The sequence below is a fragment of the Methylobacterium sp. J-078 genome, from assembly GCF_022829285.1.
GTDB lineage: Bacteria > Pseudomonadota > Alphaproteobacteria > Rhizobiales > Beijerinckiaceae > Methylobacterium.
The window spans coordinates 1-56223 of record NZ_JAKSYI010000078.1 but is presented as its reverse complement, the minus strand read 5'-3'; the positions used below and the strand labels follow the sequence as shown (position 1 = coordinate 56223).

Here is a 56223-nt window from a genome sequence, read left to right as displayed (position 1 = left end):
TCGTGCGCCAGCAGGACGCCTTCTTCTTGCACGGCGTCGCGCACCTGCGCCCCCTCAACCTGAAGACGGTCGCCGAGGCCATCGGCATGCACGAATCCACCGTCTCGCGGGTGACCTCCAACAAGTCGATCGGCACCAGCCGCGGCACCCTGGAGATGAAGTACTTCTTCACCGCCGCGATTCCCGGGGCCGCCGGCACCGCCTCGCATTCCTCGGAGGCCGTGCGCCACCGCATCAAGCAGCTCGTCGACGGCGAGGCCCCGAGCGACGTGCTCTCCGACGACGCCCTGGTGCAGCGCCTGCGCGACGAGGGTATCGACATCGCCCGCCGCACGGTCGCCAAGTACCGGGAATCCCTGCGCATCCCCTCCTCGATCGAGCGCCGGCGCGAGCATTTCGCCTACGCGGGCCGCTGAGGCCATCCGTCGGGTCCGTCGGGAGGCGGCGACAGTTCGCCAAATGCGCCAAGCCCCGTTCCGGGCCTCGCGTTGACTTCTCCGGACGAGGCTCCTTAACTCGTGTCCCGAAGGCAACGAAAATCGGAGGGATCATGGGGTCATTGCGCGTGACGGGCCACGGCCTGGATCTTGGCGAAGCCCTGCGGGGTCGCGTCGAGGAGCGAATGGCGGCCACCCTCTCGAAATACCTCGACAGCCACATGAGCGGGACCTGCTCGGGCCACGTCACCCTGCGGCGGGACGGGGCGGCCTACCGCACCGATTGCGTGCTCCACCTCGTCTCCGGCCTGACGCTGGAGGCCTCCGGCGCCGCCCACGACGCCCATGCGAGCTTCGAGCAGACCGCCGACCGCCTGGAGAAGCGCCTGCGCCGCTACAAGCACAAGCTCAAGGACCACGGCGCGGCGGGCCATGACGGCGCGACCGTGCAGGCGGCCTACGCGGTGTTCGCCGCCCCGAGCGACGAATCGGACGATTTCGACGACGAGGAGGCCGACGACGGCGAGGCCGCCCACCCGCCGGTCGTCGCCGAGAGCACCAAGACCCTGACGCGCCGCTCCGTAAGCGAGGCGGTCACCGCCCTCGATCTCACGGGCGCCCCCGTTCTCGTGTTCGTTCACGCTGGCACCGGGCGCATCAACGTCGTATACCGCCGCACTGACGGGGCGATCGGCTGGGTCGATCCGGCCGAGGCGGCCCCCTAGCGCCGGGCGGGAACAGAGCCTGAACCTGGCCGATTGAGTCCGAAGGGTCGCGCGGGTGACCCGACCTTTCATGGCGCGGCGGCCGGGCTGGCCGCTGCCGACGGGGTGACGGTCGTTCTATGCCTGTGCTGGAATTCCTCTCTCCGGATTCCGTGGTGTCGTCCCTGCGCGCCCGTACCAAGAAGGCGATGCTGCAGGAGATCAGCGCCCACGCGGTGCGCCAGCTCCCGGCGCTCGACGAACGCGAGGTCTTCGAGACCCTGCTGCAGCGCGAGCGCCTCGGCTCCACCGGCATCGGCGACGGCGTCGCGATCCCGCACGGCAAGCTGCCGGGCCTCGACCGGCTGTTCGGCCTCGTCGCCCGACTGGAGAAGCCGGTGGATTTCGATGCCCTGGACGGCCAGCCCGTGGACATCGCCTTCCTGCTCCTCGCCCCCGAGGGGGCCGGGGCGGACCACCTGAAGGCCCTGGCCCAGGTCGCCCGCCTCCTGCGCGAGCCCGGCATCCTGGAGCGCATCCGCGCCGCCCGCGACGCCAGCGCGCTCTACGCGCTCCTGACCCACACCTCGGCCTCGCAGGCCGCCTGACCATGCGCCGCTCGCAACGCTTCGGGGCCTTCGCGGCCGCCTGCCTCACCGCCGGCTTCCTGGCCGATCCGGCCCTCGCGCAGCAGCGCGGCGCCGGCGACACCGCCTGCGCCCGCGACGTGCTCGTGGCGAGCTCGATGCAGCGCCAGGCCATCGACCAGCTCGAACAGGCGGGAAGCGAGGCGGCCGACCAGTGCCGCGTCTGGCGCCGCCACGTGGAGACGATGCGCCGGGTCGCCAGCGTCTACGGGCGCTGCCTCTCGGGGGCCGAGCGCACGGAGCGCCTCGCCCAGGTGCAGACCTCCGAGAAGGAGTTCTCGGGGCTGATCCGGAGCCAGTGCAAGGGCCTTTAGGCTCCGTCCTATTCCAGGTCGTTCTATTCCTGGCCGCGCAGCAGCAGGGGCTCGGCCACCATCTTGATCGGCTTGCCGCGTCCGATCAGGATCGCGGCGCGGGAGCGCTCGGGATCGCTCTCGAAGCGCGTGCGAACCCAGGCCACGAGGAACTTCAGGTACTCCGAGGCCAGGAGCCGGGCCGAGGCCGGGTGGCGCCACCAGCCGTCCGGGTCGAAGCCCTCGGCGATCACCGGATGGGGCACGACGCGGTCGTCCCCCATCAGGGCGTGGTCGAGTTCCACCAGGGTGCGGGGCATGTGGTAGTTCGAGGTCACCACCGTGACCGTGCTGAAGCGGTGCTGGCGCATCCAGCGCCGGGTCTCGATGGCGTTGCCGATGGTGTTGCGCGCCCGGTAGTCGAGGTCGACGCAGCAAGCGATCCAGTGGCGCTGGCTCGGGTTGAGGCGGGCGATCTCTTCGCGGCTGGTGCGCTCGTTGACGCCGGTGATGAGCAGGCGTCGGCCGTAGCCGTTGGCCAGGAGATCGATGGCGTCGCCGATGCGCTGCGCCCCCCCGGTCAGCGCCACGATCCCGTCGGCCCGGCCGCTCGGCACGCGCTCGTCCCGCTCCAGGCAGGCCACGAAGGTGAGGAAGCCGCAGAACAGAGCCGCCGCGCCGGCACCCGCGAGGCCGAGACTGGCTCGGAGGCCGAGCCGGCGACGGCCCGTCGGGGCATGGCGCGCCTGCGGCGCGGCCGCGCGAGGGGCGTCTGTCCAGGCCCATCCGAAAGCCTCGGAGGGCCTCATGGTGCCGCTGGCTGACATCCGCCTCGTCATTCCCCCTTAAGATAACCCCGATTGGGGCGTTCACGAGGCAAGTATCTCCGCCCCGAAAGGTTCACGAAGGGTTAACGGGATCGCCGAGGCTGCCGGAATGGGAAGATCCGTCCGGCCTTTCGCGGCTCCCGTCAGGACAGGAAGCGCCGCACGGTCAACCGCGAGACGATGCCGGTGACCACCGAGGCGATGACGCCGATGAGGAGGACGGCGGCGTAGCCGCGCCAGCCGATGTGGAAGCTGCCGAACAGCGCCTCGATCTCCTCGCCGGCCGGTCCCGAGCGCCAGTTGCGCGCCACCAGCCCGGCCAGCGCGAAGGCCGCGATGGCCGCGCCCGACCCGATGATGCCCCCGCGCAGGCCGAGGCCGAAGAAGCGGCGCTGGAAGGCGCGGGCGATGAAATCGTCGTTGGCGCCCACGAAGTGGAGCACCTCCACCACCTCGCGGTTGCCCGCCATGGCGCCGCGCGTGGCGAAGACCACCGCGAGGCCTGTCGCCACCAGCACCAGCACGACGATGCCGATCCCGACGCCCACGAAGGTGTTGGCCGCCGTGGAGAGCCGGCGCAGCCAGAGGGCATGGTCGTCGAGGCTCGCGACCCCGGGCAGCGCCTCGGTGAGGGACGCGCGCAGGGGCTTCAGGTCCGGCGCGGTCTCGGCGAGCCTCAGGGTGACGAGGCGCGGCACCGGCAGGTCCGACAGGTCGAGGCCGCTGCCGAGCCAGGGTTCGAGCAGGCGCTCGGCCTCCGCCTTCGAGAACACCCGCACGCCGGCGATGCCGGGCGTGGCCTTGGCCAGCCCCTCGGCGCGGGCGACGTCGGCGTCGATGTCGCGCCCGGGGCTCGGGCGCACCTGGATCGTCACCTCCTGGGCCACGGTGCCCTGCCACTGGACGGCGCTGGAGGCCACGATCTCGGCCGCGCCCGCGCACAGGGCGGCCAGGAAGGTCAGGATGGCGATGACGGCGGCCAGCGCCCGGCTCGCCGCCGAATCGGTGGGCACCAGGGGGGCGTTGCGGCGCAGGGTCGGGGGCAGGGGGGCGCCGCGCGAATCCGGCGCGGCGGGCGGCCGCACCGGCGGACGGTCGCCCGTCGGCGCCCTGCCGGCCGATACTTGGCCGGCTGGTTTTTGGCCCGCCTGAGCCTTCGCCTGCGGGGCGGAGGGGGTTCCGGTCTCTCCCATCATGCCTACCGTGTCTCGACCGTTAGGCGGCCGTCGCCGAGCACGAAGCGCGGGGCCTCGACGAGGTCCATCAGGGCGAAGTCGTGGGTGGCGATGAGCACGGAGGTGCCCAGCCGGTTGAGTTCGATGAACAGGCGCAGCAGGCGCCGGCCGAGGCCCGGGTCGACGTTGCCGGTGGGCTCGTCGGCCAGCAGCAATTCGGGGCGGGCGATGAGCGCGCGGGCGATGGCGGCGCGCTGCTTCTCGCCGCCCGAGAGCAGGGGCGGCAGCACGTGCATGCGCTCGCCCAGACCTACCCAGCGCAGCAACTCGACGACCTCGGCCCGGTAGCTCGTCTCCGAGCGGCCCTGGACGCGCAAGGGCAGCGCCACGTTCTCGTAGGTGGTGAGGTGGTCGAGGAGGCGAAAATCCTGGAACACCACGCCCATGCGCCGGCGCAGGTTGGTCAGCGCCTCGCTGGAGATGCCGCTCACCTCCTCGCCGAAGACCGAGACGAGGCCCCGCGTCGGGCGCACGGAGAGCAGGATCAGGCGCAGCAGGGTGGTCTTGCCGGCGCCCGACGGCCCGGTGAGGAAGTGGAACGAGCGCGGCGCGATCTGGAAGCTGACGTCGCTCAGCACCTCCGGTCCGAGGCCGTAGCGCATGCCGACGCTCTCGAACTGGACCACCGGCTCCTCGGCCCCGGTCAGGAGCGACTGCGTGTTCACCCGATCCGCCACGGTCCCTCCCTCATGCCCGCCCGGCCGCCGGGCCATCCGCGTCCGGGCGAACCCTCGGCGTAACCCGCCGGGACACGATTACGGACCGCACGCTTCACGGATGGTTAACCGCGTTGCCCGAGAACCGTGTGAGTCTTTTTGCCCGAACCGGCAACTGCCGATCGCCACCCGAGGCGCCGATTGCCCATGTTGATCGCCTGGACATGCTGATCGTCTGCCCCGCCTGCGCCAGCGAATACCAGATCGACCTGGATCGCGTCGGCGCCGAAGGCCGCTCGGTCCGCTGCGCCGCCTGCCGCGAGACCTGGTTCATCTCCCCCGACGAGGTCTCGGCCGCCCTGGAGGCCGAGATGAGCGCGGCCATGATGGCGGCCTCCGGGACGGGTCCCGACGCGGCGGAGAGCCGCGCCTCGGCCCAGGCCGACCTCGACGCCTGGGAAGCCGCCCTGGCCCCCGAGCCGGAGCCGCCGCCGGTCGAGGAGCCGCGACCCCGGCCCCGCACCAAGCCGAAGCCCGTCAAGGCGAAGGGACGCGGCTTCCCCCTGGCCTCCCCCGGCGCCGCCCTCGGCCTCGCCCTGGTGGCCGGGCTCGGCCTCGCCGTCCTGGGACGCACCGGGGTGGTGCGGGCGATGCCCCAGAGCGCCGGGCTCTACGCCCGCGCCGGCCTGCCCGTGAACCTGCGAGGCCTCGATCTGCGCGATGTGGTGGCGTTCCAGGTTCCGGGCGAGGGCGCGCAAGGGCAGCTCGTCGTCGAGGGCGATCTGGTGGGCGTCGCCGCCGCCGGGGCCGAGGTCCCGCCCATCGCGGTCGAGGTGCGCGACGGGCGTGACCAACCCCTGTACCGCTGGCAGATCGCGCCCCCGCGCGCCACCCTGGACAAGGGCGAGACGGCGCGCTTCCGCGCGAGCCTGTCGGCCCCGCCGGCCCAGGGGCGCTCGGTGCGGGTGCATTTTGCGAATGCGGCGGACGAGACGCCCGCGAAGGGCGATGCCAGCGCGAAACACCCGTGATATGGAACGCGAATGACCAGCACTTCCCGACGCGTGCGCGTCCTCTTCGACGAAACCGCCATCGCCCGGCGCACCGAGGAACTCGCGGCCGCCATCGCCGCCGCCAATCCTGAGAACCTCCTCGTGGTGGCGGTGCTCAAGGGCAGCTTCATGTTCGCCGCCGACCTCCTGCGCGCCCTGCACCGGGTCGGGCTGGAGCCGCAGGCCGAGTTCGTCCACCTGTCGAGCTACCGGACCGCCACGGTCTCCTCGGGCCAAGTCGAGATCCTGCGCGACGTGGAGAGCGAGGTGCGCGGGCGCGACGTCCTCCTCATCGACGACATCCTCGAATCCGGCCGCACCATCGTGTTCGCCAAGGACCTGCTGATGGCGCGCGGCGCCAAGCGGGTGCTCACCGCCGTGCTGCTGGAGAAGCCCGGCAAGCGCGCCGTGACGATCGACGCGGATTTCGTCGGCTTCACCTGCCCGGACGTGTTCGTGGTCGGCTACGGCATGGATGTCGCCCATGCCTACCGGCAGCTGCCCTTCGTCGGCCTCGTGGACTACGACAGCCGCGAGCCGGACCTGTTCGGCGGCACCTGAGGCCGGCGCGCTCCGTCGCGCGGGCGGGGGAGACGCATTTCCGCCGCGGCTGCGAACAATTCGCGGCAAAACCGCCGCTGCCGCGCCGGCTGTGCCCGCCTGTCCCTTGACAGGGCGCGCCGGCCCTTGCGTGACTGAACGTCCGGATCCGAGAGAGACACAGACGCGCGATGGCCCGCATCCTCCTGGTGGATGACGAAGAGACGGTGCGGGGCTTCCTCAAGCGGGGCCTCGAGATCGACGGCCATGCCGTGGTCACGGCCAGCGACGGCAGCGACGGGCTCGACCGGCTGACCGAGGCGGACGGCGCGTTCGACCTGATGCTCACCGACATCCGCATGCCCTTGATGGACGGCATCGCCCTGGCGCTGGCGGCCAAGCGCGACTTTCCCAACCTCACCATCCTGCTGATGACGGGCTTCGCCGACCAGCGCGAGCGGGCCCGCGGCCTCGACGCCATCGTCACCGACGTGCTGACGAAGCCCTTCTCCCTGGCCGACCTGCGCTCCACGGTGAACCGGGCGCTCGCGGCCTGAGGCGCGCGGCAGCCGCCGCCTCCCGGAATCCTCAACGCGTCGGAGGCCCGCGCATGACCCCCCATCCCGACATCCTCTCGACCGTCGGCGACACGCCGCTGATCCGGCTCGCGCGCGCGTCCGAAGAGACCGGCTGCACCATCCTGGGCAAGGCCGAGTTCCTGAATCCGGGCCTGTCGGTGAAGGACCGGGCGGCCCTCTTTATGGTGCGCGAGGCCGAGGCGCGGGGCGCCATCCGCCCCGGCGGCACCATCGTGGAGGGCACGGCCGGCAACACCGGCATCGGGCTGGCGCTCGTGGCCGCGGTGCGGGGCTACCGCACCGTGATCGTCATTCCCGAGACCCAGTCCGCCGAGAAGAAGGAGACCCTGCGGCTCGCCGGGGCCCGCCTCGTCGAGGTGCCGGCGGTGCCGTTCGCCAACCCGAACAACTACGTCCACGCTGCCCGCCGGCTGGCCGCGCGCCTGGCCGAGACCGAGCCGGGCGGCGCCTTCTTCGCCGACCAGTTCGACAACGTCGCCAACCGGAAGGCGCACGTGGAGACCACCGGGCCGGAGATCCTCGCCGCCACGGAGGGCCGGGTCGACGGCTTCATCTGCGCGGCCGGCACCGGAGGCACGCTGGCGGGCACCGCGCAGGCCTTACGCGCCGTCAAGCCCGATGTGCGGATCGGGCTCGCGGATCCGGAGGGGTCGGCTCTGTACGCCCACTACACCACCGGCACGCTCAAGGCCGAGGGCTCCTCGATCACCGAAGGAATCGGCCAGGGCCGGATCACCGGGAACCTCGCGGGCTTCACGCCGGATCACGCCTACCGCATCCCGGACGCCGAGGCCCTCGCCATCGTCTTCCGCCTGATGCGTGAGGAGGGCCTGAGTCTGGGCGGCTCCTCGGGGATCAACGTCGCCGGCGCGATCCGGCTGGCCCGGGAACTCGGACCCGGCCACACCATCGTGACGATCCTGTGCGACGGCGCCGCGCGCTACGCCTCGAAGCTGTTCAACCCCGCTTTCCTGGCCGAGCGCGGCCTGCCGGTGCCGGATTGGCTCGGCCCCGCCACCGACTCGCTGCCGGATTGGCGGGCCTGATCAGGCCCAGAAAAACCGGCTTCGCAAGAAAGATGAAACGGCAGGGATTATGCCGCACGGATCGTTGAACGGAATCGCCGCGACGACGTTTGTACGGTCAAGCTCAAGCAATTCCGGTTGGGCGCGTGACGGAGTTCCCATCCATGACCCTGACCACCATTCTCCTCATCGTCCTGATCCTGATCGTTCTCGGCGGTGGAAACTTCCTCGGCGGCGGCGCTTACCGTGGTCCGAGCTTCGGCCTCGGCGGCCTGCTCGTGATCATCCTGATCGTGCTGCTCCTCACCGGGCGAATCTGAGCGCGTCTCAGGGCCGGCACGTGACGGCGACGACCGCGCCCGAGAGGGACGCGGCGGCCGCGCCGAGCGTGCCGGCGCCGGTCGCCGGCGCGGCCGCCGGCGGTGCCAGTCCCGCCTGCCCCAGGAAGGCCGCGACCGTGCCGGCCGGGACGAGCGCGTAGCTCGCCGGCGGCACCACACCTGCGACCAGGCGCGGCGCCGACGGAAAGGCCGCGACGAGGCCCGCCAGGGCACCCGACCGGTCGAGGACCGGGGCGCCCCCGGCCCCGGGCTGCAGCGGCGCCGTGATCCGCGCGCCCGCCGCGCCGGCCTCCCCCGGGGCCACCGCGACGCCCTCCGCCTCCGCGCCCAGAACCACCAGCCCTTCGCCCGCCGCGAGCGCGCCCGCGCGCAGGGCCGGAATCACCGGCGTACGGCCGGCAAGCGATGCGCTCTCCAGCAGCACCAGATCCGTCCCCGAACCGGGGACCACCCGTGCTGGCAACCCCGCGACGGTGGGCGAGCGGCAGCCGGCGAGGGCCGCCGCAGCCGTGAGCACCCGCCCCGGCGCCACGATAAGCCCGGTGGCGATGGGCGCTCTGCGCACGGGGGCCGGCAGCGGGGCCGGTGCGGACAGCGCACCGGGCGCCGGAGCCGCCGCGACCGGACCCGAAGCCGCTGCGGGCACTGCGTCGGGAAAGGGCACGAAGCTGTTGGCGATGGCGATGGCGAGCCGGTCGACCTCGCCCGCCAGCGCCTTGTCGTAGCCCAGGGTCACGCCGCGCAGGCCGGCCTCCCCGGCGGCGTAGCGGATGTAGGACTTGCCCGTGGCGGTCTCGGCCGTGACGACGAGGAAGTCGGGCCGCAGGAGCTTGTAGGTCACCCGCCGCTCGGGGGTCGGCGCGGTGACGCGGGCGAACACCGCCTCGAGCCCGGTCTCGCCGGGGGAGAAGGACTTCGTCTCGAGGGTGATGCGCCCGTCCGCGCTCTGCCAGCGGGTGCCGCCGGGCTGCGCGGTCCGCTTGGGCAGGATTCGCTCGGGCACGCCCAGCACCGCGCCGCTGGCCGCGTCCGGCTTCACCGCGAACCCCGCGGCCTTGCGCGCCGCGGCGCCCTCCTGGAGCAGGGCCGCGCGGGCCGCCGCGTCGGGCATTCCGCTCGTCCCCTTTCGCGCCGCATAGGCCTGCAGCGCCTCGTAGCTGCGTCGTCCGAAGGCGCCGCTGACCACGCTGTTGTACGCGCCGGTCCAGACCAGGGCATCCTGGAGGCCCTTGCGCTCGGCCTCCGGCAGGGCCTCGAATGCGGTCCGGGCCGCCTCGAAGGCCGGATCGGGCGCCGCCGGCTTCGGCTTGACGGGCGCCGCCTTGACGGGGGCCGGTGCGGGCGGCGTCTGAGCGGCGGCGGTCCCTGAAAGAGCCCCGATCACGATTCCGGCCATGCCCCGGATGGTCCGCCCGCGTCGCGTCATGGTCGAGTCGCGCCCCCTGCGAGATCCCGTCCGGTGTGGCAGAGCCCGGGCCTGAATTCTAGGCCGTTGCGGGCCAAGCCCGAAGTGGTACGGTTCCGCCCGGTGCCGGCACGACGCGTCGGCATCCGGGCGGCGGGGTGGAAACATGTCGGGATCGACCAGAGGCGGCTTCTGGGCCGCGCCCTTCCTGTGCGCGCTGGCCTTCTCCGGGCTGACGGCGCTGCCCGGCAAAGCCCAGTCACTGGCCCAGTCACAGACTCAGGCCCCGAATCCGGCCCTGGCCGCGCGGGCGCTGGCCAAGGTCATGCCGAAGCCGGCCTCCAAGACGTTCCTGCGCGAGGATCTCGCCAGCGACGGCGTGCGCCTCGAAGCCAGCCTGAAGAGCGAGGCGGGGACGGGGGCCGCCAAGCCGGCCGGCAAGGCCCGGGCCGAGGGCGAGGCCCTGCTGGAGGCCGAGAAGCCGGCCGAGGCCCTGAAGCCGCTCGGTCTCGCGGTGGCGGCCGAGCCCGGCGACCCCGCGAACTGGCTCGCCTATGCGCGCGCGGCCAGCGCGGTCGGCAACGACAATCAGACTGGCGATTACGCCAGCCGGCTGCGCCTGCGCCGCAACGCACGGGCCGCCGCCTATCAGGGCTACCTGCGCGCCAGCAACGCGTCGGCGGAGGCCGAGGCACTGGCCGGCCTCGGCGCGGTCCAGGCCGCCGAATCCGAGTGGCGCCCGGCGCTGGAAGCCTATCGCGCCAGCCTCGCCCTCTCTGACGACGCGGAGGTGCGCGAGACCTACGAATCCCTGCGCGCCGAGCACGGCTTCCGCATCCTCAACTACACCGTCGATTCGGATGCCGCCGCGCCCCGCATCTGCTTCCAGTTCTCCGAAGGGGTGGCGGCCAAGACCGATTTCACGCCCTACATCGCTGTCTCGGGCGCGGCCAACGCCGCCGTCACCGCCACCGGGCAGCAGGTCTGCGTCGACGGCCTCAAGCACGGCGAGCGCTACGCCTTCGTGGTGCGCTCCGGCCTGCCCTCGGCGGCGGGCGAAGGGCTGCTCAAAGCGGCGGATTACGAGGTCTATGTCCGGGACCGCTCGCCCCAGGTTCGCTTCACCGGGCGCAACTACGTTCTGCCCCGCACCGGACAGGCCGGCGTGCCCCTGGTCTCGGTGAACGCGGCCCGAATCGACGTGGAGGTGCTGCGGGTCGGCGACCGGGGCCTGCTGCCCTCGCTGCGGGCCGAGGACTTCCTGTCCCAGCTCAACGGCGCCACGGCGCGCACCATCGCCGACCAGAAGGGCCAGCGCGTCTGGAAGGGCGTGCTCGACACCGCCAAGGCCGAGCTGAACCAGGAGGCCGTCACCGCCTTCCCGGTGCTCCAGGCCGTCGGCACGCTGGAGCCCGGCATCTACATCATGCTGGCGCAGGCGAGCGGAGCGGCCGCCTCCGCCGACGAGGAGGGCGGCTACGAGCAGCAGGCCACGCAGTGGTTCGTGGTCTCGGATCTCGGGCTCACCGCCTTCAAGGGCCGCGACGGCGTCCACGTCTTCGCCCGCTCGCTCGCCTCCGCCGCGACCGTGCCCGGCGCCGAGATCCGGCTCATCGCGCGCAACAACGAAATCCTGGCCACCGCCAAGACCGACGGCCAGGGCCACGCCGCCTTCGCGCCCGGCCTCGCGCGCGGGGAGGGGGGCATCGCGCCCGGCCTCGTGGTGGCGCAGATCGGCGACGATTACGGTTTCCTCGACCTCGGCCAGTCGGCCTTCGACCTCACCGATCGCGGCGTGAAGGGCCGGCCGCAGCCCGGCGCCGTCGAGGCCTACGTGTTTCCCGAGCGCGGGGTTTACCGCTCGGGCGAGACCGTGAACCTCACCGGGCTCCTGCGCGACGCGCAAGGGGTCGCGGTGCCGGAGATCCCCCTGACCCTGGTGGTCAAGCGCCCGGACGGCGTCGAGTACCGCCGCGCCCAGGTCGCGGATGCAGGCCTCGGCGGGCGCGCCCTCGCCCTGCCGCTGATGCCGGGCGCGCCGCACGGCACCTGGCGGGTGGCGGCCTACACAGACCCGAAGGCGCCGGCCATCGGCGAGGCGAGCTTCCTCGTGGAGGATTACGTCCCCGAACGCCTGGAGGTGACGCTGTCGAGTGCGGCGCCGACGCTGACGAAGGGCGCGCCCGCCACCATCGACGTGGCCGCACGCTACCTCTACGGCGCGCCGGGCGCCGGCCTCGAGGTCTCCGGCACCGTGCTGGTGCAGCAGGCGGCCGGCAACGGCATCAAGGGGCTCGAGGGCTTCTCGGTCGGCCTCGACGACGAGCGCGTGGAAGCCGCCTCCACCGAGATCGAGGCCCGCGCCACCACGGACGCCACCGGCAAGGCCCGCCTCGTGGTGCCGGTGCAGGCGCTCGCCGCCCCGCGCCCCGTCGAGGCGAAGATCACCCTGCAGGTCGGCGAGCCGGGCGGGCGTGCCTTAAGCCGCAGTCTCACCCTGCCGATCCTGCCCGAGGGACCGGTGCTCGCCATCCGCAAGGGGTTCGGCGGCGACCTCACCGAGGGCAGCGTCGCCGGCTTCGACGTGGTCATGGCCGCCCCCGACGGGCAGCGCCTCGCGCAGGGCAACGTCGCCTGGACGCTCCAGCGCGTGGAGAAGACCTATCAATGGTACCGCGAGGGTGGGCGCTGGTCCTACGAGCCGGTCACCAGCACCCGGCGCGTCGCCGACGGCCGCCTCGACCTGACCCCCGATGCGCCGGGCCGCGTCAGCGCCACGGTGAGCTACGGCACCTACCGGCTGGAGGCGAGCGTGTCGGGCCGCCCGGCGGCTACCGCGAGCGTGACCTTCACGGTGGGCTGGAGCGGCGGTGAGACGGCGGACGTGCCGGACCTCCTGGACCTGCGCCTCGACAAGGCGGCCTACGCCGCCGGCGAGACGCTTCACGCCCGCCTGCAGCCGAAGTTCAAGGGACAGGCGACGCTGGCCGTGGTCAGCGACAAGCTGCACGCGCTCCTCACGGTCGACGTGCCGGCCGCCGGCACCACCGTGGACATCCCGGTGAAGGCCGAGTGGGGGTCGGGCGCCTACCTCGTCGCCACCGCCTACCGGCCCCTCGACCAGGCGGCCAAGCGCCTGCCGGGCCGGGCGCTGGGCGTGGCCTGGTTCGGGGTCGACCGGGACAGCCGCACCCTCGGCGTCACCCTGACGGCGCCGGCCAAGGTGCGCCCGCGCGAGACCCTCACCCTGCCGATCCAGCTCGCCGGCCTCAAATCCGGCGAGGAGGCCCGGGTCGGCGTGGCGCTGGTGGATGTCGGCATCCTGAATCTCACCCGCTACGAGGCGCCGAACCCGTTCGGTTACTTCTTCGGCCAGAAGGCGCTGGGCCCCGAGATCCGCGACCTCTACGGATACCTCATCGACGGCATGCAGGGGACGCTCGGCGCCATCCGTTCCGGTGGCGACGGCGGGGCGGCGGAACTCGCCGATTCGCCCCCGACCCAGGCGCCGCTGGCGCTCTATTCCGGGCCGATCACCGTCGGCCCCGACGGCCGGGCGAGCGTCAGCTTCCCCCTGCCGGCCTTCAACGGTACCGGCCGGGTGATGGTCACCGCCTGGAGCCGCGCGAAGGTGGGCGCGGCCCAGGCCGACGTGATCATCCGCGATCCCGTCGTCCTCACCGGAACCCTGCCGCGCTTCCTCAACGTCGGCGACCGCTCGCGCTTCCACGTCGCCATCGACAACGTGGAGGGGCAGGCCGGCGACTACACGGTGGACCTCGATCTCGCCGGCTCCGTCCTGGTCGGCGCCGAGGCGGTGCACAGGACCCTGCGCCTGGAGGCGGGCGCCAAGGGCGCGCTGGTGATCCCCATCACCGCCGCCGGGCCGGGCCTGTCGCGGATCGACCTGACCCTGCGGGGCCCCGGCCTGCCCGAGGGCGTCGGCCAGAGCTTTGCCCTGAACATCGGCCCCGGCACGGGGGCACTCGCCCGCCGCTCCGTGCAGACCCTCGAACCCGGCGCCAGCCTGAAGCTCTCGGATGAGCTCCTGGCCGACATCCTGCCCGGCACCGGCACGGTCTCGCTCTCGGCCTCGAATCTGGCCGGCATCGACGTGCCGGCCCTGCTCCAGTCCCTCGACCGCTATCCCTACGGCTGCTCCGAGCAGACGGTCAGCCGCGCGATGCCGCTCCTCTACGTCAACCGCCTCGCGGCCCTCGACAAGCTGGGTCTCGACACACAAGCCGACGAGCGCGTGCGCCAAGCGATCGAGCGCGTGCTCGGCCGCCAGAACGGGGCGGGCGATTTCGGGCTCTGGTCCACGGACGGGGCCAGCGACACCTGGCTCAACGCCTACGTCACCGACTTCCTGACCCGGGCCCGCGAGCGCGGCTTCGCCGTGCCCCAGACCGCCTTCGCCAACGCCCTCGACCGCCTGCGCAACGCGGTCGCCAACACCACGGAGGTCGGCGAGGGCGGCATGGACATCGCCTACGCGGCCTATGTGCTCGCCCGCAACGGCCGGCCCGTGATGGGCGACCTGCGCTACCTCGCCGACACCAAGCTCGCGGCCTTCGCCACGCCGCTCGCGCGGGGACAGATCGCTGCCGCCCTGGCCCTGCTGGGGGATCGCGGCCGGGCCGCCAAGGCGTTCACCGCCGCGATGGCCGGCTTCCGGGAGACGCCCGCGAGCCCGGGCTACCGACCGGATTACGGCTCGCGCCTGCGCGACGGCGCCGGCCTCCTGGCGCTGGCCGCCGAGACGGGGCTCGCCCGCGACAGCATCCAGCCGCTGGGCGCGCTCATCGCGGCCGAGCGCGCCAGCGGCCGGCCGACCAGCACCCAGGAGGAGGCCTGGATGGTGCTGGCCGCCGAAGGCCTGAGCGCGGAGTCCGACGCTCTGCGCTTCACCCTGGACGGCCGCCCCGAGAGCGGCGCCGTGGCGCGCAGCTACCGGGCCGCCGCCCTGGACGGCAAACCCGTCACCCTGGTCAATGCCGGCAACCAGCCCGTGCAGGCCGTGGTCAGCGTCTCCGGCAACCCGATCGCGCCGGAGCCGGCGGAGGCGCGCGGCTACACGATCGAGCGGCGCTACCACCGCCTCGACGGGACGCCGGTCGACCTCGCTCAAGGGATCCGCCAGAACGACCGCCTCGTGGTGGTGCTCACCGTGACCGAGGCCAAGGCCAGCGCCGGGCGCCTCCTCCTCGTCGACCGCCTGCCCGCCGGCCTGGAGATCGACAGTCCGAAGCTCCTCGACGCCGACGCGCTGACTGGGCTCGCCTTCGCCAAATCGGACGTGGCCCCCGTCCACACCGAGTTCCGCGACGACCGCTTCGTGGCGGCCTACGAGCGGACCCCCGCGCAATCGGCCTTCTTCCGGGTCGCCTACACCGTGCGGGCGGTCTCGCCCGGCACCTACGTCCACCCGGCCGCCACCATCGAGGACATGTACCGGCCGGAGCGGTTCGGGCGCACGGGATTCGGTGCGATGTCGGTGAGCGCGAAGTAGGCTGTGGAGACGGGGCGCGTCGATCCTCTCAGGTTCAAAAGGGGGCATCGGGCACGGCTCGACGCGGCCCTCCTCCCCCTTGTGGGGAGGAGTTGGAGGTGGGGGTGGCGCCGCCAGCCGCCGCACCATCAGGGTCACCCAACCACCCCCACCCCTGGCCCCTCCCCACAAGGGGGAGGGGGACGCGCTTTCACTGGCGATGGCGCTACCGCCTTACCGGTCACACCGCGATCATCCTTCTCCGCAAAATGGACCGGATGCCTTGCGCTCGTGGCGGGTCTCCTCTTCCTCCTCCTCCCGACCCTCGCCCTCTGGCGCTTCGTCGACACCCTCCCACCCCTCGACCTCACCCAGGCCCAGCTCCGCTCCACCGTGGTGCTCGACCGGGAGGGACGTCTGCTGCGCCCCTTCGCCACCGCCGACGGGCGCTGGCGCCTGCCGGTGACGGGATCCCAGGTCGATCCGCGCTTCCTGGCGATGCTCACCGCCTACGAGGACCGGCGCTTCGCATCCCATCCCGGCATCGATCCGGCCGCGACGCTGCGGGCGGCGGGGCAGTGGCTCACGGCGGGGCGCATCGTCTCGGGGGGCTCGACCCTGTCGATGCAGGTGGCCCGCCTCGTCGAGCCCCGCGCCGAGCGCTCGCTCGCCGCCAAGCTCCGCCAGATGGTGCGCGCGGTGCAACTGGAGCGGCGCCTCGGCAAGGACGGGGTGCGCGACCTCTACCTCGCGCTCGCCCCCTATGGCGGCCCCGTCGAGGGCGTGCGGGCGGCGAGTCTGGCCTATTTCGGGCGGGAACCCGCGCGGCTGTCCTTCGCCGAGAGCGCGCTCCTCGTCGCCCTGCCGCAGGCGCCGGAAGCGCGGCGGCCGGACCGCTTTCCCCACGCCGCCCGGCGGGCCCGCGACCGGGTGCTCGACATAGCGGCCCGGCAGGGCGTGATCACGGCCGCCGAGGCGCAGGCCGCCCGCGCCGAGTCGGTGCCGACGCTGCGAAGACCCTTCCCGATGCTGGCCGCCCACGCGGCGGAGGCGGCGCACGTCGCCGACCCGGCCGCGCAGGTGGTCCGCCTCACCCTCGACGGCCGCCTGCAGGCGAGCCTCGAGACCCTGGCCACCGAGCGCGCGGCCGCCCTGGGGCCGGGAATCTCGGCGGCGATCCTCGCTATCGACAACCGCACCGGCGCGGTCCTGGCCCAGGTCGGCAGCCCCGGCTACCTCGATGCGAGCCGTGCGGGTGCCATCGACATGACCGGCGCGATCCGCTCGCCCGGCTCCGCCCTCAAGCCCTTCATCTACGCGCTGGCCTTCGAGACGGGGCTGGCCCATCCCGAGACGCAGCTCGACGACCGGCCCGTGCGCTTTGCCGGCGCCTACGCCCCGGAGAATTTCGACCTCGGCTACCAGGGCACGGTGACGGCGCGGCGCGCCCTCCAGCTCTCCCTGAACGTGCCGGCGGTGGACCTGCTGGAGGCGGTCGGCCCCGCCCGGTTCATCGCGCGCCTGCGGGCGGGCGGCGCCCGCGTCGATCTCCCCCGCGACACCGCGCCGGGCCTGCCGGTGGCCCTCGGCGGCCTCGGCATCACCCTCACCGACCTCGCCCGGCTGTTTTCGGGGTTGGCCCGGCAGGGATTGGTGCCGAACGTGGTGCGCCGCCTCGACGGGCCGCCCGCCGAGGCGGCCCCGGAGGCCCGCATCACGGAGGCCGTCGCCGCCTGGTACGTCGCCGACACCCTGCGCGGCGCGCCCCCGCCGGAGAACGCCCTGGCGGGCCGGATCGCCTACAAGACCGGTACCTCCTACGGCTACCGGGACGCCCTGGCGGTGGGGTTCGACCGGCGCGTCGCGATCGCGGTCTGGGTCGGGCGGCCGGACGGCAACGCCGTGCCGGGCCTCGTCGGCCGGGTGGTCGCGGCGCCGATCCTGTTCGACGCCTTCGCGCGCTTCGGCGGCGAGCCCGACCCCGTGCCGATGCCGCGCGACGCCCTGGTGACGACCACGGCCGGCCTGCCGCCCCCCTTGCGCCACATCCGGCGGGACATTCCCAAGACCCTGTCGGCCGCCCTGGGCGGTACCCTGAAGATCGCCTACCCGCCGGACGGCGCCCGCATCGACCTCGGCCTCTCGGAGCCCGAGCCGGCGCCCCCGGCGAGCCTCGCCCTGAAGGCCCTCGGCGGCGTGCCCCCGCTCACCTGGATGGTCGATGGCCTGCCGGTGGCGGGCGGCGCCCGGCGCCAATCGGCCTGGGCGCCGGAGGGGGCCGGGTTCGCCCGCATCTCGGTGATGGACGCCACGGGGGCCAGCGACAGCGTCGTGGTGCGCCTCGAATGATACGTCATCCGCTTGATCAGAGCGGATGACGTATCAGCAAGCCCGCGCGGCGCTTGAGCGAAGCCCAAATCCGCCATCCCGAACGCGATCCCGCAGGGATCGCCGGAAGGGATCAAACGGATTTGGAATGAGCGATCCTCACCCGATCGCGAGCGCCCCGGCGGGCGCGACGTGCAGCACGTGCGGGCGCTCGGTCAGCACGTCCCAGATCCGCGCCTCGGCGTAGCGCAGGAGCACCGTGCCGTCCGGGCCCGGGCCGTGAAAGCACTGCTCCAGGGCGAGGATCAGGGTCGGGCGAGGCGGGTGCGGACCCGCCAGGGTGTCGATGGCCAGGGTGACGGCATCGGCGGCGGCCTCGGGAAAGATCTCGAAGCTCCGGACCAGCCCCTCGATCTCGCCGCCGTCGAGGAGGAGGAGGAGGCAGAGCCGGGGCACGTGGGTGGGGCAGGCCGAGACCGGCACGTCGCGCCGCAGGGTCAGGGCGAAGCGCGCCGCGCCCTCCGCCGGATAGGTCCAGCGCTGGGCCTCGCGCACGCCCTGGAGGGGCACCCAATCGGCCGGCTCGGCGGAGGAGGGGACCGCGATCCGCCCCTCCGCCCGGCCGTCCCTCCGGTAATGCAGCAGCGGGTTCACGCCGGCCACGCCGATATCGGGGTAGCGGGCGACGTACATCCGGGTGCTGAAGCCCGGATTCGGGTCGAGCCCGGCCTTGGCGCCCACGCGCAGGTAGTGGCGCACGGGGTCGAGCCGGGTCCGGCCGCTCTGGCGGAGATAGAAGGCGGTGTCGAAGTCGGGGGCGGGGTCGCGCGCCTCCGCCACCCCGCGCCGGACGTAGTGCAGGTAGGGGTCGATGCCCGAGCGCGCGACGTCCGGGTAGGTCGCCCGGTAATGGCCTTCGTCGAACAGCTTCGGCACACGGCCGAGGGTCAGGCGGCGATACAGGGCGGTGGCCGCGCGCACGACGCGGAGGCGGAGCGGGCTGGTCATGCGAAAACCGGTGCCTCGCAGAGTCGGCGCAGGATCGCCCGGTAGGCGTCCGCGTCGCATTCGCGGCCGACCTGGTCGAGCCCGGCGCGCTGCACCCGCGCCCATTCGTCCGCATCCTCGTGAAGGTCCACGAGGCCCCGGGTGAACCCCTCCGGATCGTGCCAGTCCCGGACCCGGTAGCCGGTCCCGTCCGGCCAGCCCATCTGGCCGGCGAGGATCGGCGTCACCAGTCCGGGCAGGCCCCGCGTCACGGTCTCCAGCACCTTGTGCGGGAGGCCGGCGGCGTAGCGCGTCGGTGCCAGGGCGACCCGGGCCGCGTCCAGCGCCGGCCCCGGGTCGTCGACCCGGCCGAGCACGGTGACGCCGGGGCGGGACAGGCGCTCGGCGATGGAGGGCGCCACGGTGCCGATGATCGTGAGATGCGCGTCGGGCAGCGCCGCGCGCAGGCGCTCCCAGACATGGCCGAAGAACCAGTCGAGGGAATCGATGTTGGGCTCGCCCTCGCGGGCGAGCGAGCCGATGAAGACGAAGCCCCGCCGGGCCGAGAAACCGGGCGCGTCGGCGTGCGGTGCCCGGACATCCGGCGCCTGGACGTGGCCGAGCACCACCGGGTCGGGGACGCCGGCCCGGCGCAGCAGCCGCGCATCGGCCTCCGAGACGCAGACGACGTGGTCGGCCGCCGCCGCCTGCCGGATCTCCTCCGCCGAGGCCCGAGCCAGGCCCGGCCCGGAGGCCGGGCGGCCGTTGAGGGCGTCGACCACGAATTCGCGTAGGGCGTAGAGGGATTCGGAATCGAACACCACGCGGCTGCGCCCGACGTCGCGGGGCGTCAGGCCCAGGTCCCGCAGGACCTCGCAGACCATCCGGATATGGGGCGGCCGGCTGACCCAGAGCACGTCGTAGAAGCCGGCGCGTTCCGTGACGAGGCGGCGGAATCCCTCGCGGCCGCAGGGCTCGATCACCTCGATGCGGTCCGAGAGGTCGCGGTAGGTGGCCGCCGGCTCCTCGCGCTCGCCGTAGACCGAGCAGAGCGTCACCGCGTAGCCGAGCTCCGCCATGGCGTTGAGGATCGTGTTGGCGCGCGGGAGCCCGGCCCCGAGGTCCTGGTGCGGCGCCCGGTCGTCCACGTAGAGGACCCGCAGGGCGAAGGGCGCATCGTCCCGGGGGGCGAAGCCACTACGCGGCGGTCCCTGCCCGAACAGCCAGGTCCCGTGGCGCTCGCGGAAGCGCGCGCGGTTCCGGTCGAGCAGCGCCTCCACGTCGGAGCGCCGGACGCTGGTGGCGTTCTCCACGTGGATCGCGATGGCGCGCGGCTGGTAGACCACCCGCCGGCCGGCCTGCTGGCAGCGCAGGCAGAGGTCCGTGTCCTCGAAATAGGCCGGCGCGAAGCGGTCGTCGAAGCCGCAGAGTTCGGCGAACAGCCCGGCCTCGATCATCAGGACCGCACCCGAGACGTAGCCGACGTCGCGGGCATAGGACGCCTCGGGGGCGAAAGGGTCGAGCCCGCCCCGCCCGTACGGATGGGTCAGCTGCGGGTCGTCCTGGAAGCCGGCGCCGGCCTCCTGCAGGATGCCGCCGGGAAAGACGAGCCGCGCGCCCGCGATGCCGACGTCGTCGGCCTGCGCGAACGCCGCCACCAGGGCGTCGAGGGCCCCCGGCATCAGGTCGACGTCGGGATTGAGGAACAGGAGGTAGCGCCCGCGCGCCTCGGCCGCGCCCTGGTTGCAGGCCGGGCCGAAGCCGACATTCTGGGCGTTTCGCAGAATGCGCGCGCCGTCGATCCGCCCGAACAGCGTGGCCGTCTCGGGGTCGGAGGCGTTGTCGACCAGGATGACCTCGAAGCGCACGCCCGCGACGGCTTGCTGGGCGGCGAGTTTCGTCAGGGTCCAGGCCAGGAGGTGGCGGGCGCCCCGCGACACCATCACCACGGAGATCGTCGGTGCCGATTCCGCGCGGAACGCGATGCGCACGTCGTTGAGGAACAGGGCGTTCCAGATCAGGGCCGCCTCGACCAGGGCCGCCTTGCGCCCCGAGGGGGCGTCGAGGATGTCGGGCGCGGCCATCATGGCGGGCTCTCCTGGGGAACGGGCGCCTCGGCCACGATCCGGATGCGGCCGACGAGGTCGTCGTGCAGGACCAGGATGGTCCCCGGCCCCGCCTGCTCCGTGAGCCCCGTGAAGGTCACGGCGGCCGGGGCGCGGGGCAGGTCGGGCCGGCGCGCCCCGTAGGCGAGGTCCGGCGCGGCGTTCAGGGGCGTGACCCGCTCCAGGAGGAGCGCCCGCGTCGGCGCGCCGATGAGGAAGGCGGCATTGGGGTGGGTGCCGGTGACGAGGTGGCGCGGCAGCGACAGGGCGAGGATCGCGCCGCTGCCGGTGAGCCCGACGAGGCGCGCTTCGGCCTCCCAATCGGCCGCGATCCCGGCGAGCTGCGTCGCGATCTCCGCGCGCAAGGCGGTGGGCAGGCGCGGGTCGCGCACCCATTCGGGCGCGAGGGCGAGGTCGAGGCCCGCGAGACCGGCATCGGGCGCGGCCTCGGTGGAGCCGGGCCCGGGTTTCGCGAACCAGCGTCGCCGGAGCGGGGAATAGGGCCCGGCGCCCGGCGGTGGACCGCGCTCCGTCGCCACGAGCCGGCCGCGCTCGGGATCGTCGGTCAGGTTCGAGCGCAGGGAGGTCTCGCGGGTCAGGGTGCCGCCCGCGAGGGTGACGGTTTCCCACGTCGCTTGGGCATCCGGGAGCCGGCCGGCGGACGAGGCGCCACCGGGCTCCCTCTCCTGGAAGGAGAGGGTTGGGGTGAGGTGTGGTGCATCTCCGGATAGGTCACGCACCTCACCCTGTCCCTCTCCTTCCAGGAGAGGGGACCCGCGATGCCCGCGCGATGAAGGAATGCCGTCGTCTTCCGGGAAAGCGGAGTCGCTATGATCCAGCCGTCCGAGGCTGTCCTGTGCGAGCATCGCCAGCAGGTCCGCCTCCGCCGCGTCCGCGATCGCGTTGTAGCCGGCGAGCAGGTCGGCGCAGGCCCGGGTCAGCCGCGCGAGGGCCTCGGCATCCGTGACCAGCGCCAGGACCGCGTCCCGGACCTCCTCCGCTGTGCGCGCGCGATGCTCCGGCACGACCGGGTCGAAGCCCTCGAAGCCGAGGCCCGTGCCCACCACCGGCTTGCCGAAGGACAGCGCCTCCGCGACCTTCATCTTGAGGCCGCTGCCCATCAGCATCGGCGCGACCACCAGGTCGACCGCGTCGTAGAAATCCTCCAGCCGCGCCACGTAGCCGGCCAGCCGGATTCCGGGGCCGGGGGCCTGCCCGAAGCTGGCGCTGATCTCGCCCGCGATCACGAGTTCGGGCCGGTCCGGGGTCCAGCCCTCCGACCAGGTCGCGGCGAAGCGCCGGATCGAGAACAGGTTCGGGTCGTTGCCGTGGCCGATGAAGCCGATGCGGGCGAGGCGCGCCGGGGTCGCGAAGGGGCGGTGCGCGGGAAAGCGCGGCGGCAGGAGGTGGACGCTGCGGTCGGTGATCGTGCGGAAGTAGGCCGCTTCCTCCGACTGGATCGCCAGGGCGATGTCGGCGCGGGCGAGGCCCGCCGCCTCGCCGGCCCGGTCGGTGTAGAAGAAGTTCGGCTCGGCCCGGAACGGGCGGTACTGGCGCTGCCGGTCGGCGAAGCGGTCGTGGGTGTCGACGAGCCGGAGCATCCCCGGCGGCGCGGCCCCGAGGGCCCGCGACAGGAACACGTAGTTCATCAGGATCGCGCGGGTCTCGGGGTAGGCCTGACCGTACCAGGCCACGAAGTCGTCGAGCGCCTCGGGGCACCAATCGTCGATGGTAAAGCAGCGCGCGCGGGTGGTGAGCGGGATGGTGGCGCGGGGCTCGATCCGGAAGGTGTGGCGGAACAGCCCGGCCGCCTCGGCCGCGTCGGTGGGGGGATGCTGGCCGAACCGGCGGTAGATCTGGTCCTCGTGCGCGTAATACGCCAGATCGACGGCGAATCCTCCGCGCTGGAGCGCCGTGCAGGTGGTGAGCAGCCGGCGCCGGTTGCCGGCGCTGGTGGGGAAGGCCGGCATCGGCGCGACCACGAGAATCGCGGGGGCGCTCACCGGCGGCCCCCGGCCTGCAGAGCGGCGGCCGTGGCGGTTCCGGCCCCGAGCAGCAGGGCGGCCTCGACGGGGGCGTCCCGCGGGGTGCCCCAGGCCGGCGCCAGGGTGAGGCTCGCCTCCGGGGCGGGGCCGAAGCGCAGGGTGGCCTGGGCGACGCGGGCGCAGCTCCAGGTCGTCCGGGACCGGATCAGCAGATAGTTCGGCACGCTGGCGCCACTGAGCGTCGCGGCGCCGTCGCCGTCGCGCGCCAGGGTGAGGCGCGGGGCGTTCGCCGGTACGGGGGCGTCCGCGACGGCCGGCGCCAGCAGGGTGAACAGCGTCGCCAGGGCGTCGAGGGTCTCCGGCGTCACCGCCGCCAGCACGGCGCCGCCGAGGGCCCCCCGCTCGGGGTGCGTCAGCTCGGCGACGGGACGCGGACGCGGGCAGGCGATCGCCACGTCACGAAAATGCGTCTCCAGGGTCAGGGCGCCGCCCTCGGCGAGGACGGCCTGCGCGTCGTGCAGCACGAGGAGCCCGGCGGGATCGGGCTCGGCTCCCCCGAAGCCGGTGAAGGCCCAGGTGAGCAGGCGCAATCCGGCCGGCGCGGTGATGCCGAGGGGGATCGGCAGGTCGGTGGCCACCGGGTAGCGGCAGACCAGCACGCCGTTGCCCGCCGCGAACAGGCGGCCTTCCGTGTGGTCTGAACTGGCGGGGGTGGCGGTCATGCGGCCTTGGGACTGAGGGTGGCTCGTGTGGCTTCGGGCGTTGCCCCGTGTCGGTCGAGGACTATCCTGCCGCAACGGATTCCCTCCCCCCAGGCTCGACGGATCGCAGGCAGGCGCGAGATCCGCTGAGGAGGAGAGTCCGCCGGCGCTCGTACGGGCGAAGCCGGGACCCGGCCTCAGCCCACCCGCTGCGCCCCGAACGCCGCCAGGATGCGGGCCCAGGAGCGGGTGCCCTTGTGGAAGCTGTTCAGGTCGTACTTCTCGTTGGGCGAATGGATGCGGTCGTCGTCGAGGCCGAAGCCGATCAGGAGCGTGTTGCGGTCCAGAAGCCGCTTGAAGTCCCCCACGATGGGAATCGAGCCGCCGGCTCCGATGGTCACGGCGGGCACGCCCCATTCCTCGGCGAGCGCTGCGCGCGCGGTCTCGAGTTCGGGCATGTCGAAGGGCAGGCTGATGGCGCGGCTACCCTTGTAGCAGATCACCTCCACCGAGCAGTCGGCGGGGATGCGCTCGCGCACGAAGGCCTCGAAGGTGCGGGCGAGCTGCTCAGGGTCCTGGTCGTCGACGAGGCGGAACGAGACCTTGGCGCTGGCCTGCCCGGCGATCACCGTCTTGGTGCCCTCGCCGGTATAGCCGCCGATGATGCCGTTGACGTCGCAGGCGGGGCGCGACTGGATCAGCTCGATGAGCATACGGCCGCGCTCGCCGGCCGGCTCCGACAGGCCGATGGGCCCGAGAAAACTCTCTGCCGTGAAGTCGAGGCCGCGCCACTGCTCCAGCACCTCCGGCGGCGTCTCGCGCACGCCCTCGTAGAAGCCCGGCAGCGCCACCTTCCCGTCGGCGTCGTGCAGGTCGGCGATGATCTTCGACAGGACGTGGATCGGGTTGCGCGCCGCGCCTCCGAAGAAGCCCGAATGCAGGTCGCGGTCGGCGCAGGTCACCTTGACCTCGAAATACCCGAGGCCGCGCAGGGAGGTGGTGATGGCGGGCGTCGCCGGGTTCCACATGCTGGTGTCGCAGACGAGCACGATGTCGGCGGCGAGCTTGTCGCGGTTGGCCGCGACCCATTCGGGCAACCCCTGCGAGCCGTTCTCCTCGGCGCCCTCGATCAGGATGGTGACGCCGCAGGGCAACTCGCCCGCCATCGCCAGATGCGCCCGGCAGGCCTCCACGAAGGTCATCACCTGGCCCTTGTCGTCCGAGGCGCCGCGCCCGACGATTTTCTTTTCGCCCCTGTCGTTCAGGGCGATGCGCGGCTCGAAGGGCGGTGTCTCCCAGAGGTTCAGGGGGTCCACCGGCTGCACGTCGTAATGTCCGTAGAACAAGACGTGCGGGGTGCCGGGCTTCGGGGCATGGGCCAGCACCACCGGGTGCAGGGAGGTCTCGTGGATCCCGGTCTCGAAGCCGAGCGCCGTCAGGGTGCCGGCGAGCCAGGTGGCGGCATCGCGGCACTGGGGCGCGAAGGCCGGGTCGGTGGAGATCGAGGGGATGCGCAGGAACGCGAAGAGCCGCTCCAGGGCGTTGTCGAGGTCGCGGTCGATGTCGTTGAGAACGGGAGCGAGCGCGGTCATCGGGCGTCCTTGAGCGAAGGCGGGCGGCACCGGGTTAGCCCATGCGGGATGGGCCAAGCAACCGGGCGGAGCAGGCGGGGCGCTCCAGCCATCGCCGGGTGTCCGAGCCCCTTCGCAGCGTGTCCGGGAGCCGTGCGCGGCCCAACGGCGTGCCCGGCCGGCGGGAACACCCGCTTTTTGGAACTGTTATCGAGTGAACCGGCCCGGGGCGGATGACTTTTCCCCCGCCGTGGTCCCTGCGACCCCGACTCGAAATCCAGCGGCGTCGTGCCCGTCCCGGCCCGCAAGTCACGGATACCGCCATGCTCATCGAAAGCGGTTCGCCCACTGGGGCGAACACCATCGGCATCACCCTGACGATCAACGGCGAGAGCCGGTCGCTTCAGGTCGCGCCCTGGACCACCCTCCTCGACCTCCTGCGCGAGGATCTCGACCTCACCGGCACCAAGAAGGGCTGCGACCACGGCCAGTGCGGCGCCTGCACGGTGCTGGTGAACGGCACCCGCATCAATTCCTGCCTGACGCTCGCGGTGATGAAGGACGGGGCCAGCATCACCACCGTCGAGGGCCTGGCCGGCGCCGAGGGCCTGCACCCGCTCCAGGCCGCCTTCGTCGAGCACGATGCCTTCCAGTGCGGCTACTGCACGCCCGGCCAGCTCTGCTCGGCGGTGGGCATGATGTCGGAAGGCCACGCCCAGTCCCGCGAAGAAATTCGCGAGGCGATGAGCGGCAACATCTGCCGCTGCGGCGCCTACACCAACATCGTCGACGCCATCGAAGACGTGATGCACGCGGGAGCCGCGAAATGAACCGCTTCGATTACGTCCGCCCCACCACCGTGGACGAGGCGGTGCGCGCCATCGCCTCGAGCGCCCAGGCCCGCTTCATCGCCGGCGGCACCAACCTCGTCGACCTGATGAAGTACAATGTCGAGCGGCCCGAGCGCCTCGTCGACATCACCCGCCTGCCCCTCGACCGGATCGAGGAGCGCGACGGCGGCCTCAGCCTCGGCGCCCTGGTGACAAATTCTACGGTGGCCTACGACGACCGGGTCCAGGCGCGCTATCCGCTCCTGTCGAGCGCGATCCTGGCGGGTGCCTCGGGCCAGCTGCGCAACGCAGCCACCACCGGCGGCAACCTGCTCCAGCGCACCCGGTGCTATTATTTCTACGACGACGCCACGCCCTGCAACAAGCGCGAGCCCGGCTCGGGCTGCGCCGCCATCGGCGGGGTCAACCGCATCCACGCCATCTTCGGGACGAGCCCGTCCTGCATCGCCACCCACCCCTCCGACATGTGCGTGGCGCTCGCCGCCCTCGAGGCGACGGTCCGGGTCGCCGGCCCAGGGGGCGAACGCACGATTCCCTTCGCCGACTTCCACCGCCTGCCGGGCGACACGCCGGAGCGCGACACCAATCTGGCGGCCGACGAGATCGTGCTCTCGGTCGACCTGCCCGACGAGGAGTTCGGCGCCCATCACACCTACCTGAAGCTGCGCGACCGGCTCTCCTACGCCTTCGCCCTCGTCTCGGTGGCGGCCGTGATCAAGCGCGACGGCGACACCATCCGGAGCGCGCGCTTCGCCCTGGGCGGCGTCGCCCACAAGCCCTGGCGCAACCGGGAAGCCGAGGCCTCGCTCATCGGCAAGCCCGCCACGCCTGAGACCTTCGCGGCCGCCGCCGACATCGTCGTGGCCGAGGCGCAGCCCCAATCCGAGAACGCATTCAAGATCGAACTCGCGCGGCGGGCCATCATTCGCGGCCTGACCCAGGCGGCCGCCGGCACGCCCCAGTCGCAGTCCGACAAGCGCATCGCCTGAAGGAACCCCCATGGCCCACAGCATCAGCACTTCAGGCACCGACACCTATGTCGGCACCGCGCAGAGCCGCGTCGACGGCCCCGCCAAGGTCACCGGTCAGGCGAAGTACGCGGCTGAGTTCGCCGCCCCCGACCTGACCCACGGCTACGTGGTGTCGAGCGGCATCGCCCGCGGCCGCATCCTGTCCATCGACACGACGGCTGCCGAGGCGGTGGCGGGCGTCCTCAAGGTCTTCACCCACGAGAACCGGCCGCGCACGGCCTGGCTCGACTACAATTACCAGGACCAGGTCGCGCCCCCCGGCTCGCCCTTCCGGCCGCTCTACGACGAGAAGGTCCATTACAGCGGCCAGCCCGTGGCCCTGGTGGTGGCGAAGGATTTCGACACGGCGCGCCACGCCGCCTCGCTGGTGAAGCTCACCTACGAGGCCGATGCGCCGACCACCGACCTGCGGAATCTGGAAGATGCGGCCTACGTGCCGCCGAAGAAGCGCTCCGGCATCAAGCCGCCGCCGGCCCCCTGGGGCGATGCGGACGGCGCCTACAAGGCCGCCCCGGTCCAACTCACCAACCACTACCACATGGCCGTGGAGCACCATAACCCGATGGAGCCCCACGCCTCCACCGTGGTCTGGGAGGGTGACGGCAAGATCACGGTCTACGACAAGATCCAGGGCGTCTCGAACAGCCTCGGCTACATCACCGGCGTGTTCGGGATGAAGAAGGACGACGTCCACGTCCTCAATCCCTATCTCGGCGGTGGCTTCGGCTCGGGGCTTCGCCCGCAATACCAGCTCTTCCTCGCGGTCATGGCGGCGCGGGAGCTCGAGCGCTCGGTGCGCGTGGTGCTCACCCGCGACCAGATGTTCACCTTCGGCTACCGGCCCGACGTGCGCCAGACCGTCGCCCTCGGGGCCGAGGCCGACGGCGCGCTGACCTCCATCCGGCACGAGGCGATCTCGGGCACCTCCGGCTTCGAGGACTACCAGGAGGTCGTCGTGAACTGGTCGGGCGCCCTCTACGATTGCCCGAACGTCGCCCTCGATTACCGGCTCGCCAAGATCGACACCTACACCCCTTCCGACATGCGGGCTCCCGGCGCGGTGACGGGCGTGTTCGCCCTCGAAGTCGCCATGGACGAACTCGCTCACGAAACCGGCCAGGACCCGATCGACCTGCGGCTGAAGAACTATGCCGAGAAGGACCGGACGCAGGACAAGCCGTTCAGCTCCAAGTCCCTGCGGGCGGCCTATGCCGAGGGTGCGGAGCGCTTCGGCTGGTCGGCCCGCAACCCGGAGCCGCGCTCCATGCGGGACGGGCGCGAACTCGTCGGCTGGGGCATGGCCACCGGCATCTGGGAGTCGATGATGATGCAGTCGAGCGCCCAGGCGACCCTGACCGCCGACGGCAAGCTCGTTGTCGGCAACCAGACCGGTGACATCGGTACCGGCACCTACACCATCCTGGCCCAGATCGCCGCCGACGCGCTCGGCCTGCCGATGACGGACGTGACGACGAAGCTCGGCGACTCGAAGCTCGCGGACGCGCCACTCGCGGGCGGCTCGTGGACGGCGGCCTCCTCCGGCACGGCGGTGATGCGGGCCTGCCACGACATCGCCGCCCAGGTCTTCACCCTGGCCCGCGGCCTCGACGATTCGCCGTTGGCCAACGTCGATTTCGCGCGCGCGGTCTTCAAGGAGGGGCGCATCTCGGTGGCGGGTGATCCGTCCCGCAGCATCGCCATCACGGAGGTGATGGCGAAGGGGGGCATCGACAAGATCGAGGCCACCGGCTCGGCCGGCCCGGATTCCAACCACGCTCAAGCGTTCGCCGGCTACACCCACTCGGCCGTCTTCGCCGAGGTGAAGATCGACGAGGATCTCGGCGTGGTGCGCGTCACCCGCGTCGTCTCGGCGATCGCGGCGGGCAAGATCCTCAACACCAAGACGGCGCGCAGCCAGATCCTCGGCGGCGTGGTGATGGGCATCGGCTCGGCGCTGGAGGAGGAATCCATGCTCGACCACACCATCGGCCGGTTCATGAACCACAATCTCGGCGAGTACCACGTGCCGGTGCACGCCGACATCCACGACATCGAGGTGATCTTCGTGGACGAGGAGGACAAGGCCAACCCGATGGGCGTGAAGGGTCTCGGTGAGATCGGCATCGTCGGCACCGCGGCGGCGGTGGCCAACGCGGTCTTCCACGCCACCGGCAAGCGCATCCGCGAATTGCCGATCACCATCGACAAGATCATCGGCTGACCCTCGGGCAGCAGGGCCCGACGATCGGGAGCCGCGCACCTCCGGGGGCGCGGCTCTTTTTTTAGCGCGTCGCGCGGCCGAACAGGCGCTCGGCGAAGCTCGGGCCGGCATCGCCCCGGCCCCCGGCGACCACGACGAGGCGGCGAACCTCGCCGCGCAGGTAGGCCTGGAGGAAGCGGTTGTAGTCCTTGAACGAGACGCAGCCATTCGAGGCGCCGCTGGGGCCGAGCATGTAGGTGTGGGCCAGGATGCCGTCGCGGCCGTGGATCGCGGCGCTGCCGCCCACCGGGTTGAGGCGGATCGCCCGCACTCCGTGGAACAGCGCCTCGCGCTCGGTGAGGTCGTAGGTGCCCGGCGGGGTCGAGCCGCGCATGCGGCGGTGGACGTGACGCGGGTTGTCCATGCTCTCGCCGAGCCCCGAATGCGCCTCCAGCCGCTCGCCGCTCGGCAGGGTCACGGTGCGCGCCGTGATGTCGTAGACGGCCGTCCCGGCGCTCACGCCGGGGTTGCTCTCCAGGGTCCGGCGCGGGCCCGGATCGACGCTGGGGTCGACGGCCGCGTAGGCGAGGGTGGTCCGGGGAGCCGGCGTTTCCGGCTCCGGGCGGGTGCCGAACACGGTGTCGAAGAACGAGCGCTCGGCCTCAGCCTCGGTCGCGGCCCGCGCGATCTGGGTGCGCCGCGCCGCGAGGTTGCGCAGGGCCGGAGCCGCGCGCAGGGCGAGCCGCGGTGGCTCGCTGGGCGCCGCGAGGCCGGCCGGGCGTGGAACGGGCAGGGGTATCAACTGGGCGACCCGCTCGGGTATCACGGCCGGCGCCCGCGCCGGACGGGGGGCGGCCATCGCCAGGAGCGTGGCGGGCGCCGCCGGCGGGACCAGGGCGGCGGTGAGCGGTGCGGCGGTGAAGCCGGCGGCCTTGCCCGATCCGTAGGCGGCGGCGCCGAGGGTCGGTGTCGGGTCGAGCATCCACGCATAGGCGCTCGGCGCGGCGGTGACCGCCAGGGCGGGGCGTCCGGGCCCTGCCGGAACGGGGCCGTCCTGCGCGGTCAGGTGCGGGAAGGCGGCGCAGAGGAGCGCCACCGCCGAGCTCCGCAGAAGGACCCGACCCCGCGGCCGGCGATGGCGGCGGATGCGACGGCCGGACAGGGACACAGCGTCGTTCATGCGGGCGGTACTCGGATACGCAGTCCCCGCACGGGCACCGCCGCGATCCCGCAAACCTCAAGAAAAGGTTAAAACAGGGACGGATAACGGACAGTGCCTGTCAGGAGAACATCAACCTTGACTGGCGCAATTCAGCCAGATCTTGGTTAATCCGGTCTGAAGGACGCCGGGTGATCTGACGAAAAACCTTTTGCGGCCCGCAGGGATGCCGTCACTTGGCGGAAACGTGCAGGCGATCGCATCGGGACGGCGCGAAAGGCAGGACCGTCCCTGTGGACCTCGGGGGTAAGCCGTCGCCGCCCGGCGAAGCGCCCGGACTTTCCGACTAGTCTGGCGCGCCGCATGCCTCGGAGCCGGGCTTCAGGAGAGAGTCACGGAATGGGATTCCTCATCGTCTTCCTCGGGGCGGGCCTCGGCGGCATGGCCCGGCACGGGGTCGGGCTCTTCGCCCTGCGCTACGGCACGACCTTTCCCTACGGCACCATGGGCATCAACATCCTGGGCTCGCTCCTGATGGGCGTGCTCGCCGGGTGGTACGCCATGCGGGGCGGCAGCCAGCCCGTGCGTCTGTTCCTCGCCACCGGCCTGCTCGGCGGCTTCACCACCTTCTCGTCCTACGCCCTCGAAGGCATCCTCCTGCTGGAGCGGGGCGAGGTGGGTGCGGCCCTGATCTACATTCTCGGATCGGTGGTCCTCGGCCTCGCCGGCCTGCTCCTCGGCCTGATGCTCATGCGCCTCGTGCTGTGAAGGCCGAAGCGCGCTCCGATTCCGGAGCGCGAATCGCCCGAGCGGCCTGATCGGGGCGGGCGCGCCGGTGGCCCGATCGGCCCGGCGCCGCCGCCTCCGTCGCAGCCGATGCTGCAGCGCGGGGGCGGGCCCGGCGATAAGCCCGGACGGAAGCAGCCATTTTCGCGACGACTGGAATTTTTCCAAATCAAGAACTTCGAAAGACTGTTTTCGGTTGGAATTACATCTGTTCCAATGTTTCGCGAATTGCTTGCTAAGTGCAGGATAAGCTTTCAAACACGCTCCCGTAGGCCCGATGGACGAGGAGAGCGGAATGATGGAACGCACGCTGGACTGGGTGCGCGGCTGCGCGCGCATCGCGTGGTGGGACGGGTCCGCCCTCGATCTGCGCCTGCACCGGCTGACCGACTTCATCGATGCCCTCGCGAGCGTGCCGGAGGCGGAGCCCGCCCTGGTGCCCGCCCATTGGCGCGAGCGCCTGGGAGAGCGGGCATGAGCGCGCGCGACGGCCGCATCGGCCCCGCCGCGACCCCGACGGCCGCGTCCTGTGCCGAGATCCAGTCCCCCGAGGGGCATCTCGACGAGGCCCTGCGCCGGGCGTTCTGGCAGAGCCTGAACCGGGCGCCGCTGCCGGCCATGGCGGCCCTGGAGGTGGCGGCTCGGGTGGTGGGCGCCCTCTATCGCCAGGTGGCCCAGGCGCACGAGGGGCCCAACGGCTGCCGCTGCGGCTGGGAACCGGACCCGGATTGCGACCTCATCGTGCTGGAGGCCAACCTCGCCGCCGCCCTGCTGCACCCGCCCGAGCCCGACCTCGCCCGCATGGTGACTCTCGGGCACGCCTGACAGGCGCGGCCGGTTACGATTCCCTCACACTCCCGGGCGGATCATGGCGGACGGCCGGGGACCGGCCGCCGGCCCGAAGCGGGGGGAGCAGTGAGATGGACGGGTTCTATCGCGGCATCGAGACGTCCCTGATCGCCCTCAGCCTGCTCCTCGGGCTCGGGGCCTTCGTGTTGTCGGAGCGGGCGCCGCCGCGCCCGGCCGTGACGCAACTGGCTGTTACGCTGCCGATGCTCAGCGTGACGGCGACGCCCTGAGGCGTCCGGGTCCGCATCCCGGGATCATGGTTTTATGATGTTGCGGTCAGCTTGACTGCAACCCTTTCACGGCCTCGCGACTTAAGTGTTCGAGATGCGGCGCCTGCCTCGCTGCACGATCCCGACACGTTGAGAGCATGTCCCGACGCGGATATGCGAGCGAGACCTTCGATGCGAGCGAACCGACTGCGCGCGTCCGCAATAGCGGGCGCCTTCCTCCTGGCCAGCGCCGGCCTCACGGCCGTCGAGGCCGCCCCCCTGACGAGCCAGGGTTCGGACAAGGTGTCGAGCCCGACTGCGGCGATCACCCCCGTGGCCGCCGTCACCGAGGCCGAGGACGACGCGGCCAATTGCAGCCGCTCCCGCCGCCGGCTCTGGGTCGAGGGCGAGGGCTGGATCGTGCGCCGGGTCACCACCTGCCGCTGAGCGGAACCCGGGTCGACCGACACGGGACGACGTCCCCGAACCCTGCCGCGAGGCGGGGTTTTTCGTGCCCGCATGCGGGCCCAAGCAGTCTTCGACGCGGGACAGCCGGGCCGGATTCTGGAACGACGGGGCATCCGGCGCGGTTCATCCACGATCGGTCAGGGCAATTGACCAGGGCAGGAGTTCGGCCTCGCATGATCGCGTCATCAACGTCCCGCCGGCGCCACGGCCTCGGCCTCCTCGGCGTTTTCCTTGCAACGGGCCTCGCGGGCTCCGCCCAGGCCCAGGTCGCGTCCTACGGCGTCCGGTCCGTGCCTTTCGGCTACGAAGACAGCTATGCCGGGCCCCTGCTGCGCGGCGACTACATCGGTGCGCCCCTCACCCGCTTTCCCCGGCCGAGCGAACTCGTTCCGAGCGCCTGGGGCTACGGCACCTACGGCGTTCCCACCGTGGCGGGCATTCGCAGCGCTCCCGTCGGGACACCCACCGTCTACGTGATCGAGGCGCCCCGGACGGCGACGTCCGAATCGCGCCGGACACGGGCCCGGGCCCTGTCGCGGGCCCCCGCCCCGCAATTCGCGCCGGTCGCCGAGCGGCGGTCCGGCAGCGCCCGCGTGATCACCGTGGGCGTACCGCAGCGGCAGGCGGATCTGCGCTGAGGCGCCCTCTCGATTGAGGGGGCCTTAATCTGTTCGTGCCAGGTTAGCCGACACTTCCGTAACTTGGTCGGGCGGCCCCATGCACATCGTCCTCGTCGACACCAGTCGGGTCGTCCTCAAGATGATCGCGGCCCTGCTCGAGCCGAACGGCCATACGGTCTCGGCCTTCACGGATTCCGCCGAGGCCCTCGCGTATGTCGAAGGCACCGCCTCGGTGCGCGTGCTGATCACCAGCCTCGAGGTCCGGCCCCTCGGCGGGCTGGAACTGTGCTGGTCCGCCCGCCTGCTGGCGGAGTCCAACCGGCCCCTCTACGTCATCACCATGTCCTCGGCCCGCAACGCCCGGAACCTCGCCGAGGCCCTGGACAGCGGGGCGGACGACTTCATCGAGAAGCCGCCGACGCCGGAGGAACTGCACGCCCGCCTGCGGGCCGCCGAGCGCCTCACCACCATGCAGGGCGAGCTGATCCGTCTCGCGGAGACGGATTCGCTCACCGGCCTCCTGAACCGGCGGGCCTTCCTGCAGAAATCCCGCGACGCGGCCGAGCGCGTGGGCGACCACGGCCGGATGACGGCGATCCTCCTCGACATCGACCACTTCAAGCGCATCAACGACGAGTACGGCCACGATGTCGGCGACGCCGCGATCCAGGCGGTCTGCCGCGAACTCGCGGTGGAGGGGATCGTCGGCCGCCTCGGTGGCGAGGAGTTCGGCATCGTCCTGCCCCACCGGCCGGCCGCCGAGGCCGAGGCCACCGCCACGCGGATGCGCCGCGCCGTGGAGGCCCTGCGCATCCGCGGCGGCCGCGTGCCGATCCGCCTGACCTGCAGCTTCGGCGTGAGCGAATGGTTCGAGGGCGACACCATCGAGGGCCTGATCAAGCGCGCCGACATCGCCCTCTACGAGGCCAAGACGACGGGCCGCAACCGCGTCGTCAGCGCGGCCGCCGACCTCGTCCTGGCCCGCGCCGGCTGACCCTTCCGGCCTGTACCGTTTTGGCCGTCGACGCGGGGCGGAGATTGTGCCGTTGCGAAACGTCGATTTGTTCAGTGCGGTGACAGATTTGGCGCATGTCCCCGAGTCTCGGGCAAAGTCTCGCGAGTCTTGCCTCGACTCCGTCCTGATGCGACGAGAGTCTTGGTGAATAGAGCCCTGGAACGGAACTTGATCTGATCACCCCCGGGAAGAGCGCGATGTATCGCGCTGGGACAATGGGGGATGACAGTCATGAACCAACCCGTGGGCGTCTTGGTCGTCGACGAGCCTTGCGAACTCGAGCCGACCCTTCGCGCCGTGCTGGAGCACGAACCCCGCCTTCAGACCGTCGGCGAGGCGGACCTGCTCCCGGGGGCCGGTGCGCCTGCGCGCAGCGTGGCCCTGGTCTTCGTCGGCGCGGAGGCCGGCGCGGCGACCCTGTCGCGCATCGCCACGCTGAAGGGGCGCCGGCCCGGCGTCACCGTTCTGGTGGCCTTCGACGTCCTGCGGGCCGACCTGCTGGCCCGGCTGGTCCAGGCCGGGGCCGATGCCTTCGTGGCCCGCAGCGCCGCGCCGCGCGACGTCTGCACCGCGATCCTCGGCCTCGCGGCGAACCAGGAGCCGCAGCTCACTGCGGCGCCCCGGCCCGACGCGACGACGGCCGACGGCCTGACGCCCCGGGAAGCCGAGATCCTGCGCTTTCTCAGTGCCGGCTTCAGCAACAAGGAGGTCGCCCGCCGCCTGAGCCTCAGCGTGCGCACCGTGGAGACCCACCGGCTCAACCTGCGCCGCAAGACCCAGACGGGCCGTCTCAAGGACCTCGTCGCCCTGGCCCGCCAGCTCGGGCTGGCACCCGTCCTGGATGCCGAGCCGGTGCGCCAGGACAACGGTCTGCGGACGCGCGTGACCCGCATCGCCCCGAAGGAGCTGCTGGCCCGGCTCTGAGCCGGGCCGGCGAGGGTCCCCATCCGTCTTACCGCCCTCAGGCAGGCACCCGCTCTTAAGCGGGCACCCGCCCTTAGGCGGGCGTGAGGCTCTCGTTGACCGCCGAGAGGGGGCGCTTTGGCTTCTGGGAAACGTCGCCGCCGCGCATGGCTTCCTCCAGCGGCTCCGGGCCCTTGCGCAGGAGCTTGGCGAGATAGTAGCTGCCGAAGCCGAAGATGAACGCGTAGGCGATCAGGAAGGCGACCAGGGAGGTCGTCACGGCGTTGACCGTGAGCGGCGAGTGCGCGTCCGCCGTGCGCAGCTGCCCGTACACGATGTAGGGCTGGCGCCCGATCTCGGCGGTGAACCAGCCGAACAGCACCGCGCCGAACCCGGACGGCGTCATCAGCATCGCGGCGTTGAGGAACCATCGGTTCGTGTAGAGCGTGCCGCGCCAGCGCAAGAGCAGGCTCCACAGGCTCAGGCCCAGCATCGCCATGCCGATCGCGACCATGATGCGGAACGAATAGAACACCGGCCAGACCGGCGGGCGCTGGTCGCGCGGCACGTCCTTCAGGCCCGGCACCACGCCAGAGAAGTCGTGGGTGAGGATGAAGCTGCCGAGACGCGGGATGCCGATCTCGAAGTCGTTCTTCTCCGCCTCCATGTTGGGGATCGCGAAGAGCAGCAGGGGCATGTTGTCCTGCCGGTCCCAGTTCGCCTCGATCGCCGCGAGCTTGGTCGGCTGCAGCTTGAGCACGGCGAGACCGTGGGTGTCGCCGACGAAGATCTGGATCGGCGTGAAGATCACCGCGAACCAGAGGGCCATGGAGAGCGAGATCCGGGCGCCTGCCACCTTCTCGGCCGGCTCCTTGCGGGCGCGCAGGATCATCCAGGCCGACATGCCCGCCACCGCGAAGGCCGTGGTGAGAAAGCAGCCTAGCACCATGTGGGCGTAGCGGATCGGGAAGGACGGGTTGAAGATCACCTTCCACCAGTCGGTGGCGATGGCCCGGCCGTTCTCGACGGTGAAGCCGTCCGGCGTCTGCATCCAGGAATTGGCGGACAGGATCCAGAAGGCCGAGATCAGGGTGCCGATCGCCACCATGCAGGTCGAGACGAAGTGCAGCCGGTCGCCCACCCGGTCCCAGCCGAACAGCATGATCCCGAGGAAGCCCGCCTCCAGGAAGAAGGCCGTGATCACCTCGTACTGGATCAGCGGCCCGAGCACGTTCCCGGTGAAGTCGGAGTAGCGCGACCAGTTGGTGCCGAGTTGGTAGCTCATCACGATGCCGGAGACGACGCCGAGGCCGAAGGAGACCGCGAAGACCTTCACCCAGAACCGGTAGAGGTTCCGGTACATCGGGTTGCCGGTCCAGAGCCACTGCGCCTCCAGCCGGGCGAGGAAGCTCGCCAGCCCGATGGTGAAGGCCGGGAAGATGATGTGGAACGCCATGGTGAAGCCGAACTGGATGCGCGAGAGCAGCAGCGCGTCGACTTCCATGGCGAACCTCGTCCGGTGCGGGTCCCCTGACTCAGGAAACCTTGGAACAGCTATAGCGTGAAGAGGCGGGCGCCGCATCCGGTTCGCGAATTGCGACTTGGTCGCACCGTCGCCACGAAGCGCGCCGTCTCAGCGCCGCGGCAGCAGGCGGCGCGGGGCACGGGCCAGGGTCGCGACCCCGAACAGGCCCAGCGCCACCACGCCCGTCAGCCCGGCCACCAGCAGGTCGCGGTCGCGGCTGGTCCAGTAGGCGCTGCGCGTGGTCTTGGTCCGGTCCGAGAAGCGCCCGTCGATGCCGACATCGCCCGGCACGGGCGCGAACAGGTTGCCGGCCTTGTCGGGGGCGGGTTCGTCGGTGAGCTGGGCCGACCACATCGTGGCGGCCTTGGAGTCCGCGTAGCCCGGCATCAGGGCCTGGGCGGCAGCCATCATCACCGTGCTGTGGCCGACCCAGACCTCGCGGTTCGGCTTGTCCGCCGTGGCGACGATGGCCTCGGCGCAGAGGCGCGGATCGTAGACCGGGTCGGGGGCGTACTGGCCGTGGCCGGTGCGGTTGCGGGCCCAGTTGAACTGCGGGGTGTTGACGGCGGGCAGGTAGACCACGCTGAGGGAGACATCCACGCGATCGTGGATCAGCTCGGAGCGCAGGGCGTCGGTGAAACCCGAGACCGCGAACTTCGCCGCGCAGTAGGGCGCCTGGAGCGGGGCCGCGCGGATGCCGAGCCCCGACGAGACCTGGATGATGGCACCGCGGTTGCGCGGCTTCATGTAACGCAAGGCTGCCAATGTGCCGTAGACCTGGCTGAGATAGGTCGTCTCGGTGACGCGCCGGTATTCCGCGGGCGTGATCCGGTCGGCCGGGTTCACGATGGTCGCCATGGCGTTGTTGACCCAGGCCCGGATAGGTCCGAACTCCCGCTCGATCCGCGCGGCGGCGGCATCCACCGCCTCCGCATCGGCGACGTCGGCCGAGATCGCCAGGACGGGACGGCCATACGCGACCAGGGCGGCCTCCGTGTCGCGCAGGCGGTCGGGATCGCGGGCGATCACCGCCACGGCCCAACCGCGCCGGGCGAAGAGATGGGCGGTGGCGAGCCCGATGCCGGACGTTCCCCCCGTGACGACAGCGACCTTCATGATGTTCACATTCCCGTTCGGCGGCAGCCTGCGCCAACGGCTCAAGGGGGCGGCTGTTGCCTGACGGCCCGCGTGCCCAAACGACACGGGGGAAGCGGGTTCGTCATGGTTGATTGCCCTCCACGCGTCTCCCTCTCCCCCTTGCGGGAGAGGGTGGCCCGCGAAGCGGGTCGGGCCGGGACGAAGTCCCGCGAGAGGGGAGCGCCTTATTCGGAGAGGTCGCCCCCTCTCCCGCCTGCTCCGCAGGCACCCTCCCCCGCAGAGGGGGGAGGGGCGCGCGCCGAGGCCGAGCTTTCTCGCAACTTCGAATCAGGCAGCCTGGCCCTGGCCGGACTCCGGTGCCGCCGCACGTGCCTTGGCCGCCTTCGCGACCCGCTTGCGCGCCGCCGTCCCGGCCTTCTTGGCCGTACCCTGGTCCGAAAGGTCGCGCCCCCGTCCGTCCTTCACCCCGGACAGGCGGGCCTGAAGCAGGCCGAGCACGGCGGCCTCCTCGGGCTTCAGCCCGCCGAGGTCCGCGCGCAATTCGTCCTCCACCGCGTCCTTGATCTGCAGGAGGAGCGCGCCCTCGAGGTAGCAGTCGAGCACCTGAGGGTGGATGTAGCACTTGCGGCAGATGGTCGGCGTGTTGCCGAGCCGCGCGGCGACGCCCTCGATGGCGGCGCGCAGGTTCTTCTTGGCCTTGGCCTCGCTGTCGAAAGCCTCGAATTCCTGCAGCGCCAGGGCGGCCAGCACCGTCCCGGCCCAAGTCCGGAAATCCTTGGCGGTGATGTCCTGAGCCGTGATCTCGCGCAGGTACGCGTTCACGTCCGCCGAGGTCACGTCACGTACGGTGCCGTCGGCGTCGCGGTACTGGAACAGCTCCTGGCCCGGCAGGTCCTGGCAGGCCTTGACGATGCGGGCGACGCGCCGGTCCTTGAGGCCGAGGTCCCAGGTCTTGCCGCTCTTGCCCTTGAACCGGAAGGTGAGCTCCGAGCCCTCGATCCGGGCATGCCGGTCGCGCAGCGTGGTGAGGCCGAAGCTCTTGTTGGTGCGGGCGTAATCGTCGTTGCCGACGCGGATCAGCGTGGTCTCCAAGAGGTGGACCACGGTCGCCAGCACCTTTTCGCGGGGGAGGTCGCGCTTGCCCATATCGGCATCCACCCGGGCGCGGATGGCCGGGAGCGCGTCGGCGAAAGCCATGACGTGCTCGAACTTGGTGAGATCGCGGGCGGCGCGGAAATCCGGGTGGTAGCGGTACTGCTTGCGCCCCTTCGCGTCGCGTCCCGTCGCCTGGATGTGGCCGTTGGCCCGGGGACAGATCCACACGTCGGTATAGGCCGGCGGGATCGCCAGCGAGCGGATGCGCGCAAGGGTCTTCGCGTCCCGCACCGGCCGATCCTTCGCGTCGCGATAGCTGAAGCCCGTCCCGCTCTTCCGGCGCGTCAGCCCCGGCATCGCGTCGTCCACGTAGCGCAGGCCCGCCTCCTCGGCGGCGTCGCGGGGGTCGGCGACCGTGCCCTCTTCGTCGCGCGCCGTGGCCATGCTGGCTCCCGTCCCTGTGATGATTCGTTGGCCGTCAACGGAGCCGCGCCATGCGCTGTTCCGGGCGGGGCGTGCTACATCCGGTCCGATGGATAACCCCGCTCCCGGCGGCGCGCCCCGCCGCCTCGTCCTCCTCGCCCCCGACGATACGGGCTTCGCGGCCCGCTTCCTCCCCCTGGTGGCGGCGGCCCGGTCCGCCGGGCTCGCCGCGACGGTGGTGACGCGGGTGGATGCGCATCGCGGGGCGATCGAGGCGGCAGGCGCCCGTGTCGTGCCCTTCGCGCTCGGGACCTCGCGGATCAACCCGATGGCGGCGGGCTACGAGGCGGGGCAGCTCGCCGGCATCCTCAAGGCCCTGGAGGCCGACCTCCTCCACGCCATCGGCCTGCGGGCGATCGTGGTCGGCGGCACGGCGGCGGCGATGTCGGGGATCGGCGCGCGGATCTACCAGCCCGACGACCTCGCGGCGCTGGGCGCCCGCACCGATGCCGCCGGGCGCCTGACGCGCTTCACCTTACGTCAGGCGCTGCGGGGGGCGCTCGCCACCCGGACCACCCGGTACCTCTGCGAGACCACGGCGGATGCCGCCGCCCTGGGGCTCGACCCGGCTGACACGGCGCTGGCCCTGGTGGGCGCGGACGGGCTCGGAGCCGCCGCCGCGACGCTCTACGGCGAGTTCGCCCGGGCATGAGCGCGAAAACCAGGATCGCTTCGGCCGATCCCCTCGCCTTCATCCGGGCCAACACCCGGCTGCGCCCGGTGCCGCACGCGCCCGAGATCGTCCTGCACGTGGCCGACGAGGCCACCGAGCTCTGGCAGAAGACCGAGGACGAATTGTCGGCGATCGGCCTGCCGCCGCCGTTCTGGGCCTTCGCCTGGGCCGGCGGGCAGGCGCTGGCCCGCTACGTCCTCGACAATCCCGGTCTCGTCGCGGGGCGCCGGGTGCTCGATTTCGCCTCGGGCTCGGGCCTCGTCGCCATCGCGGCGGCGCGGGCCGGCGCGCTCCACGTCACCGCCAGCGACCTCGACCCCTTCGCGATCCCGGCCATCGGCCTCAACGCGGCGGCCAACGGCGTCGCGGAGCGGATCGAGGCGGTGTCGCGCGACCTCATCGGCTCCGATCCGGGCTCGGCCGTGGTGCTGGCCGCCGACATCTTCTACGAGCAGGACCTCGCGGGCCGCGTCACGGGCTGGCTCTCCGGCCTGCACGCGCGGGGCGCCACGGTGCTGCTGGGCGATCCCGGCCGCTCCTACCTGCCCCGCGACCGGCTCACCGAACTCGCCACCTACACGGTGCCGGTGAGCCGCTCCCTGGAGGATGCGGAGATCAAGCGCAGCAGCGTCTGGCGCTTCAGCGCCTGATCCCTCAGATCCGGCCGCGGCGCTGCGCGTCGAGGCTCCAGGGGCCGGCGCCGGCGGCGGCGAAGTAGAGGAAGACGAAGCAGAACAGGATCGCGGCATCGCCCCCGTTCAGCGCCGGGAACGGGCTCTTCGGGGCGTGGGCCAGGAAATACGCCACCGCCATCTGGCCCGAGAGCAGGAAGGCCACCGGCCGGGTGAAGAGGCCGAGGACGATCAGCGCCCCGCCCACGAGCTCGAGGCAGCCGGCGATGCCGGGCAGCGACAGGAGCTCGGGCGCCGCTCCGCCGCCCATGCGGGCGGGAAAGCCGAACAGCTTCTGCGTGCCGTGCTCCAGGAACAGCAGGCCGCTCATGATGCGCAGGACGCTGAGGAGGCGCGGGGCCCAGGTGGCCGAGAGGGAGGTGGCCGAGAGGGCGGCGAGGTTCATGATCGGGGGATCTCCGGATACCGGTGCGCGACGAGTTGAGCCGCCGAGCCATACCGCGCCGCAGCGGAGGCGGCGACCCTCGACCCGCCATTCGCGCGGGGATATCGTTCGGCCGAAGTGCGGCCGGAGCCGTCACATCCCGTCGTCGAAGTCCGGCGGGCCGAGCTTGCGCCAGGCCGCCGCGATCCGCTCGGGCTTGACGTCGAGGGCCTCGGCGCAGGCCAGCAGTGTCGCCTCGTCGGCCATGATATGGTCGAGGATGCCCGCCAGGAATCCGGGGTCCTGAGCGCTCGCCCGCAGGGTGTCGGGAGTCACGCCGGTGGCCTCTAGGAAAGGAAACAGGCGCTCGTCGTCGGTGGCCATCCAGGCGAGGGCCGCCAGGGCGAGGCCCTCCGGCCCGTCCTCTCCCCCATGGGGTTTGCGTTTCATCAACATGTATCCGCTAAATCTCCTAGGGCGGGGCATGCGTCGAACGACAATGGGCCGTCCACGCACCGGGAACAACGGGCCATGAAGAAGACCGTGCTCATCGTTGAGGACAACGAACTCAATATGAAGCTCTTCAACGACCTGTTGGAGGGGCATGGCTATGCCACGTTGAAGACGGCCAACGGCATCGAGGCGATCGAGCTCGCCCGCGCCCACCGCCCCGACCTCATCCTCATGGACATCCAGCTGCCCGAGGTCTCCGGACTGGAGGTCACGAAGTGGCTCAAGGAGGACGACGACCTCAAGGGCATTCCGGTCATTGCCATCACGGCCTTCGCCATGAAGGGCGACGAGGAACGCATCCGCGAGGGCGGGTGCGAGGCCTACCTGTCGAAACCGATCTCGGTCGCGAAGTTCCTCGCGACCGTGCGTCAGTACCTCGGCGACAGCCGCCCCGCCTGACACAAGCGGCCCTCGCACACGCCGTCCCCCGACGACCCAGACCACGATGCCCGCGCGAGGACCGATGTCGGCCCGAATCCTGATCGTCGATGATCTCTTCCCGAACGTGAAGCTCCTGGAGACCAAGCTCTCGCTGGAATACTTCGACGTGCTCGCGGCGATGAACGGGCCCGACGCCCTGGCGATCTGCGAGAAGGGCCTGTGCGACCTCGTGCTCCTCGACGTGATGATGCCGGGCATGGACGGCTTCGAGGTCTGCCGGCGCCTCAAGAGCAACCCCAACACCGCCCACCTGCCGGTGGTCATGGTCACCGCCCTCGACCAGCCCTCGGACCGCCTGCGGGGCCTCGATGCGGGCGCCGACGACTTCCTCACCAAGCCCATCGACGACACCGCCCTGTTCACCCGCGTGCGCAGCCTCGTGCGCCTGAAGGCCGTGACGGACGAGTTGCGCTCCCGCGCCATGGCCTCGCGGGATTTCGGCATGGGCGACCCCCTGGCGCTCGCCGCCGCCGAGACCGGCCTCGACGCCTCGATCCTCCTCGTGGAGGACCGCCCCGGCTCCGCCGACCGCCTCGCGGCCGCGCTCGGCCAGCACCATACGCTGACCGTGGAGGCCGACCCCCACAAGGCCCTGGTGCTCGCCACGGAAGGGGCCTTCGACCTCGCCCTGGTCAGCCTCGACCTCCGGGGCTTCGACGGCCTGCGCCTGTGCAGCCAGCTGCGCTCCCTCGATCGCACCCGGACCATGCCCGTGATGATGATCGCCGAGGCTCACGATCGGGCGCGGGTGACCCGGGGCCTCGAATTCGGCGTGCACGACTACCTGATGCGGCCCGTGGACCGGAACGAGCTCGTGGCCCGGGTGCGCACGCAGGTGCGCCGCCGCCGCTTCTCCGACACCCTGCGGGGCGCCGTGCAGGCCTCGATGGAGCTCGCCATCACCGACGGCCTGACGGGCCTGCACAACCGGCGCTATCTCGACAGCCATCTCGGGGCGCTGTTCCGGGAGGCGACCCTGCGCAACCGCCCCGTGGCGGCCCTGATGCTCGACATCGACCGGTTCAAGACGATCAACGACACCTTCGGTCACGAGGCCGGCGACGAGGTGCTCAAGGCCTTCGCCGACCGCGTCCGCACGCATACCCGCGGCATCGACATCGTGGCCCGCTACGGCGGCGAGGAGATCGTCATCATCCTGCCCGACGCCGAGGCCGAGGGCGCCTACGGCATCGCCGAGCGCATCCGCGAGCGCATCGAGCTCGTGCCCTTCGCGATCCAGCGCGACACCCGCACCGTCTCCGTCACCGTCTCCATCGGGGTATCCTGGCGCCGCCCGGGCGATGCCGACCCCGCCGACATGCTCAAGCGCGCCGATGTGGCGCTCTACCGGGCGAAAAGCGCCGGCCGCAACCGCGTCGAGGCCGCCGCGGCCTGAGCCGGCGGCCCCCGGCGGACCGTTACTGGAGCTGGTGGCCCTTCTTCGTCATCTCGGCGCGCACGCGAACCATGATGTATTCCGAGACCTCCTGGGTCCAGGTCTGCATGGCCCCGACCATGTCGTCGAGCACCTGCGGCTGGGTCTCGACGTAGCGCTTGCCGGCGGGCGAGCGGAAGAACGCCGCGACTTCCCCCAGTTCGGCCTCGCTCAGGCGGCTGGCGTAGATGCGCGCGGCGGTGTCGATCATCGACTGCTTCTGCATCTCCATCTCGGGCGCGAGGGAGGTCAGCACGGCGTTGAGGTCGTTGGTCAGCTCCGGCCGCGTCACCGCGTTCTGGCGGATCTGCTCGCTGAAGGCGGGGATGATCGAGTCGAACGAGCGGGCGATGCCGGAGCTCAGCATCACCTCGCGGGCGAGGGCGAGGTGATTCGGCGTGAAGGTCGGGGTCTGCGCGGCGGGCGTGCTCGGGGCCGGGGCCGGGGCGGCCGGCTTGGCGCCGGGCTTGGCCGCCGGCGGTTTCTGCGCCGGTGCCTGGGCGAGGGCCGGGACGGCGCCCGTCAGGATGAGGGTAATCAGGGGGGCGGCCAGGGCGGCGAGGCGGCGGGACATGGCGGACGCTCCGGAAAGGATCAGGGCAAGGGGATGAGGCGAGGCGGGCGGGGGGCGCCCTCAGACGGTTCCGAGCCGGGTCACCACGGCCTGCCCGTCCCGGGCCTCGGCCAGGATGGCGCCGGTGGCAAGGCCGAGGAACAGGCCGTGCTCGACCACGCCCGGCACGGCCCAGAGGGCGGCCGAGAGGGCTTCCGGATCGGGAATGCGGCCGAGATGGGCATCGAGGATGTGGTGGCCGCCATCGGTGACGAACGGTGCGCCGTCGCGGGCCCGCAGGACGAGTTCGCCCGTGCAGCCGCCGGCCCGCAGGGCGGCGGCGACGGCGCGCCGGGTGGCGCCGAGGCCGAAGGCGTTGACCTCGACCGGCAGCGGGAAGGCGCCCAGGGTGTCGACGCGCTTGGCGCCGTCCGCGATCACCACCATGCGGCGGCTGGCGAAGGCCACGATCTTCTCGCGCAGCAGTGCCCCGCCGCCGCCCTTCACGAGGCGCATCGCGGCGTCGATCTCGTCGGCCCCGTCGATGGTGAGGTCGAGCTCGGGCATCTCCTCCAGGGTGGCGAGGCGGATGCCGGCGGCCTCGGCCGCGACCCGGGTCGCCTCCGAGGTTGGCACGCCGACGACGTCGAGCCCGGCGCGCACGCGTTCGCCCAGCAGTTCGACGAAGACGTTGGCGGTGGAGCCGGTGCCGATCCCGAGCCGCATGCCGGGCGTGACGAGCCCGACGGCGACCTCGGCGGCGGCGCGGCGGAGATCCGGGCCGCTCACGCGGACGCTCTGCGGGCCGGGGAGGGGAGGGCGTTCGGCATGGGACGGCTCGGGCGAGGGACGAGGAGGGGCGCGGCCGGGCAACGGGCGCGACCACCGGCTTGAGGTTGAGCCCCTAGCATGCCCGGGCGGCCCGTCCAACGCGCCCGAGAAGCGCCCCTGGAACACCCGGTGACCGGGCGCGCCGGACCGTCACTTCCGCAGCGGGATGCCCTTCGTGGTGAAACGCGGCGCACCCGGATGGCGTGAGGGGCGCGGTTGCCCGCCCGCCTTGCCCGCCCCCGTTCCCGGCGGCTGCGCGGACGGCACGAGCTGGTCCGGCCTCGGCCCGATGAGATCCGCCCGGCCCATCGCCCGCAGCGCCTCGCGCAACACGGGCCAGTTCTCGGGGTCGTGGTAGCGCAGGAACGCCTTGTGCAGCCGGCGCTGCCGCAGCCCCTTGATCGCGTCGACGGGTTCGCTGCCGCCGCGCCGCACGCCCTCCAACGGATTGATCTCGGTGTGATACATGGTCGTGGCGGTCGCCATGGGGGACGGCAGGAAGGTCTGGACCTGATCGGCGCGATAGTCGTTCTTCTTGAGCCAGATCGCGAGGTTCATCATGTCCTCGTCCGTCGTGCCCGGATGGGCCGCGATGAAGTACGGGATCAGGTAGTATTTCTTGCCGGCCTTCTTGGCGGCGGCGTCGAACATCTCCTTGAAGCGGTCGTAGGTGCCGATGCCCGGCTTCATCATCAGGTCGAGGGGGCCGCGCTCGGTGTGCTCGGGCGCGATCTTCAGGCGCCCGCCGACGTGGTGGGTCACGAGTTCCTCGACGTATTCGGGGCTCCGGACCGCGAGGTCGTAGCGCACGCCCGACGCCACCATCACCTTCTTGACGCCCTCCACCTCGCGGACCTTGCGGTAGAGCCGGATCAGGTCGTCGTGCGAGGTGTTCAGGTTCGGGCAGATGTCCGGAAACACGCAGGACGGCAGCCGGCACGCGGCCTCGATCTTCGGGTCCTTGCAGGCCATCCGGTACATGTTCGCGGTCGGCCCGCCGACATCCGAGATCACGCCCGTAAAACCCGGTGTCTTGTCGCGGATCAGCTCGATCTCGCGCAGGATCGACTCCTCCGAGCGGTTCTGGATGACGCGGCCCTCGTGCTCGGTGATGGAGCAGAAGGTGCAGCCGCCAAAGCACCCGCGCATGATCGTCACCGAGAACTTGATCATGTCCCAGGCGGGGATCTTCGCGTCGCCGTAGGCGGGATGGGGCGCGCGGGCGTAGGGCAGGTCGTAGACCGCATCCATCTCCGCGCTGGAGAGCGGGATCGGCGGCGGGTTCAGCCACAGGTCGCGGTCGCCGTGGCGCTGGACGAGGGGGCGGGCGTTGCCGGGGTTGGCCTCCCGGTGCAGCACACGGCTCGCGCGGGCATAGGCCTCCTTGTCGTCCTTGACCTCGTCGTAGGCGGGGAGCCGGATCACGGTCTCGCCGGGCTTGCGGGCGGCGGCCTCGTCGGCCGAATCGAGATCGTCGGCGGGCAGCTCGGTGTAGTGCTCGGGCACGCGGCGGAACAGGGCGACGCCCCGGACGGAGTCGAGGTCGCGCGGCGCCTCGCCGGCCGCGAGGCGGTTCGCCACCTCGACCACGGCGCGCTCGGCATTGCCGTAGAGGAGGAGATCGGCCTTCGCGTCCGCCAGGATCGAGCGGCGCACCTTGTCGGACCAGTAATCGTAATGGGCGATGCGCCGCAGCGAAGCCTCGATGCCGCCGAGGATGATCGGCACGTCCTTGTAGGCCTCGCGGCAGCGCTGGGTGTAGACGATGGTGCAGCGGTCCGGGCGGGCGCCGCCTTCCCCGCCGGCCGTGTAGGCGTCGTCGCTGCGCAGGCGCCGGTCCGCCGTGTAGCGGTTCACCATCGAATCGAGGTTGCCGCCGGTGACGCCGAAGAACAGCGTCGGCCGGCCCAAGGCCCGGAACGGCTCGGCCGAGTGCCAGTCGGGCTGCGCGATGATGCCGACCCGGAACCCTTGCGCTTCGAGGAGCCGGCCGATGATCGCCATGCCGAAGCTCGGGTGATCCACGTAGGCGTCACCCGTCACCAGGACGATGTCGCAGGCGTCCCACCCGAGCCTGTCCATCTCGGCGCGGCTCATGGGCAGGAACGGCGCCGCCGTCCCGAGACGCGGCGGCTTGCAGGCGAGGGGAGCCACGGATCGGCTCGCGGACGCTTGGAGGTCGGAAGCTTGGAGGTCCATGGGGTGGGTGCATAAACCGTCAAGGCCGTGAGCTCAACGAATGTGGCCGCGAGCCGCGACGCTGTCGACGTGGCCGAGGCCCTCTGCCCGCCTGCGCCGCCGTCCGGTCAACGCCTGGTCACGGACGGCGGGAACGTACGCGCGCGCGGCGATCTCACCGCCCGCCCTGGGGCGGCGTCGCGCTGGGAACGGCGCGGCCCGGGGCGGGGCCGCTGGCGGGCTCGTCGGCGCCCGGGCTCGCGGGATTGGCCTGCGCGGTGCACACCACCGCCTCCTTCTGGAGCTGGACGTAGCAGATGCTCATCTCGCCCGTGCGATAATTGACCCGGAACACGCCCGCCTCGCGGGTGTGGCGCGAGGCGACGAGGCCGTATTGCGAGGGGGCCTGCGCACTCGCGCCCTCGCCCGCGCCGTAGCAGACGGTGAGGCCGACGCTGCCGACGGCGCCCTCGCGCAGGCCGTACTGGCAGGACGTGACCTCGCCCGTCACCGTGTCGACCCGGTAGACCCGGTTGAGGTCGATCTGGGGTGCCGGCACGAACTCGAACGAGGCTGCCCGGGCCGGCGCGCCGAAGGCCGCCAGGAGCCCGAAGGCCGCCAGGGCCGCCGCGACCGGGCGTGGGGGCAGCGCGTGGGGGCGCGCCGCTTGCAGGGTGGCGCGCAGGAAACGCAGGGACGAACGAAAGGTCGAGCGCATCGTGGGCCTTCATGAATGCCGGCCGGACGGGGCCGGGCCTGTCGTGGCGACGCGAAAGCGTCGGGAGAACGGCCAAAACCGTTACGGCGGCCTTGCGGCGCAACCGTGGCTCTTCGGCGCGGGCGCAGCGCTCGGGGCGCGCGTCGCACGGGGGAAATTCCGTCCGATCCCGCATCGGCCTTCCGCCGGGCGCGGTGAACCGGCTGGCGTCATTCCGCCAACATGCTAACGGGGTTGCCCATGTTCGACGCCGTCGCCGCCCTGAACGACATCCTCGAGAACCTGGACCGTGACGCCCGCGAGGCGACGCGCCTGCGGGCGGTGCTGGTGCCGGAACTGCGACGGGTGATCAAGCTGGGGCGGGCGGATGCCGAGGCGCGCCTCCTGGAGGAGCGCGACGGCATCGCCTGCGCCCGGCGCCTGAGCCGGCTCACCGACGCGGTGATCCGCACCATCCACGACGCGGTGGTCTGGCGGCTCTACCCGAACGACAACCCCTCCACGGGCGAGCAGCTCGCCGTGGTGGCCACCGGCGGCTACGGCCGGGGCACGATGGCGCCGGGCTCGGACATCGACCTCCTGTTCCTGCTCCCCTACAAGCAGACCGCCTGGTCCGAGAGCGTCGTCGAGGCGATGCTGTACGTGCTCTGGGACCTCAAGCTGAAGGTCGGCCACGCCACCCGTTCGGTGGAGGAGTGCCTGCGCGAGGGCCGGGCCGACATGACGATCCGGACCTCGCTCCTCGAGGCGCGCTACCTGTTCGGCACCCGCGCCCTGTTCGAGGAACTCGTCACCCGCTTCGACACCGAGCTGGTGATGTGGACGGCGCCCGAATTCGTCGAGGCCAAGCTGCGCGAGCGCGATGCGCGGGTCTCGAAGGCGGGCGCCTCGCGCTACCTCGTCGAGCCCAACGTGAAGGACGGCAAGGGGGGCCTGCGCGACCTCAACACCCTGTTCTGGATCGCCAAGTACACCTACCGGGTCCGCGACCAGAGCGAACTCGTGGCCGCCGGCCTGTTCACCCCGGAGGAGTACCGGGTGTTCGAGCGCTGCGACGAACTCCTGTGGCGGGTGCGCTGCCACATGCACTTCGTCACCGGCCGGGCCGAGGAGCGCCTGTCCTTCGGGTTGCAACCCAGGATCGCCGAGCGCTTCGGCTACGAGCCGCGCGGCGGCCTGTCCGGCGTCGAGCGCTTCATGAAGGCGTATTTCCTCATCGCCAAGGAGGTCGGCGACCTCACCGCCATCGTGTGCGCGGCGCTGGAGGCCCGCCACGCGAAGCGCACGCCCGTGCTCGACCGCTGGATCGGCCGGTTCCGGGACCGCTTCCGCGCCACCGCCATCGAGGCGGAGGACTTCGTCGACGACCACGGCCGGATCAACCTGCGTGCCGCCGACGCCTTCAGCCGCGATCCCGTCAACCTGATCCGGTTGTTCTGGCTCGCCGACCGGCACAACCTGCCGATTCACCCCGACGCGACCCGTGCGGCCAACCGCGCCCTGCGCCTCATCGGCCATTCCTTGAGGGCGGACGAGGAGGCCAACCGGCTCTTCCTCGACATCCTGACCTCGAAGAACTCGCCCGAGACCATCCTGCGGCTGATGAACGAGGCCGGCGTGCTCGGCCGCTTCATCCCGGATTTCGGCCGCATCGTCGCGATGATGCAGTTCAACATGTACCACCACTTCACGGTGGACGAGCACCTGCTGCGGGCCATCGGCGTGCTCTCGGCGATCGAATCGGGGCGCACCGAGGAGGAGCACCCGCTGGCCACCCGGCTCATCGACACGATCAGCCACCGGCGCGCGCTCTACGTCACGGTGCTCCTGCACGACATCGCCAAGGGCCGCCCGGAGGATCATTCCATCGCGGGGGCGGCGATCGCCGAGAAGCTCGGGCCCCGCTTCGGCCTCACCCCGGCCGAGACCGAGATGGTGGCCTGGCTGGTGGAGCACCACCTGCTGATGTCGATGACCGCCCAGAGCCGCGACCTCTCGGACCCCAAGACCATCGAGAAGTTCGCCGGGGTGGTGCAGACCCTGGAGCGCCTGAAGCTCCTCACCATCCTGACGGTGGCCGACATCAAGGCGGTCGGCCCCGGCGTCTGGACCGCCTGGAAGGGCACCCTGATCCGCACCCTCTACGACGAGACCGAGGTGGTGCTCTCCGGCGGCCATTCCGAGATCGCCCGCACGGACCGGGTGCGCCTGATCCAGATGGCCCTGCGCGAACAGCTCAGCGACTGGGAGTCGGAGGCCTTCGACGCCTACGCGGCGCGCCACAACCAGGCCTATTGGCTCAAGGTCGACACCACGCGCCAGTTCAAGCACGCGGGCTTCATCAAGGGGCTGACGGCGGAGGGGCGCACGGTGGCGACCGCCGCCGAGACGGACCCCGTGCGCGGCGTCACCGAGCTGACGATCTACTCGCCCGACCATCCGCGCCTGCTCGCCATCGTCACCGGGGCCTGCGCGGCCTCGGGGGGCAACATCGTCGACGCGCAGATCTTCACCACCACGGACGGCTTCGCCCTCGACTCGATCTTCATCTCGCGCGCCTTCGAGCGGGACGAGGACGAGCTGCGCCGGGCCGGCCGCATCACCACGGCCATCGCCAAGGCCCTGCGCGGCGAGATCCGCATCGCCGACCTCGTGGCCGACAAGCACCCCCCGAGCGAGCGGGCGCGGACCTTCCTGGTGCCGCCCGACATGGCGATCGACAACGCCCTGTCGAGCCGCGAGACCGTGATCGAGATCACCGGCCTCGACCGGCCGGGCCTGCTCTACGAGCTGACCACGGCGCTGAGCCGGCTCAGCCTCAACATCACCTCGGCCCATGTGGCGACCTTCGGCGAGCGGGCGGTGGACGTGTTCTACGTGACAGACCTCACCGGCACCCGGGTGACGCAGCCCGACCGCCAGGTGGCGATCCGCTCGGCCGTGATGGAGGTCTTCGCCGGGGACGTCGCGGCCCTGCGGGCCGAAGGGCTCGACGCGCTGATCGACTCGCCGCCCCCCCGGGAGGCGTGACCCCAGGCCGGGCGCGCTTGATTTCACGGCTTCGTCGCCTGATATCAGCGCCAACCCCGACACCCGTCCCCGACGATATTCCATGATGGCGAACGACATGCACGACGAGCGGCGCGACCCGACCCAGGCGGTCCATGAGACTCCGGGCGCGACTTCGGGCGAGACCTCAGGCGCCCCGCAGGCTCCGGAGAACCCCGCCGCCGAGGCGGCGCCCCAGGCCGACGCCCTGGCGCCCCTGCTGGCCGAGCGCGACGAGTTGAAGGACCGGGTCCTGCGCACGCTGGCCGAGATGGAGAATCTGCGCCGGCGCACCGAGCGCGAGGTCGCCGACGCCCGCGCCTACGCGGTCACGAACTTCGCCCGCGACCTCCTGAACTCCGCCGACAACATCCGGCGCGCCCTGGAGAGCATTCCCGAAGCGGACCGGGCGAGCGCCGATGGCGCTTTCAAGGCGCTGATCGACGGCATCGAGCTCACCGAGCGCGACCTCGCCAAGACCCTGGAGCGCCACGGCGTCAAGCTGATCGAACCGAAGGGCCAGCGCTTCGACCCGAACCGCCACCAGGCGATGTTCGAGGTGCCCGACCCCGAGGTTCCCACCGGCACCGTCGTCCAGGTCATGCAGGCGGGCTACGTCATCGGCGACCGCGTTCTGCGCCCCGCTCTGGTCGGCGTGGCAAAGGGCGGCCCGAAGCCGAGCGCGGCCCCGGCCGACGCGGCCTGAGCGGGCGTTTAGTCCACCTCGAAGGCACCTTCCCTGCACCTCCTCCCTCCCCCTTGAGGGGAGGGAGGAGGGTGGGGGTGGCTCCGCCGGCCTCCGCAGCGTGAGGGTCGCCTAACCACCCCCACCCCTGACCCCTCCTCCCTACAAGGGGGAGGGGAGCGCGTGTTCCGGCCCCTAGCGCAGCTGCACGCTGTCCACGACCTCGCGGAACTTCGCCAGCACGCCCTCGCGGTTCTCGGCCTTGACCACGCCGACCGCCCGCAGGTAGCCGTCCGGCGCGAAGCGGATCGTCTGCGAGATGACCACGGGCGTGCTCGAGGCCGTGTCCACGGCGCGCGCCACGATCTCGTGCCAGTCGACGCCGTTCTGGCGGTAGCTCTGGGCCCGCTCGATCACGAAGTCCTTCATCGTCTGGTTGGAGTAGAGGGCGGCGCGCGCGAAGGCGTCGCGCTGCTCCGTGGCCGGCGGCGGCTGCACGGCCTGCGCCAGCACCAGGATCGGCTGCTCCAGGCCGAGCATCTCGTCCTTCGTCCCTTGCGTCAGCAGCACCGAGTTGCCGGCGAGCACCCGCACGGGCCGGAAGCCGGCCTCGTTGCCGATGCGGAAGGGCAGGGCGGCGACCTGCTGCTCCAGGCTGAGCGCCGGGCGGATGTGGATGCCGGTGAGAAGCCGCTTCATGGTCTCCTCGGTCGCGGCGTCGGGCGTCGCCTGCGCGATGATGATGCCGGTGACGGTCGGATCGCCGACCAGCAGCATCCATTTCTTGATCGTGGGCGTGCCGGCGGATTCCAGGGCCGGCTGCTCGCCGGTGAACAGCACCGCGTCGACGTCGCCCGCGACCTTGATGGCCTGCCGGCTCGAGACGACGAAGCCCTGCGCCTTCAGGTTCTCGTCGGTGAAGTTGGTCTCGAGGTCGGCGAACGCGTTGGCCGGCAGTTCCACCACCGAGACCGTCGCCCCGCCCTCCAGCCGCTCCAGCCCGGAGAAGCGCTTCGAGGAGACCATGTCGGAGGGCGGATCGAAGCCGAAGCGCGAGCTCGGTGGGAACACCGGGTCGGCCGCCAGGGCGGGGCCGGTCAGCCCCAGGACGAGGGCCAGGATCGAGATGGGACGGACGAGGTTACGCAGACGCATCGCATCGATTCTCCGCAAGGCCCCGGTCGCGCGCCGGGCAGGTCGGCCGGCGCGTCCGCCAGGGTGGGCGCGCCGCCGTGAAGCTGACGCGATGGGTCGGCCCACAACCCCGCCGCTGTCAAGCGCCCGAGGGCCGCGTCACGCGTCGCAGGGTCAGGTTGCAGCGGCCGCCCGGCGGTAGAGCACGCATCGGCGCCAAGCCGGCGCCCCCGTGCAGCAGGTCGGGCGCCTCCGGGATCAGCCGGTCCACCCCGTGGTGGATCAGGCGGGCGGGGCCGCCGATCACGAGAGCGTCACCGGCGCGCAGGCGCACCGAACGGGTCGGATCGTTGCGTGCGAGGCCGCCGTAGCGGAACAGGGCGGTGGCCCCGAGCGACAGCGAGACCACGGGTGCGTCGAAATCGTCCTCGTCCCGGTCCTGGTGCAGGCCCATGCGGGCCCCGCTGGCGTAGAGATTGACGAGGCAGGCCTCGGGAGGGGCCGGATAGCCCGAGAGGGCCTCCCAGGCGGCCAGGGCCACGTCCGGGATCGGCGGCCAGGGCCGTCCCGTCCCGGGATGGTGGGGCTGGTAGCGGTAGCCCGCGCGGTCGGAAACCCAGCCGAGGGGGCCACAATTCGACATCCGCACCGAGAACGGACGCCCGTTGGCCGGCATGCAGGGCGTGTAGGCTGGCGCCCGCTTCAGCGCCGCGTCCAGCGCGGCGGCGAGGCGCGCCTGCGCCGCCCCGTCGAGGTAGCCCGGGACATGGATCAGGCCGGGAACGAGGGCGATCCCGGCCGGAGCATCCGGCGCCACGGCGAGGGAAGTCAGACCTTGTGGTCGATGTCGTGCTCCAGCACCGTCTTGCTCTCCACCGTGGTGTCGGCCTTGAGCTGGTAGACGAGCGGGATACCGGTGGCGATCTCGAGGCTGGCGATGGTCTTCGTGGTCATGCCGTCGAGCACCATCACGAGGGCGCGCAGCGAGTTGCCGTGCGCGGCCACCAGCACGCGCTCGCCCGCCATGACGCGGGGCAGGATGAACTGGATGTAGTAGGGCAGCACGCGGGCGGCGGTGTCCTTGAGGCTCTCGCCGCCGGGGGGCGGCACGTCGTAGGAGCGGCGCCACTGGTGGACCTGGGCGTCGCCCCAGCGCTCGCGGGCATCGTCCTTGTTGAGGCCGGAGAGGTCGCCGTAGTCGCGCTCGTTCAGGGCCTCGTTGCGGATGGTCTCGATGTCGCCGAGGTCCATCTCCTCCAGGATCAGCGCGCAGGTGCGCTGAGCCCGCTTGAGGTTCGAGGTGAAGGCCACGTCGAAGCCGTAGCCCTGCTCCTTGAGCCAGCGCCCGGCGTTGCGTGCCTCCTCGACGCCCAGATCCGTCAGCTCGGGGTCACGCCAGCCCGTGAACAGCTTCTTGAGATTCCAGTCGCTCTGGCCGTGGCGAGCGAGGACGAGAAGGCGCTCCATCGGGGGACGATCCTCTTGGTCTCTGACGGGTTGGGTCTGCGAGACGGGGTGGGGGCTGGTATCTGCCACATGTTGCAGCGCAACGAAACCGTGACGCGCGCGCTCATGCGCGCCTCAATCTGAATGGCGGATGACGCGCGATCGGCGCCCGGTCCCGGGCTGGCATCAGAGCCCGAGCACGTCGGCCATGCCGTAGAGGCCCGGCGGCTTGTCGAAGGCCCAGAGGGCGGCCCGCACGGCGCCGCGGGCGAAGATCGCCCGGTCCTCGGCGTGGTGGCTCACCGTTATGCGCTCGCCCGGTCCGGCGAAGACCACGCTGTGGTCGCCCACCACCGTGCCGCCGCGCAGGGTGGCGAAGCCGATGTCGCCCGGCCGGCGGGCGCCCGTATGGCCGTCCCGCGTCGAGACGCGGGTGTCGGAGAGCACCACGCCGCGCCCCTCCGCCGCCGCCTCGCCCAGCAGCAGCGCGGTGCCCGAGGGAGCGTCCACCTTCATGCGGTGGTGCATCTCGACGATCTCGATGTCGAAATCCTCGCCGAGGGCCGCCGCCATCTTCCGCACGAGGCCGGCGACGAGGTTGATGCCCAGCGACATGTTGCCCGAGCGCACGACGCGGGCGTGGTGGGCGGCCGCCGCCAGTTTGGCGAGATCCGCCTCCTGCATCCCCGTGGTGCCGACCACGTGGACGATCCGGGCCTGGGCGGCGAGTTCGGCGAAGAAGCTGGTGGCGGCGGGCGCCGTGAAATCGAGGACGCCCTCGGCCGCCGCGAAGACGGGCAGGGGATCGTCCGTGACGTGCACGCCGAGCGCGCCGACGCCCGCCAGCGTCCCGGCATCCTGCCCCAGGGCGGGGGATCCCTCCCGCTCGATGGCGCCCGACAGGGTGCAGCCCTCGGTCTCCGCCACCGCGCGGATCAGCATCCGCCCCATTCGCCCGTCGGCGCCGACCACCACGAGCCGCATGCTTGGCCTCGCCTTCCTGTCGCAATCGGGCCTGCGGTACATCCTCGAGGCCTGAGGGACAAGGATGGGCCGGGTTGGGTGCTCGGTTGGAGTGCCGTCGGGAGGTAAGCTCCGGGCGGAAAGTGGTCAGTATGGCTCGCGCGGGGCGACATCCAGTTCGGCCAGGATCGTTTCAGCAGCCACGGTGAGTTCCGGCCAGCCCGGAAGATAGGAGAATATATACCTTTTTCCGGTGCTGTCTTGCAACTCAGATCCTCTCGCATGCATGGCTTCAACCATACGACGGAAAAGCTCGGACTGTGAGAAGTTTCCATATAATTGTTCGAGATTTTTTCTCAGATTGTATTCGATCAGGTCGCCATCTCCGCTCATGTAGACAACCAACTTAAACAATAAATCCTCGACTTCCTTGCTTCGTCCATGGGCTTCAACGATTTCTTGCACAATGCTGCCTTGCTGGGGCCCGTTCTGGTCCTGCCAGACATCCAGGAAGCGCGTGTAAAGCGGGACGAAATCCAGATGCATCACCGCAAGAATGCTCAAGGGAACTTCACCCAAAAGCACCTCCTCAGCTTCCAGGATTGACGTGTCCTCCTCAGCGAGGTGGCGTAAGAGCAGCCGCTCCACGTCTTCCAGCCATGCGCGAAGATCATTCAAAGTCTCTGGATGCCGGGCGAGGTCGGCCCAGGCGCTTATGTTAGGCGGAGCCCACGGATTGAACTCTTCCTCACCGGATCGCCACGTTCCAGATAGATCAATGGCCCTGTAGTATAGAGATTCTTTGCCCAGACTGCTCGCGATCTTTGCGAGTGCCTTGTGAAGATCCTTGATGGTTTCGACGTGTGTGCCGCTGTTACGGATGCTCAATACGATCGACAGCATTTCTGCGTCATGAATTACGTGTACTGACAAAGCTAAATCTCCATATGTCTAATATGGGTATGATAAAAAATCGTTCTTAATAGATTAAGAGCCTGAGATGGATCTATGGGGCGATGTAGGTCGCAGGGACTGGGAAAGGTCGGACCTCAGCAGAGCCCTGCCCATCGCGGTCCGGCCATGTACCTGCACGGCACCAATCGCCGACCGAGCGCAGCCATCGGTCTGGACCAACGAGACCGGGCATGCGCCGGATCTCCATCGTCAATCGAGGTAAGACCGCCGACCTAGTGCTCTGACTCAGACGGATGGTTCAGGAGCTCGGCTGAGGGCGTCGAAGATTGCAGAGGCGGGTTTAGTCCAGATGAAGGGCTTTGGGCTACGGTTGTGCTCGGCGATGTAGCGATTGATGGCGACCTGCAGGTCGA

The 56223-nt window shown here is 71.5% G+C and carries 52 protein-coding genes and 1 pseudogene (1 of these 53 only partly in view); 28 read left to right on the top strand and 25 right to left on the bottom strand.

All coding sequences use genetic code 11. The features are described from left to right. The 4 genes from rpoN to MKK58_RS13100 form a co-directional block, all read left to right on the top strand. Nucleotides 1–416 carry the 3' end of an RNA polymerase factor sigma-54 gene (rpoN, locus tag MKK58_RS13115; protein ID WP_243912470.1) on the top strand. The gene continues 1138 nt to the left of window position 1, outside the view, so the window shows 416 of its 1554 coding nt (coding positions 1139–1554); its start codon lies off the left edge, out of view; the stop codon is at nt 414–416. 134 nt (nt 417–550) lie between these two features. After that, nucleotides 551–1162, top strand: a complete 612-nt coding sequence (gene hpf, locus MKK58_RS13110; protein ID WP_238276097.1) for a ribosome hibernation-promoting factor, HPF/YfiA family — start codon at nt 551–553, stop codon at nt 1160–1162. Between the two features lie 119 nt (nt 1163–1281). After that, complete coding sequence (ptsN, locus tag MKK58_RS13105) at nt 1282–1749, top strand: PTS IIA-like nitrogen regulatory protein PtsN (RefSeq protein WP_243912469.1); 468 nt, start codon at nt 1282–1284, stop codon at nt 1747–1749. 2 nt (nt 1750–1751) lie between these two features. Next, a complete protein-coding gene (locus MKK58_RS13100; RefSeq protein WP_243912468.1) occupies nt 1752–2102 on the top strand; it encodes a hypothetical protein in 351 nt (116 codons plus the stop codon). 23 nt (nt 2103–2125) lie between these two features. Here MKK58_RS13100 and MKK58_RS13095 read toward each other — a convergent pair whose 3' ends face one another. From MKK58_RS13095 to ftsE, 3 genes are all read right to left on the bottom strand, one after another. Next, complete coding sequence (locus MKK58_RS13095) at nt 2126–2908, bottom strand: YdcF family protein (protein WP_243912467.1); 783 nt, start codon at nt 2906–2908, stop codon at nt 2126–2128. 143 nt (nt 2909–3051) lie between these two features. Continuing rightward, nucleotides 3052–3993 carry a cell division protein FtsX gene (locus MKK58_RS13090; RefSeq protein WP_243912466.1) on the bottom strand — a complete coding sequence of 314 codons (942 nt, stop codon included), beginning with the start codon at nt 3991–3993 and terminating at the stop codon, nt 3052–3054. A gap of 113 nt (nt 3994–4106) precedes the next feature. After that, nucleotides 4107–4856, bottom strand: coding sequence for a cell division ATP-binding protein FtsE (ftsE, locus tag MKK58_RS13085; protein ID WP_373320831.1), 750 nt, complete (start codon nt 4854–4856; stop codon nt 4107–4109). Nucleotides 4857–5023: 167 nt separating this feature from the next. On the opposite strand from ftsE, the gene MKK58_RS13080 reads away from it, so the two are divergent. The 5 genes from MKK58_RS13080 (at nt 5024) to MKK58_RS13060 (ending at nt 8335) form a co-directional block, all read left to right on the top strand. Further along, nucleotides 5024–5830, top strand: coding sequence for a zinc-ribbon domain-containing protein (locus tag MKK58_RS13080; RefSeq protein WP_243912465.1), 807 nt, complete (start codon nt 5024–5026; stop codon nt 5828–5830). A gap of 12 nt (nt 5831–5842) precedes the next feature. Continuing rightward, entirely contained in the window at nt 5843–6412 is a 570-nt protein-coding gene (gene hpt, locus MKK58_RS13075) for a hypoxanthine phosphoribosyltransferase (protein WP_238276087.1), read from the top strand. Between the two features lie 170 nt (nt 6413–6582). Then, nucleotides 6583–6948 (top strand): response regulator, encoded by a 366-nt coding sequence (locus MKK58_RS13070; protein ID WP_056476559.1) that lies wholly within the window; start codon nt 6583–6585, stop codon nt 6946–6948. 53 nt (nt 6949–7001) lie between these two features. Continuing rightward, entirely contained in the window at nt 7002–8036 is a 1035-nt protein-coding gene (locus MKK58_RS13065) for a cysteine synthase A (RefSeq protein ID WP_243912464.1), read from the top strand. Nucleotides 8037–8179: 143 nt separating this feature from the next. Further along, the gene (locus MKK58_RS13060; RefSeq protein WP_238276083.1) at nt 8180–8335 is read left to right on the top strand and encodes a DUF3309 domain-containing protein; all 156 of its coding nucleotides are present in this window, start codon (nt 8180–8182) and stop codon (nt 8333–8335) included. A gap of 7 nt (nt 8336–8342) precedes the next feature. Here the strand turns inward: MKK58_RS13060 and MKK58_RS13055 are convergent, their stop codons facing one another. Beyond that, the gene (locus MKK58_RS13055; protein WP_243912463.1) at nt 8343–9752 is read right to left on the bottom strand and encodes a serine protease; all 1410 of its coding nucleotides are present in this window, start codon (nt 9750–9752) and stop codon (nt 8343–8345) included. A 175-nt stretch (nt 9753–9927) separates the two neighbouring features. Between MKK58_RS13055 and MKK58_RS13050 the strand changes: the two genes are divergently transcribed. Further along, complete coding sequence (locus MKK58_RS13050) at nt 9928–15273, top strand: alpha-2-macroglobulin family protein (RefSeq protein ID WP_243912462.1); 5346 nt, start codon at nt 9928–9930, stop codon at nt 15271–15273. A 270-nt stretch (nt 15274–15543) separates the two neighbouring features. Continuing rightward, the gene (gene pbpC / locus MKK58_RS13045; protein ID WP_243912461.1) at nt 15544–17601 is read left to right on the top strand and encodes a penicillin-binding protein 1C; all 2058 of its coding nucleotides are present in this window, start codon (nt 15544–15546) and stop codon (nt 17599–17601) included. A gap of 138 nt (nt 17602–17739) precedes the next feature. Here the strand turns inward: pbpC and MKK58_RS13040 are convergent, their stop codons facing one another. The 5 genes from MKK58_RS13040 to MKK58_RS13020 form a co-directional block, all read right to left on the bottom strand. Next, nucleotides 17740–18588 (bottom strand): hypothetical protein, encoded by an 849-nt coding sequence (locus tag MKK58_RS13040; protein WP_243912460.1) that lies wholly within the window; start codon nt 18586–18588, stop codon nt 17740–17742. Beyond that, complete coding sequence (locus tag MKK58_RS13035) at nt 18585–20654, bottom strand: glycosyltransferase (protein WP_243912459.1); 2070 nt, start codon at nt 20652–20654, stop codon at nt 18585–18587. Before MKK58_RS13035 ends, MKK58_RS13040 begins: the two co-directional genes overlap by 4 nt. Continuing rightward, nucleotides 20651–22675 carry a glycosyltransferase gene (locus MKK58_RS13030; protein WP_313899287.1) on the bottom strand — a complete coding sequence of 675 codons (2025 nt, stop codon included), beginning with the start codon at nt 22673–22675 and terminating at the stop codon, nt 20651–20653. Before MKK58_RS13030 ends, MKK58_RS13035 begins: the two co-directional genes overlap by 4 nt. Beyond that, nucleotides 22672–23379, bottom strand: a complete 708-nt coding sequence (locus tag MKK58_RS13025; RefSeq protein ID WP_243912458.1) for a hypothetical protein — start codon at nt 23377–23379, stop codon at nt 22672–22674. Before MKK58_RS13025 ends, MKK58_RS13030 begins: the two co-directional genes overlap by 4 nt. 176 nt (nt 23380–23555) lie before the next feature. After that, the gene (locus MKK58_RS13020) at nt 23556–24950 is read right to left on the bottom strand and encodes a M20/M25/M40 family metallo-hydrolase (RefSeq protein ID WP_243912457.1); all 1395 of its coding nucleotides are present in this window, start codon (nt 24948–24950) and stop codon (nt 23556–23558) included. 302 nt (nt 24951–25252) lie between these two features. On the opposite strand from MKK58_RS13020, the gene MKK58_RS13015 reads away from it, so the two are divergent. The 3 genes from MKK58_RS13015 to MKK58_RS13005 are packed head-to-tail and all read left to right on the top strand — an operon-like array spanning nt 25253 to nt 29032. After that, the gene (locus tag MKK58_RS13015) at nt 25253–25759 is read left to right on the top strand and encodes a (2Fe-2S)-binding protein (protein WP_243912456.1); all 507 of its coding nucleotides are present in this window, start codon (nt 25253–25255) and stop codon (nt 25757–25759) included. Further along, nucleotides 25756–26769 (top strand): FAD binding domain-containing protein, encoded by a 1014-nt coding sequence (locus tag MKK58_RS13010; protein ID WP_243912455.1) that lies wholly within the window; start codon nt 25756–25758, stop codon nt 26767–26769. The genes MKK58_RS13015 and MKK58_RS13010 overlap by 4 nt, the downstream gene beginning before the upstream one ends. A 10-nt stretch (nt 26770–26779) precedes the next feature. Further along, nucleotides 26780–29032, top strand: a complete 2253-nt coding sequence (locus MKK58_RS13005; RefSeq protein ID WP_243912454.1) for a xanthine dehydrogenase family protein molybdopterin-binding subunit — start codon at nt 26780–26782, stop codon at nt 29030–29032. A 61-nt stretch (nt 29033–29093) separates the two neighbouring features. Here the strand turns inward: MKK58_RS13005 and MKK58_RS13000 are convergent, their stop codons facing one another. Beyond that, a complete protein-coding gene (locus tag MKK58_RS13000; RefSeq protein WP_313899286.1) occupies nt 29094–30107 on the bottom strand; it encodes a DUF2778 domain-containing protein in 1014 nt (337 codons plus the stop codon). 462 nt (nt 30108–30569) lie between these two features. Between MKK58_RS13000 and crcB the strand changes: the two genes are divergently transcribed. From crcB to MKK58_RS12960, 8 genes are all read left to right on the top strand, one after another. Beyond that, complete coding sequence (gene crcB / locus MKK58_RS12995; RefSeq protein ID WP_243912452.1) at nt 30570–30938, top strand: fluoride efflux transporter CrcB; 369 nt, start codon at nt 30570–30572, stop codon at nt 30936–30938. Between the two features lie 313 nt (nt 30939–31251). Then, nucleotides 31252–31434, top strand: a complete 183-nt coding sequence (locus tag MKK58_RS12990) for a hypothetical protein (RefSeq protein ID WP_243912451.1) — start codon at nt 31252–31254, stop codon at nt 31432–31434. Continuing rightward, on the top strand, nt 31431–31781 hold the full coding sequence (locus MKK58_RS12985) for a hypothetical protein (RefSeq protein WP_243912450.1): 351 nt from the start codon (nt 31431–31433) through the stop codon (nt 31779–31781). The genes MKK58_RS12990 and MKK58_RS12985 overlap by 4 nt, the downstream gene beginning before the upstream one ends. A gap of 95 nt (nt 31782–31876) precedes the next feature. After that, nucleotides 31877–32035, top strand: coding sequence for a hypothetical protein (locus MKK58_RS12980; protein ID WP_243912449.1), 159 nt, complete (start codon nt 31877–31879; stop codon nt 32033–32035). Between the two features lie 171 nt (nt 32036–32206). Continuing rightward, on the top strand, nt 32207–32461 hold the full coding sequence (locus MKK58_RS12975; protein WP_243912448.1) for a hypothetical protein: 255 nt from the start codon (nt 32207–32209) through the stop codon (nt 32459–32461). Nucleotides 32462–32655: 194 nt separating this feature from the next. Beyond that, nucleotides 32656–33120 carry a hypothetical protein gene (locus MKK58_RS12970; protein WP_243912447.1) on the top strand — a complete coding sequence of 155 codons (465 nt, stop codon included), beginning with the start codon at nt 32656–32658 and terminating at the stop codon, nt 33118–33120. A 79-nt stretch (nt 33121–33199) separates the two neighbouring features. Then, a complete protein-coding gene (locus MKK58_RS12965) occupies nt 33200–34096 on the top strand; it encodes a diguanylate cyclase domain-containing protein (RefSeq protein ID WP_243912446.1) in 897 nt (298 codons plus the stop codon). A gap of 252 nt (nt 34097–34348) precedes the next feature. Continuing rightward, nucleotides 34349–35041: a response regulator transcription factor gene (locus MKK58_RS12960; RefSeq protein ID WP_243912445.1), complete on the top strand. Its 693-nt coding sequence runs from the start codon at nt 34349–34351 to the stop codon at nt 35039–35041. Between the two features lie 73 nt (nt 35042–35114). Here MKK58_RS12960 and MKK58_RS12955 read toward each other — a convergent pair whose 3' ends face one another. From MKK58_RS12955 to MKK58_RS12945, 3 genes are all read right to left on the bottom strand, one after another. Next, on the bottom strand, nt 35115–36524 hold the full coding sequence (locus tag MKK58_RS12955; RefSeq protein WP_243912444.1) for a cytochrome ubiquinol oxidase subunit I: 1410 nt from the start codon (nt 36522–36524) through the stop codon (nt 35115–35117). A 129-nt stretch (nt 36525–36653) separates the two neighbouring features. Continuing rightward, nucleotides 36654–37661 (bottom strand): SDR family oxidoreductase, encoded by a 1008-nt coding sequence (locus MKK58_RS12950; protein WP_243912443.1) that lies wholly within the window; start codon nt 37659–37661, stop codon nt 36654–36656. A gap of 309 nt (nt 37662–37970) precedes the next feature. Then, a complete protein-coding gene (locus MKK58_RS12945; RefSeq protein ID WP_243912442.1) occupies nt 37971–39182 on the bottom strand; it encodes a DNA topoisomerase IB in 1212 nt (403 codons plus the stop codon). 88 nt (nt 39183–39270) lie between these two features. Between MKK58_RS12945 and MKK58_RS12940 the strand changes: the two genes are divergently transcribed. Further along, nucleotides 39271–39873 (top strand): hypothetical protein, encoded by a 603-nt coding sequence (locus tag MKK58_RS12940; protein ID WP_238280075.1) that lies wholly within the window; start codon nt 39271–39273, stop codon nt 39871–39873. Beyond that, complete coding sequence (locus tag MKK58_RS12935) at nt 39870–40544, top strand: class I SAM-dependent methyltransferase (protein ID WP_243912441.1); 675 nt, start codon at nt 39870–39872, stop codon at nt 40542–40544. The genes MKK58_RS12940 and MKK58_RS12935 overlap by 4 nt, the downstream gene beginning before the upstream one ends. Before the next feature lie 4 nt (nt 40545–40548). On the opposite strand, the gene MKK58_RS12930 is transcribed toward MKK58_RS12935, so the two are convergent. Beyond that, entirely contained in the window at nt 40549–40971 is a 423-nt protein-coding gene (locus tag MKK58_RS12930) for a DoxX family protein (RefSeq protein WP_243912440.1), read from the bottom strand. 132 nt (nt 40972–41103) lie between these two features. Beyond that, complete coding sequence (locus MKK58_RS12925) at nt 41104–41400, bottom strand: DUF3572 domain-containing protein (RefSeq protein ID WP_238280073.1); 297 nt, start codon at nt 41398–41400, stop codon at nt 41104–41106. An 81-nt stretch (nt 41401–41481) separates the two neighbouring features. Here MKK58_RS12925 and MKK58_RS12920 point away from each other — a divergent pair, with 81 nt between their 5' ends. Next, nucleotides 41482–41862, top strand: coding sequence for a response regulator (locus MKK58_RS12920; protein ID WP_238280072.1), 381 nt, complete (start codon nt 41482–41484; stop codon nt 41860–41862). Between the two features lie 64 nt (nt 41863–41926). Continuing rightward, complete coding sequence (locus tag MKK58_RS12915; protein ID WP_243912439.1) at nt 41927–43300, top strand: PleD family two-component system response regulator; 1374 nt, start codon at nt 41927–41929, stop codon at nt 43298–43300. Nucleotides 43301–43322: 22 nt separating this feature from the next. Here MKK58_RS12915 and MKK58_RS12910 read toward each other — a convergent pair whose 3' ends face one another. The 4 genes from MKK58_RS12910 to MKK58_RS12895 form a co-directional block, all read right to left on the bottom strand. Continuing rightward, complete coding sequence (locus MKK58_RS12910) at nt 43323–43913, bottom strand: DUF2059 domain-containing protein (protein WP_243912438.1); 591 nt, start codon at nt 43911–43913, stop codon at nt 43323–43325. Nucleotides 43914–43973: 60 nt separating this feature from the next. After that, the gene (gene rpiA / locus MKK58_RS12905) at nt 43974–44681 is read right to left on the bottom strand and encodes a ribose-5-phosphate isomerase RpiA (protein WP_243912437.1); all 708 of its coding nucleotides are present in this window, start codon (nt 44679–44681) and stop codon (nt 43974–43976) included. Between the two features lie 192 nt (nt 44682–44873). After that, entirely contained in the window at nt 44874–46820 is a 1947-nt protein-coding gene (locus MKK58_RS12900) for a YgiQ family radical SAM protein (RefSeq protein WP_243912485.1), read from the bottom strand. Between the two features lie 256 nt (nt 46821–47076). Next, complete coding sequence (locus MKK58_RS12895) at nt 47077–47619, bottom strand: hypothetical protein (RefSeq protein WP_243912436.1); 543 nt, start codon at nt 47617–47619, stop codon at nt 47077–47079. Between the two features lie 240 nt (nt 47620–47859). Here MKK58_RS12895 and MKK58_RS12890 point away from each other — a divergent pair, with 240 nt between their 5' ends. Together MKK58_RS12890 and grpE are read left to right on the top strand one after the other, a co-directional pair. Continuing rightward, nucleotides 47860–50649 carry a [protein-PII] uridylyltransferase gene (locus tag MKK58_RS12890; RefSeq protein ID WP_243912435.1) on the top strand — a complete coding sequence of 930 codons (2790 nt, stop codon included), beginning with the start codon at nt 47860–47862 and terminating at the stop codon, nt 50647–50649. An 85-nt stretch (nt 50650–50734) separates the two neighbouring features. Then, on the top strand, nt 50735–51373 hold the full coding sequence (grpE, locus tag MKK58_RS12885; protein ID WP_409565241.1) for a nucleotide exchange factor GrpE: 639 nt from the start codon (nt 50735–50737) through the stop codon (nt 51371–51373). Nucleotides 51374–51547: 174 nt separating this feature from the next. On the opposite strand, the gene MKK58_RS12880 is transcribed toward grpE, so the two are convergent. The 6 genes and pseudogenes from MKK58_RS12880 to MKK58_RS12855 form a co-directional block, all read right to left on the bottom strand. Then, nucleotides 51548–52507, bottom strand: coding sequence for a hypothetical protein (locus MKK58_RS12880; RefSeq protein ID WP_243912433.1), 960 nt, complete (start codon nt 52505–52507; stop codon nt 51548–51550). A gap of 118 nt (nt 52508–52625) precedes the next feature. Next, the gene (locus tag MKK58_RS12875) at nt 52626–53303 is read right to left on the bottom strand and encodes an alpha-ketoglutarate-dependent dioxygenase AlkB (RefSeq protein WP_243912432.1); all 678 of its coding nucleotides are present in this window, start codon (nt 53301–53303) and stop codon (nt 52626–52628) included. A gap of 11 nt (nt 53304–53314) precedes the next feature. Further along, nucleotides 53315–53953 carry a 2,3-bisphosphoglycerate-dependent phosphoglycerate mutase gene (locus MKK58_RS12870; protein WP_238280062.1) on the bottom strand — a complete coding sequence of 213 codons (639 nt, stop codon included), beginning with the start codon at nt 53951–53953 and terminating at the stop codon, nt 53315–53317. Between the two features lie 165 nt (nt 53954–54118). Continuing rightward, nucleotides 54119–54916: a 4-hydroxy-tetrahydrodipicolinate reductase gene (gene dapB, locus MKK58_RS12865; protein ID WP_243912431.1), complete on the bottom strand. Its 798-nt coding sequence runs from the start codon at nt 54914–54916 to the stop codon at nt 54119–54121. Between the two features lie 126 nt (nt 54917–55042). Further along, nucleotides 55043–55798 (bottom strand): hypothetical protein, encoded by a 756-nt coding sequence (locus MKK58_RS12860; RefSeq protein WP_243912430.1) that lies wholly within the window; start codon nt 55796–55798, stop codon nt 55043–55045. 297 nt (nt 55799–56095) lie between these two features. Continuing rightward, nucleotides 56096–56223 (bottom strand): annotated as a pseudogene (locus MKK58_RS12855) (IS630 family transposase); the annotation flags it as partial.

Bases quoted from the DNA above. Each gene is read 5' to 3' on its own strand.
- hpf (WP_238276097.1), top strand. From the start codon at position 551: ATGGGGTCATTGCGCGTGACGGGCCACGGCCTGGATCTTGGCGAAGCC.
- ptsN (WP_243912469.1), top strand. From the start codon at position 1,282: ATGCCTGTGCTGGAATTCCTCTCTCCGGATTCCGTGGTGTCGTCCCTG.
- MKK58_RS13100 (WP_243912468.1), top strand. From the start codon at position 1,752: ATGCGCCGCTCGCAACGCTTCGGGGCCTTCGCGGCCGCCTGCCTCACC.
- MKK58_RS13095 (WP_243912467.1), bottom strand. From the start codon at position 2,908: ATGTCAGCCAGCGGCACCATGAGGCCCTCCGAGGCTTTCGGATGGGCC.
- ftsE (WP_373320831.1), bottom strand. From the start codon at position 4,856: ATGGCCCGGCGGCCGGGCGGGCATGAGGGAGGGACCGTGGCGGATCGG.
- MKK58_RS13080 (WP_243912465.1), top strand. From the start codon at position 5,024: ATGCTGATCGTCTGCCCCGCCTGCGCCAGCGAATACCAGATCGACCTG.
- hpt (WP_238276087.1), top strand. From the start codon at position 5,843: ATGACCAGCACTTCCCGACGCGTGCGCGTCCTCTTCGACGAAACCGCC.
- MKK58_RS13070 (WP_056476559.1), top strand. From the start codon at position 6,583: ATGGCCCGCATCCTCCTGGTGGATGACGAAGAGACGGTGCGGGGCTTC.
- MKK58_RS13065 (WP_243912464.1), top strand. From the start codon at position 7,002: ATGACCCCCCATCCCGACATCCTCTCGACCGTCGGCGACACGCCGCTG.
- MKK58_RS13060 (WP_238276083.1), top strand. From the start codon at position 8,180: ATGACCCTGACCACCATTCTCCTCATCGTCCTGATCCTGATCGTTCTC.
- MKK58_RS13055 (WP_243912463.1), bottom strand. From the start codon at position 9,752: ATGGCCGGAATCGTGATCGGGGCTCTTTCAGGGACCGCCGCCGCTCAG.
- MKK58_RS13050 (WP_243912462.1), top strand. From the start codon at position 9,928: ATGTCGGGATCGACCAGAGGCGGCTTCTGGGCCGCGCCCTTCCTGTGC.
- MKK58_RS13040 (WP_243912460.1), bottom strand. From the start codon at position 18,588: ATGACCAGCCCGCTCCGCCTCCGCGTCGTGCGCGCGGCCACCGCCCTG.
- MKK58_RS13035 (WP_243912459.1), bottom strand. From the start codon at position 20,654: ATGATGGCCGCGCCCGACATCCTCGACGCCCCCTCGGGGCGCAAGGCG.
- MKK58_RS13025 (WP_243912458.1), bottom strand. From the start codon at position 23,379: ATGACCGCCACCCCCGCCAGTTCAGACCACACGGAAGGCCGCCTGTTC.
- MKK58_RS13020 (WP_243912457.1), bottom strand. From the start codon at position 24,950: ATGACCGCGCTCGCTCCCGTTCTCAACGACATCGACCGCGACCTCGAC.
- MKK58_RS13015 (WP_243912456.1), top strand. From the start codon at position 25,253: ATGCTCATCGAAAGCGGTTCGCCCACTGGGGCGAACACCATCGGCATC.
- MKK58_RS13010 (WP_243912455.1), top strand. From the start codon at position 25,756: ATGAACCGCTTCGATTACGTCCGCCCCACCACCGTGGACGAGGCGGTG.
- MKK58_RS13005 (WP_243912454.1), top strand. From the start codon at position 26,780: ATGGCCCACAGCATCAGCACTTCAGGCACCGACACCTATGTCGGCACC.
- crcB (WP_243912452.1), top strand. From the start codon at position 30,570: ATGGGATTCCTCATCGTCTTCCTCGGGGCGGGCCTCGGCGGCATGGCC.
- MKK58_RS12990 (WP_243912451.1), top strand. From the start codon at position 31,252: ATGATGGAACGCACGCTGGACTGGGTGCGCGGCTGCGCGCGCATCGCG.
- MKK58_RS12985 (WP_243912450.1), top strand. From the start codon at position 31,431: ATGAGCGCGCGCGACGGCCGCATCGGCCCCGCCGCGACCCCGACGGCC.
- MKK58_RS12980 (WP_243912449.1), top strand. From the start codon at position 31,877: ATGGACGGGTTCTATCGCGGCATCGAGACGTCCCTGATCGCCCTCAGC.
- MKK58_RS12975 (WP_243912448.1), top strand. From the start codon at position 32,207: ATGCGAGCGAACCGACTGCGCGCGTCCGCAATAGCGGGCGCCTTCCTC.
- MKK58_RS12970 (WP_243912447.1), top strand. From the start codon at position 32,656: ATGATCGCGTCATCAACGTCCCGCCGGCGCCACGGCCTCGGCCTCCTC.
- MKK58_RS12965 (WP_243912446.1), top strand. From the start codon at position 33,200: ATGCACATCGTCCTCGTCGACACCAGTCGGGTCGTCCTCAAGATGATC.
- MKK58_RS12960 (WP_243912445.1), top strand. From the start codon at position 34,349: ATGAACCAACCCGTGGGCGTCTTGGTCGTCGACGAGCCTTGCGAACTC.
- MKK58_RS12955 (WP_243912444.1), bottom strand. From the start codon at position 36,524: ATGGAAGTCGACGCGCTGCTGCTCTCGCGCATCCAGTTCGGCTTCACC.
- MKK58_RS12950 (WP_243912443.1), bottom strand. From the start codon at position 37,661: ATGAAGGTCGCTGTCGTCACGGGGGGAACGTCCGGCATCGGGCTCGCC.
- MKK58_RS12945 (WP_243912442.1), bottom strand. From the start codon at position 39,182: ATGGCCACGGCGCGCGACGAAGAGGGCACGGTCGCCGACCCCCGCGAC.
- MKK58_RS12940 (WP_238280075.1), top strand. From the start codon at position 39,271: ATGGATAACCCCGCTCCCGGCGGCGCGCCCCGCCGCCTCGTCCTCCTC.
- MKK58_RS12935 (WP_243912441.1), top strand. From the start codon at position 39,870: ATGAGCGCGAAAACCAGGATCGCTTCGGCCGATCCCCTCGCCTTCATC.
- MKK58_RS12930 (WP_243912440.1), bottom strand. From the start codon at position 40,971: ATGAACCTCGCCGCCCTCTCGGCCACCTCCCTCTCGGCCACCTGGGCC.
- MKK58_RS12925 (WP_238280073.1), bottom strand. From the start codon at position 41,400: ATGAAACGCAAACCCCATGGGGGAGAGGACGGGCCGGAGGGCCTCGCC.
- MKK58_RS12920 (WP_238280072.1), top strand. From the start codon at position 41,482: ATGAAGAAGACCGTGCTCATCGTTGAGGACAACGAACTCAATATGAAG.
- MKK58_RS12915 (WP_243912439.1), top strand. From the start codon at position 41,927: ATGTCGGCCCGAATCCTGATCGTCGATGATCTCTTCCCGAACGTGAAG.
- MKK58_RS12910 (WP_243912438.1), bottom strand. From the start codon at position 43,913: ATGTCCCGCCGCCTCGCCGCCCTGGCCGCCCCCCTGATTACCCTCATC.
- MKK58_RS12900 (WP_243912485.1), bottom strand. From the start codon at position 46,820: ATGAGCCGCGCCGAGATGGACAGGCTCGGGTGGGACGCCTGCGACATC.
- MKK58_RS12895 (WP_243912436.1), bottom strand. From the start codon at position 47,619: ATGCGCTCGACCTTTCGTTCGTCCCTGCGTTTCCTGCGCGCCACCCTG.
- MKK58_RS12890 (WP_243912435.1), top strand. From the start codon at position 47,860: ATGTTCGACGCCGTCGCCGCCCTGAACGACATCCTCGAGAACCTGGAC.
- grpE (WP_409565241.1), top strand. From the start codon at position 50,735: ATGGCGAACGACATGCACGACGAGCGGCGCGACCCGACCCAGGCGGTC.
- MKK58_RS12880 (WP_243912433.1), bottom strand. From the start codon at position 52,507: ATGCGTCTGCGTAACCTCGTCCGTCCCATCTCGATCCTGGCCCTCGTC.
- MKK58_RS12870 (WP_238280062.1), bottom strand. From the start codon at position 53,953: ATGGAGCGCCTTCTCGTCCTCGCTCGCCACGGCCAGAGCGACTGGAAT.
- dapB (WP_243912431.1), bottom strand. From the start codon at position 54,916: ATGCGGCTCGTGGTGGTCGGCGCCGACGGGCGAATGGGGCGGATGCTG.
- MKK58_RS12860 (WP_243912430.1), bottom strand. From the start codon at position 55,798: ATGCTGTCGATCGTATTGAGCATCCGTAACAGCGGCACACACGTCGAA.